The sequence below is a fragment of the Tahibacter soli genome, assembly GCF_025717065.2.
Classification (GTDB): domain Bacteria; phylum Pseudomonadota; class Gammaproteobacteria; order Xanthomonadales; family Rhodanobacteraceae; genus Tahibacter; species Tahibacter soli.
Window position 1 is genome coordinate 685,035 of the sequence record NZ_JAOVZO020000003.1, and the last position, 57,671, is coordinate 742,705.

45 protein-coding genes, 1 tRNA gene and 2 pseudogenes (1 of these 48 only partly in view) are annotated in these 57,671 nt (G+C 67.3%); 25 read left to right on the forward strand and 23 right to left on the reverse strand.

Translation table 11 applies throughout. The features are described from left to right. Window positions 1-43 precede the first annotated feature (43 nt). The 11 genes and pseudogenes from rpmI (at window position 44) to OD750_RS05535 (ending at window position 10,372) form a co-directional block, all read left to right on the forward strand. Window positions 44-241, forward strand: a complete 198-nt coding sequence (gene rpmI / locus OD750_RS05485) for a 50S ribosomal protein L35 (RefSeq protein ID WP_263543259.1) — start codon at window positions 44-46, stop codon at window positions 239-241. A 14-nt stretch (window positions 242-255) separates the two neighbouring features. Next, complete coding sequence (rplT, locus tag OD750_RS05490) at window positions 256-615, forward strand: 50S ribosomal protein L20 (RefSeq protein ID WP_255914146.1); 360 nt, start codon at window positions 256-258, stop codon at window positions 613-615. Window positions 616-732: 117 nt separating this feature from the next. Then, the gene (pheS, locus tag OD750_RS05495; RefSeq protein ID WP_263543260.1) at window positions 733-1,728 is read left to right on the forward strand and encodes a phenylalanine--tRNA ligase subunit alpha; all 996 of its coding nucleotides are present in this window, start codon (window positions 733-735) and stop codon (window positions 1,726-1,728) included. Window positions 1,729-1,802: 74 nt separating this feature from the next. Next, window positions 1,803-4,196, forward strand: a complete 2,394-nt coding sequence (gene pheT / locus OD750_RS05500) for a phenylalanine--tRNA ligase subunit beta (RefSeq protein ID WP_263543261.1) — start codon at window positions 1,803-1,805, stop codon at window positions 4,194-4,196. A gap of 22 nt (window positions 4,197-4,218) precedes the next feature. Then, window positions 4,219-4,409: pseudogene (locus tag OD750_RS27475) on the forward strand (HU family DNA-binding protein); the annotation flags it as partial. 67 nt (window positions 4,410-4,476) lie between these two features. Then, window positions 4,477-4,833, forward strand: coding sequence for a MerR family transcriptional regulator (locus OD750_RS05510; RefSeq protein ID WP_263543262.1), 357 nt, complete (start codon window positions 4,477-4,479; stop codon window positions 4,831-4,833). Between the two features lie 63 nt (window positions 4,834-4,896). Next, window positions 4,897-4,973 (forward strand) — tRNA-Pro (locus OD750_RS05515). Between the two features lie 434 nt (window positions 4,974-5,407). Next, on the forward strand, window positions 5,408-6,349 hold the full coding sequence (locus OD750_RS05520; protein WP_263543263.1) for a helix-turn-helix domain-containing protein: 942 nt from the start codon (window positions 5,408-5,410) through the stop codon (window positions 6,347-6,349). Between the two features lie 14 nt (window positions 6,350-6,363). Continuing rightward, on the forward strand, window positions 6,364-6,975 hold the full coding sequence (locus OD750_RS05525) for a hypothetical protein (protein ID WP_263543264.1): 612 nt from the start codon (window positions 6,364-6,366) through the stop codon (window positions 6,973-6,975). Between the two features lie 32 nt (window positions 6,976-7,007). Next, complete coding sequence (gene pip, locus OD750_RS05530; protein WP_263543265.1) at window positions 7,008-7,970, forward strand: prolyl aminopeptidase; 963 nt, start codon at window positions 7,008-7,010, stop codon at window positions 7,968-7,970. 182 nt (window positions 7,971-8,152) lie between these two features. Continuing rightward, window positions 8,153-10,372, forward strand: a complete 2,220-nt coding sequence (locus OD750_RS05535) for a winged helix-turn-helix domain-containing protein (RefSeq protein ID WP_272841802.1) — start codon at window positions 8,153-8,155, stop codon at window positions 10,370-10,372. Window positions 10,373-10,422: 50 nt separating this feature from the next. Here OD750_RS05535 and OD750_RS05540 read toward each other — a convergent pair whose 3' ends face one another. Next, entirely contained in the window at window positions 10,423-10,695 is a 273-nt protein-coding gene (locus tag OD750_RS05540) for a PsiF family protein (protein ID WP_263543267.1), read from the reverse strand. 142 nt (window positions 10,696-10,837) lie between these two features. Then, complete coding sequence (locus OD750_RS05545) at window positions 10,838-11,557, reverse strand: YceH family protein (RefSeq protein WP_425508209.1); 720 nt, start codon at window positions 11,555-11,557, stop codon at window positions 10,838-10,840. Window positions 11,558-11,639: 82 nt separating this feature from the next. Here OD750_RS05545 and OD750_RS05550 point away from each other — a divergent pair, with 82 nt between their 5' ends. Next, window positions 11,640-12,221, forward strand: a complete 582-nt coding sequence (locus OD750_RS05550) for a CAP domain-containing protein (RefSeq protein ID WP_263543269.1) — start codon at window positions 11,640-11,642, stop codon at window positions 12,219-12,221. On the opposite strand, the gene OD750_RS05555 is transcribed toward OD750_RS05550, so the two are convergent. Then, window positions 12,215-13,516, reverse strand: a complete 1,302-nt coding sequence (locus OD750_RS05555; RefSeq protein WP_263543270.1) for an amino acid permease — start codon at window positions 13,514-13,516, stop codon at window positions 12,215-12,217. The two genes, OD750_RS05550 and OD750_RS05555, sit on opposite strands and share 7 nt — an antisense overlap. Further along, on the reverse strand, window positions 13,513-14,589 hold the full coding sequence (locus OD750_RS05560; protein WP_263543271.1) for an aromatic ring-hydroxylating oxygenase subunit alpha: 1,077 nt from the start codon (window positions 14,587-14,589) through the stop codon (window positions 13,513-13,515). Before OD750_RS05560 ends, OD750_RS05555 begins: the two co-directional genes overlap by 4 nt. A 189-nt stretch (window positions 14,590-14,778) precedes the next feature. Between OD750_RS05560 and OD750_RS05565 the strand changes: the two genes are divergently transcribed. From OD750_RS05565 to OD750_RS05580, 4 genes are all read left to right on the forward strand, one after another. Then, a complete protein-coding gene (locus tag OD750_RS05565) occupies window positions 14,779-16,602 on the forward strand; it encodes an FAD-dependent oxidoreductase (RefSeq protein WP_263543272.1) in 1,824 nt (607 codons plus the stop codon). Between the two features lie 45 nt (window positions 16,603-16,647). Continuing rightward, on the forward strand, window positions 16,648-18,504 hold the full coding sequence (locus tag OD750_RS05570; protein WP_263543273.1) for a 2-oxoacid:acceptor oxidoreductase subunit alpha: 1,857 nt from the start codon (window positions 16,648-16,650) through the stop codon (window positions 18,502-18,504). 3 nt (window positions 18,505-18,507) lie between these two features. Further along, entirely contained in the window at window positions 18,508-18,789 is a 282-nt protein-coding gene (locus OD750_RS05575; protein ID WP_263543274.1) for a hypothetical protein, read from the forward strand. A gap of 183 nt (window positions 18,790-18,972) precedes the next feature. After that, window positions 18,973-20,028, forward strand: a complete 1,056-nt coding sequence (locus OD750_RS05580) for a 2-oxoacid:ferredoxin oxidoreductase subunit beta (protein ID WP_263543275.1) — start codon at window positions 18,973-18,975, stop codon at window positions 20,026-20,028. Here OD750_RS05580 and OD750_RS05585 read toward each other — a convergent pair. The 12 genes and pseudogenes from OD750_RS05585 to OD750_RS27485 all read right to left on the reverse strand — a co-directional run. Continuing rightward, a complete protein-coding gene (locus OD750_RS05585; RefSeq protein WP_263543276.1) occupies window positions 20,025-20,582 on the reverse strand; it encodes a hypothetical protein in 558 nt (185 codons plus the stop codon). The two genes, OD750_RS05580 and OD750_RS05585, sit on opposite strands and share 4 nt — an antisense overlap. Then, window positions 20,579-21,079: an RNA polymerase sigma factor gene (locus tag OD750_RS05590; protein WP_263543277.1), complete on the reverse strand. Its 501-nt coding sequence runs from the start codon at window positions 21,077-21,079 to the stop codon at window positions 20,579-20,581. Before OD750_RS05590 ends, OD750_RS05585 begins: the two co-directional genes overlap by 4 nt. Beyond that, on the reverse strand, window positions 21,076-21,786 hold the full coding sequence (locus tag OD750_RS05595; RefSeq protein WP_263543278.1) for a hypothetical protein: 711 nt from the start codon (window positions 21,784-21,786) through the stop codon (window positions 21,076-21,078). Before OD750_RS05595 ends, OD750_RS05590 begins: the two co-directional genes overlap by 4 nt. Before the next feature lie 60 nt (window positions 21,787-21,846). Then, entirely contained in the window at window positions 21,847-23,238 is a 1,392-nt protein-coding gene (gene radA, locus OD750_RS05600; RefSeq protein WP_263543279.1) for a DNA repair protein RadA, read from the reverse strand. A gap of 128 nt (window positions 23,239-23,366) precedes the next feature. After that, window positions 23,367-24,449, reverse strand: a complete 1,083-nt coding sequence (gene alr / locus OD750_RS05605) for an alanine racemase (protein ID WP_263543280.1) — start codon at window positions 24,447-24,449, stop codon at window positions 23,367-23,369. Between the two features lie 27 nt (window positions 24,450-24,476). Further along, the gene (locus tag OD750_RS05610; protein WP_263543281.1) at window positions 24,477-25,865 is read right to left on the reverse strand and encodes a replicative DNA helicase; all 1,389 of its coding nucleotides are present in this window, start codon (window positions 25,863-25,865) and stop codon (window positions 24,477-24,479) included. 181 nt (window positions 25,866-26,046) lie between these two features. Then, window positions 26,047-26,496 (reverse strand): 50S ribosomal protein L9, encoded by a 450-nt coding sequence (gene rplI / locus OD750_RS05615; RefSeq protein ID WP_263543282.1) that lies wholly within the window; start codon window positions 26,494-26,496, stop codon window positions 26,047-26,049. A gap of 224 nt (window positions 26,497-26,720) precedes the next feature. Further along, window positions 26,721-26,945: a 30S ribosomal protein S18 gene (rpsR, locus tag OD750_RS05620; RefSeq protein WP_263543283.1), complete on the reverse strand. Its 225-nt coding sequence runs from the start codon at window positions 26,943-26,945 to the stop codon at window positions 26,721-26,723. Between the two features lie 15 nt (window positions 26,946-26,960). Further along, window positions 26,961-27,368, reverse strand: coding sequence for a 30S ribosomal protein S6 (gene rpsF, locus OD750_RS05625; protein ID WP_263543284.1), 408 nt, complete (start codon window positions 27,366-27,368; stop codon window positions 26,961-26,963). Window positions 27,369-27,525: 157 nt separating this feature from the next. Further along, window positions 27,526-28,479: a cysteine synthase A gene (gene cysK / locus OD750_RS05630; RefSeq protein WP_263543285.1), complete on the reverse strand. Its 954-nt coding sequence runs from the start codon at window positions 28,477-28,479 to the stop codon at window positions 27,526-27,528. A gap of 216 nt (window positions 28,480-28,695) precedes the next feature. Then, window positions 28,696-30,786 carry a glycosyltransferase gene (locus tag OD750_RS27480; RefSeq protein WP_425508219.1) on the reverse strand — a complete coding sequence of 697 codons (2,091 nt, stop codon included), beginning with the start codon at window positions 30,784-30,786 and terminating at the stop codon, window positions 28,696-28,698. Between the two features lie 504 nt (window positions 30,787-31,290). Beyond that, a pseudogene (locus tag OD750_RS27485) lies at window positions 31,291-32,100 on the reverse strand (glycosyltransferase); the annotation flags it as partial. Between the two features lie 1,144 nt (window positions 32,101-33,244). On the opposite strand from OD750_RS27485, the gene mrcB reads away from it, so the two are divergent. From mrcB to OD750_RS05655, 4 genes are read left to right on the forward strand one after another with little or no spacing between them, the layout of a single operon-like run. Continuing rightward, complete coding sequence (gene mrcB, locus OD750_RS05640; protein ID WP_263543287.1) at window positions 33,245-35,560, forward strand: penicillin-binding protein 1B; 2,316 nt, start codon at window positions 33,245-33,247, stop codon at window positions 35,558-35,560. Window positions 35,561-35,585: 25 nt separating this feature from the next. Beyond that, window positions 35,586-36,113, forward strand: a complete 528-nt coding sequence (locus tag OD750_RS05645; RefSeq protein WP_263543288.1) for a tetratricopeptide repeat protein — start codon at window positions 35,586-35,588, stop codon at window positions 36,111-36,113. A 7-nt stretch (window positions 36,114-36,120) separates the two neighbouring features. Beyond that, window positions 36,121-38,025, forward strand: coding sequence for a DNA repair helicase YoaA (yoaA, locus tag OD750_RS05650; RefSeq protein WP_263543289.1), 1,905 nt, complete (start codon window positions 36,121-36,123; stop codon window positions 38,023-38,025). Window positions 38,026-38,034: 9 nt separating this feature from the next. Beyond that, entirely contained in the window at window positions 38,035-38,595 is a 561-nt protein-coding gene (locus tag OD750_RS05655; protein WP_263543290.1) for a TetR/AcrR family transcriptional regulator, read from the forward strand. Between the two features lie 43 nt (window positions 38,596-38,638). Here OD750_RS05655 and OD750_RS05660 read toward each other — a convergent pair whose 3' ends face one another. Both OD750_RS05660 and OD750_RS05665 read right to left on the reverse strand, forming a co-directional pair. Continuing rightward, complete coding sequence (locus OD750_RS05660; RefSeq protein WP_263543291.1) at window positions 38,639-39,139, reverse strand: hypothetical protein; 501 nt, start codon at window positions 39,137-39,139, stop codon at window positions 38,639-38,641. A 16-nt stretch (window positions 39,140-39,155) separates the two neighbouring features. Next, the gene (locus OD750_RS05665; RefSeq protein WP_263543292.1) at window positions 39,156-40,082 is read right to left on the reverse strand and encodes a hypothetical protein; all 927 of its coding nucleotides are present in this window, start codon (window positions 40,080-40,082) and stop codon (window positions 39,156-39,158) included. Between the two features lie 550 nt (window positions 40,083-40,632). Between OD750_RS05665 and OD750_RS05670 the strand changes: the two genes are divergently transcribed. The 3 genes from OD750_RS05670 (at window position 40,633) to OD750_RS05680 (ending at window position 49,570) form a co-directional block, all read left to right on the forward strand. After that, entirely contained in the window at window positions 40,633-45,468 is a 4,836-nt protein-coding gene (locus tag OD750_RS05670; protein ID WP_263543293.1) for an RHS repeat-associated core domain-containing protein, read from the forward strand. Window positions 45,469-46,590: 1,122 nt separating this feature from the next. Further along, window positions 46,591-49,020 carry a S8 family serine peptidase gene (locus OD750_RS05675; RefSeq protein ID WP_272841811.1) on the forward strand — a complete coding sequence of 810 codons (2,430 nt, stop codon included), beginning with the start codon at window positions 46,591-46,593 and terminating at the stop codon, window positions 49,018-49,020. A gap of 199 nt (window positions 49,021-49,219) precedes the next feature. Further along, a complete protein-coding gene (locus OD750_RS05680) occupies window positions 49,220-49,570 on the forward strand; it encodes a hypothetical protein (protein WP_263543294.1) in 351 nt (116 codons plus the stop codon). Between the two features lie 200 nt (window positions 49,571-49,770). Here the strand turns inward: OD750_RS05680 and OD750_RS05685 are convergent, their stop codons facing one another. After that, on the reverse strand, window positions 49,771-50,088 hold the full coding sequence (locus OD750_RS05685) for a hypothetical protein (RefSeq protein ID WP_263543295.1): 318 nt from the start codon (window positions 50,086-50,088) through the stop codon (window positions 49,771-49,773). A gap of 228 nt (window positions 50,089-50,316) precedes the next feature. On the opposite strand from OD750_RS05685, the gene creD reads away from it, so the two are divergent. Both creD and tsaB read left to right on the forward strand, forming a co-directional pair. Then, complete coding sequence (gene creD, locus OD750_RS05690) at window positions 50,317-51,639, forward strand: cell envelope integrity protein CreD (RefSeq protein WP_263543296.1); 1,323 nt, start codon at window positions 50,317-50,319, stop codon at window positions 51,637-51,639. 3 nt (window positions 51,640-51,642) lie between these two features. Beyond that, entirely contained in the window at window positions 51,643-52,347 is a 705-nt protein-coding gene (gene tsaB / locus OD750_RS05695; protein WP_263543297.1) for a tRNA (adenosine(37)-N6)-threonylcarbamoyltransferase complex dimerization subunit type 1 TsaB, read from the forward strand. Here tsaB and mgtE read toward each other — a convergent pair. From mgtE to OD750_RS05715, 4 genes are all read right to left on the reverse strand, one after another. Next, a complete protein-coding gene (gene mgtE / locus OD750_RS05700; protein WP_263543298.1) occupies window positions 52,336-53,694 on the reverse strand; it encodes a magnesium transporter in 1,359 nt (452 codons plus the stop codon). The genes tsaB and mgtE overlap by 12 nt on opposite strands. 109 nt (window positions 53,695-53,803) lie before the next feature. Next, window positions 53,804-56,035 carry a hypothetical protein gene (locus OD750_RS05705; RefSeq protein WP_263543299.1) on the reverse strand — a complete coding sequence of 744 codons (2,232 nt, stop codon included), beginning with the start codon at window positions 56,033-56,035 and terminating at the stop codon, window positions 53,804-53,806. Window positions 56,036-56,251: 216 nt separating this feature from the next. Further along, the gene (locus OD750_RS05710) at window positions 56,252-57,010 is read right to left on the reverse strand and encodes a class I SAM-dependent methyltransferase (RefSeq protein WP_263543300.1); all 759 of its coding nucleotides are present in this window, start codon (window positions 57,008-57,010) and stop codon (window positions 56,252-56,254) included. Window positions 57,011-57,013: 3 nt separating this feature from the next. Next, window positions 57,014-57,671, reverse strand: the 3' end of a protein-coding gene (locus OD750_RS05715; protein WP_263543301.1) for a hypothetical protein. Its footprint extends 935 nt past the window's final position; the window shows 658 of its 1,593 coding nt (coding positions 936-1,593); its start codon lies off the right edge, out of view — the gene reads right to left on this strand; it ends in the stop codon at window positions 57,014-57,016.

Consider the following 57,671-nt stretch of genomic DNA (forward strand, 5'->3'; position numbering starts at 1 on the left):
CCGCCGCTCGGATCAGTCTAGAAAACCATCAACGGAGCAGATCATGCCCAAGATCAAGACCAATCGGGCCGCTGCCAAGCGGTTCCGCAAGACGGCGTCCGGCAAATTCAAGTGCGGCCACGCCTTCAAGAGCCACATCCTCACCAAGAAGTCGACCAAGCGTAAGCGCAACCTGCGCGGCCCGAACCTCGTTCGTGCCGAGGACGCGGGCCGTGTCGCACGCATGCTGCCGTATCTCTGAGGGAGGATTGAACAATGGCACGAGTTAAGAAAGGCGTTACCGCGCGTCGCCGCCACAAGAAGATCATCGCCAAGGCGAAGGGCTACTACAACGCCCGCCGCAAAGTATTCCGCGTCGCCAAGCAGGCCGTCACCAAGGCCCACCAGTACGCGTACATCGGCCGCAAGCAGCGCAAGCGTCAGTTCCGCGCGCTGTGGATCGTCCGCATCAACGCCGGTGCGCGTCAGTTCGGCCTGTCGTACAGCCGCCTGATGAACGGCCTGAAGAAGGCGAACATCACGGTCGACCGCAAGGTGCTGGCCGACATCGCGGTGCACGACATCGCGGCTTTTGGTGCGCTGGCCGAAAAGGCGAAGACCGCACTGGCCGCGTAAGCAGCTACACCGACGGACGGCGCCGCGAGGCGCCGCCGGCTGCAGCGTGGGGAGCGGGCCTTCAGGCCTTCGCTCCCCATGCTTTTTCTGGGACCCAAGAAATCCGTTGAGGTTGTCATGGACGTGTTGGAATCGAAGGTCAGGGATTCGCTCGACAGCATCGCGCAGGCGCCGTCGATCGCCGAACTCGAAAACCTTCGCGTCGGCCTGCTCGGCAAGAGCGGCCTCGTCACCGAGCAGTTGAAGGCACTCGGCAAGCTCGCGCCGGACGAGCGCAAGATCGCCGGCGAGCGCGTCAACCGCGTCAAGGAATCGCTGCAGGACGCGATCTCCGCGCGGCGCGGCATTCTGGAAGAAGCGGCATTTTCCAAGCGTCTGGCCGAAGAGCGCATCGACGTGACGCTGCCGGGCCGCGACGCCGATCTCGGCGGCGTGCATCCGGTGACGCGCGCGCTCGAGCGCATCACCGACATCTTCCAGCGCCTGGGCTATCGCGTCGCCGAAGGCCCCGAGATCGAAGACGACCATCACAACTTCGAAGCGCTGAACTTTCCGCCGCACCATCCGGCGCGCGCGATGCACGACACGTTCTATTTCCCGGACGGACGCCTGCTGCGCACGCATACCTCGCCGGTGCAGATCCGTTCGATGGTCGGCCACGCGCCGCCGATCCGCGTGATCGCGCCGGGCAAGGTGTATCGCAGCGACTCCGATCAGACGCACACGCCGATGTTCCATCAGGTCGAAGGGCTGCTGGTCGACGAAACGTCGAGCTTCGCCGACCTCAAGGGCACGCTGGCCGAATTCGTGCGCGCGTTCTTCGAGCGCGATTTCGAGATGCGCTTCCGCCCGAGCTACTTCCCGTTCACCGAGCCGTCGGCCGAGGTCGACATCCGCTGGGACCAGGACGACGGTTCCGAGCGCTGGCTCGAAGTGCTCGGCTGCGGCATGGTGCATCCGAACGTGCTGCGCAACTGCGGCATCGACCCGGAACGCTACACCGGCTTCGCGTTCGGCCTCGGCGTCGAACGCTTCGCGATGCTGCGCTACGGCGTCAAGGATCTGCGGCAGTTCTTCGAGAACGACCTGCGCTTCCTCAAGCAGTTTGCGTGACGCGCCGGCGCGCGTCGCGCCGTACGAAGCACCCCAAGGACAGCGGCGCGCGCGTTTGCGCCCAACGGTGAACCATGAAATTCAGCGAAAACTGGCTGCGCGAACTCGTCAATCCGAACGTCGACCGCGCCGAACTGTGTCATCGCCTGACGATGGCGGGTCTTGAAGTCGAAGGCGTCGAGCCGCTCGGCGCGGGGCTCGGCGGCATCGTCGTCGGCGAAATCGTCGAATGCGAAAAGCATCCGAACGCGGACAAGCTGCGCGTGTGCAAGGTATCGACCGGCGCCGGCGAGTTCGTGCAGATCGTCTGCGGCGCGCCGAACGCGCGCGCGGGCCTCAAGGCGCCGCTCGCGACGATCGGCGCGGCGCTGCCGAACGGCCTCGTCATCAAGCAGGCGCAACTGCGCGGCGTCGACTCGTTCGGCATGCTGTGCTCGGCGAAGGAAATCGGCGTCGACGCCGACGCGTCGGGTTTGATGGAACTGCCCGCCGACGCGCCGACCGGCGCGCCGCTCGCGGCTTATCTCGCGCTGCCCGACGCGAGCATCGAGCTCAAGATGACGCCGAACCGGCCCGACTGCCTCGGCCTCGTCGGCCTCGCGTACGACGTCGCCGCGCTGTTCGGCGCGCCGCTCGCCGAACCGCCGCACGATCCGGTCGCATCGACCGTCGACACGCGCCGCGACATTCGGCTGGAAGCGGGCGCCGACTGTCCGCGCTACCTCGGCCGCGTGATCGAAGGCGTCGATCCGGGTGCGCCGTCGCCGCTGTGGCTCGCCGAACGCCTGCGCCGCGCCGGCCTGCGACCGATCAGCGCGGTCGTCGACGTGACCAACTACGTCATGCTCGAGCTCGGCCAGCCGATGCACGCGTTCGACCACGACACGCTCGACGGCACGATCGTCGTGCGCCGCGCGCGCGACGGCGAGGCGCTCAAGCTGCTCGACGACAGCGAACGCACGCTCGACGGCGGCTTCCTCGTGATCGCCGACGACGCCAGGGCCGTCGCGCTCGGCGGCGTCATGGGCGGTTACGAAACGCGCGTCACCGATGCGAGCACGAACATCTTCCTGGAATGCGCGCACTTCTCGCCGCCGGCGATCATGGGCCGCGCGCGCAAGCTCGGCATGCATACCGACGCGTCGCATCGCTACGAGCGCGGCGTCGATCCCGAACTGCCGCGCGCCGCGGTCGAGCGCGCGACGGCGCTGCTGCTCGCGATCGTCGGCGGCAAGGCCGGTCCGATCGTCGAAGCCGTGCTGCCGGAACACCTGCCGCAGCGCCGCGCGGTGAATCTGCGCCGCGACCGCCTCGCGCGCGTGCTCGGCATGCACGTGCCCGACGCGGAGGTCGCACGCATCCTTGCCGCGCTCGGCATGCACGTCGCCACGACCGCCGACGGCTGGCAGGCCACGCCGCCGTCGCGCCGCTTCGACATCGAGATCGAGGAAGACCTGATCGAAGAAGTGGTGCGCGTGCACGGTTACGACCGCGTGCCGACGCGCGCGCCGAGCGGCGAGCTGAAGCTCGGCCTGCCGCCCGAGGCGAACGTGCCGGCGACGCGCGCGCGCGCGCAGCTCGCCGCGCGCGGCTACTACGAGGCGGTGTGCTACAGCTTCGTGGCGCGCGAATGTCTCGACCGCTGGTCGCGTGCGGACGGCGCGATCGCACTGGCCAATCCGCTCAGCGCCGACCTCGCGGTCATGCGCACGTCGCTGCTGCCGGGCTTGGTCGAGGCGCTCAAGCACAATCTCAATCGCCAGCAGGATCGCGTGCGCCTGTTCGAGACGGCGCGCGTGTTCGCCAAGCCGGCATCGGCGAGCCGCGAAGACTGGCCGGTCGAGACGCGCCGCATCGCCGCGGTCGCGTGCGGTCGCGCGGCACCCGAGAACTGGAGCGCCGACAAGCGCACGGTCGACTACTACGATATCAAGGCCGATCTCGAAACGCTGCTGGCGCTGGCGGGCCCCGGTCGTTCGATCGAGTTCCTGCCGCTCGACCGCCCGGACTTCCATCCGGGCCGCAGCGCGCGGATCGCGATCGACGGCGAGCCGGTCGGCGTCGTCGGCGGCCTGCATCCGCGCCTGCTCAAAGCGCTCGATCTCGACGTCGACGTGTACGCGTTCGAAGTCGATCTCGACCGCGCGCTCGCCGGCCGCCTGCCGGCGGCGGCGGAGCTGTCGCGGTACCCGTCCGTGCGGCGCGACATCGCCATGGTGTTGCCGCAGGAGGTCACCTGGGGGCAGGTCGAGAGCGTATTGCGCGCGTCCGTCGGAGAGGTCTTGAGCGAACGGGTAGTCTTCGATCAATATGCGGGTGCGGGTTTAGGTTCAGGACTAAAGAGCCTCGCTATTGGCTTGATTTTGCAGGACAGTTACCGCACTCTTACGGATCAGGACGCAGACCGTTGCGTAGGCTTGGCGGTCGCTGCCCTGGAACGCGAATGCGGCGGTAAGTTGCGGGGGTAGCATGGCGCTGACCAAGGCGGAAATGGCGGAGCGACTGTTCCTCGATGTAGGCCTCAACAAGCGCGAGGCCAAGGAATTCGTGGACGCCTTCTTCGATGTAGTGCGAGAAGCGCTCGAAAAAGGGGAGCAGGTGAAGTTGTCGGGTTTCGGCAATTTCGATCTGCGCAAAAAAACCAGCGTCCCGGACGTAATCCGAAGACCGGCGAGGAAATTCCGATTTCCGCGCGCAGGGTCGTTACGTTCAGGCCCGGACAGAAGCTGAAGGTCAGAGTCGAGGCCTATGCTGGATCAGGGCAGCAATAACGAACTTCCGGTCATCCCGGCCAAGCGCTACTTCACGATCGGTGAAGTCAGCGAGCTGTGTGGCGTCAAGCCGCACGTCTTGCGCTATTGGGAGCAGGAATTTTCGAACTTGAAGCCGGTCAAGCGACGCGGCAATCGCCGGTATTACCAGCGCCACGACGTGCTGATGATCCGTCAGATCCGCTCGCTGCTGTACGACCAGGGCTTCACGATCACGGGCGCGCGGCAGCGGCTGGAAGGCCAGCAACAGCGCACCGAGGTCAATATCTCGAATCAGATCGTGCGCCAGGTGCGCATCGAGCTCGAGGAAGTGCTGCAGATTCTGCGGCGCTGAAGCGTCGCCGCGGGGCCGCGATCTGCTACACTCGCGCGCCTTCCGGCGGTCGAATGCCATAGTCGGGGCGTAGCGCAGCCTGGTAGCGCACCACACTGGGGGTGTGGGGGTCGCGAGTTCAAATCTCGCCGTCCCGACCAATTCGTCATCGACCGTCGCCGCGGCCCCGTTCGGGGCCTGCTTTCCTGTCGTGAGTCCCTTCCGGCGAACCGTTCGTCGCGATCGCGCGTGCGTACGCCGGTTTTCCGAAGGCTCCGCGAGACTTCCGGAGCGGCGAGGCGTCCCGAAGCCGGACCTCGGACCGGCTCGATCCCACCGGTTTTCGTGCCCTGCGATGTTGCCGAAATGCGCGGCCGGGCGATCGCGTACGTTCGTGCCGATCGGCGCGAACGTTGCGCGGAACCGCAGGGGCGGCGAAAACGCGTCTCTAAACGTCTGATTTGCAAAGCCTCGGCGAGATTTCGCCGAAACCTCGCCTGGCGATGTTGCGGTTTTCGCCACGATCTCGCCCCGCGTTCAGGACTCCCCCGACGGCCGCGAACACGATGCGGCCACACACCACCGGGAGAGGGTCATGAACTGCATGCACTGGCGTACCGACGGGACCGACAGCTTTCCGAACTGGCGCGATCGCGAGGACTACCTCGAACGCTTCGGGCCGCGCGCGATCGTCTGGGTCGGCGAACTGCGCACCGCGCAGGCCTGGAACTTCAGCCCGCCGGCGCTGTGCGTCGCGCTGCGCGGCAAGGTGCTGGTCGGCAATCGGGGCTGCGCCGTCGAAGTCGCCGGCGGCGACGTGATGCTCACCGAGGGCGGCAGCGGCCTGCGCATCGAACCGTGCACGTCGGGCGACGCGCGCGTGCTGATGCTGTGGCTCGCGCCGGCGACCGGCAAGGGCCGCGCTTCCGTGCAGCCGCTGCCCGCGTTCTTCACGCAGGATCACGAACTCGCCGGTGCGCTGACGCGCATGGCGCAGGCGACCGCCGACATCGGCGCCGACCTGCATGCCTCGCTCGACCTGGTGCTGGGCCTCCTCGCGCGCCGTCAGCTCGCGCTCGGCGAAGCGCTCGAACACTGCCCGGGCCGCAGCGAACGCCATCGCCGCCAGTTGTACGCGCGCCTGCTGCGCGCCAAGCACCTGATCGATCACGGCCAGGCCGTACCGCTCGACCTCGCCGCGCTCGCGCAGGTGGCCAGCCTGTCGCCGTCGCATTTCCTGCGGTTGTTCCATCGCGTGTTCGGCGCGTCGCCGCACCGCTATCTCGTGCAGCAGCGCATGCTGCGCGCACGGCGCATGGTCGTCGAAACGACGGTGCCGATCGGGACGATCGCGCAGCGTCTGGGCTTCATCAACCGCTGCGCGTTCGCGCGGCTGTTCAAGCAGCAGTTCGGCACGCCGGCCACGCGCCTGCGCCGCCAGGCCATGCTGCAGGCCAGAAGTTCGGTCACGCGCGCGTTCGGCAGCTTGGGCGCGACGCAGCGTGTGGGGTACATTTCGCTGCCGGGTGCGGCATGAAGCAACGGGAAGTCATGAACCATCGTCAAGGCTCGATCGGATCTGCCCGGCTGGCATTGGCGGCGGCACTCGTCATCGGCGGCGCCGCGCACGCCGGCGATCCGCGCATCGCGCAGGATTCGCGCACGGCGTTCAAGTCGTTCGCCCAGCCGCTGATCGGCAACTGGGACTGCAATCTGCGCACGTGGGACGACCGCTTCCACGAACGCATGGTCGAAACGCCGCAGAAGCGGCGGTTCGAGTGGGCGCTCAAGGGCAACTTCCTGCAGGAGAGCATCTACGCGGTGCTGCGCAATGGCGAATCGGTGCACGTCGGCCTGAACATGATCAGCGTCGATCCCGAGACGATGCACATCCTCCTGTCCGGCTTCGATGCGTCGACGCCCGACCGGCGCATGACGCTCGACGGCGAACTCGCGCCGGATCTGCGCCACCTGACCGGCCGCGTGCAGATGCAGCCGGCGACGGAAGGCGGCGAGCCGCCGCGGCGGCTGGAATGGCAGTGGCTCGACGACAACCGCACGAGCGCGCGCACGTATGCGCGTGCGCCGAACGGCCGCGAGTTCTTGAACACGGAGCTCATCTGCAAGCGCCCGGACGGCAGCGAGAACAAGAGCAACTGGTAGACTGCGGGGTCTCGCCACAACGCGGTCCCCGTATGAATCCGACGACGTCGCCCCGGCGCGGGCTGTACCCCGAGATCGAACCGTACGACACCGGCTACCTGCAGGTTTCCGACCTGCACATGGTGTACTACGAGCAATGTGGAAACCCGGACGGCAAGCCGGTCGTGTTCCTGCACGGCGGTCCCGGCGCCGGCTGCAACGGCAATTCGCGCCGCTTCTTCGATCCCGCCCACTATCGCATCGTGCTGTTCGATCAGCGCGGCTGCGGGCGCTCGACGCCGCACGCCGAGCTGACCGACAACACCACCTGGCATCTCGTCGCCGACATCGAACGCCTGCGCGAAACGCTCGGCATCGAGCGCTGGCAGGTGTTCGGCGGTTCGTGGGGTTCGACGCTCGCGCTCGCGTACGCGCAAACGCATCCGACGCGCGTGACCGAGCTGGTGCTGCGCGGCATCTTCCTGCTGCGCCGCAGCGAGCTCGAATGGTTCTACCAGGAAGGCTGCAGCGCGATGTTCCCGGACGTGTGGGAAGAGTACCTGGCGCAGATTCCGGCGGTCGAGCGCGGCGACCTCATGAGCGCGTATCACCGCCGCCTGACCAGCCCCGATCGCGACGTGCGCGTCGCGGCGGCGCGCGCCTGGTCGGTATGGGAAGGCGCGACGAGTTTCCTGTATCAGGATCCCAAGCACATCGCCGCGACCGGCGAAGACGAATTCGCGCTCGCGTTCGCGCGCATCGAATGCCACTACTTCGTCAACGGCGGGTTCTTCGAAGCCGACGACCAGCTGCTCGCGAACGTGCATCGTCTGCGCGGCATTCCGTCGGTGATCGTGCAGGGACGCTACGACGTCGTCTGCCCGCCGCGTTCGGCGTGGGACCTGCACCGCGCCTGGCCCGAGGCCGACCTGCGCATCGTGCCCGATTCGGGCCATTCCGCGTACGAGCCGGGCATCACGCACGAACTCGTCGAAGCGACCGACCGCTTCCGCTGAGCGCGCAGCGCCGGTCGGCGCAACGTGCGCAAACCGGCGCCGCAACGCGTTGTTGCAGGCGTTGCGTGTCGACGCGCGCAGGCAACCTTTCGTCTCCGAGCGGCGTCCACAGGGCCATGCAGCAGTTGACCCGGAGCGGCGGTAGCGTAGACAGTTCGATCGGGTAGGAACGAGGGATGGCGGTGAGCGCAAACGTTCGAGTCTTGCGTCCGCAGGATCAGACGCGCTTTGCACGCGTAGGCGACTGGCTGATCGATCTGGCCAGCAATCGTCTGTTGCGCGGCGAGCGCGAGATCCGGCCGACGCCGAAGGCGATGGCCGTTCTGCGCCAGCTGATGCTCGCCGGCGGCGCGCCGCTGACGCGCACCGAGCTCCTCGACGTCGTCTGGCGCGACGCGTTTCCGACCGACGACGTGCTCACCCACGCGATCACCGAACTGCGTCGCGCGATCGAAGAAGACCCGAAGCTGCCGCGGCACATCGAAACGATTCCGAAAGTCGGCTACCGGCTGCTGACGCCGGTCGAATGGCTCGAGCAACTGCCCGGTCCGCCCGGCGCGAACGAGGCGCCGGCCGCCGCCGCGGCGGCGTCGCGCGACGAGGTGCCGCCGCAGCGGCCCGCGATACTGTGGGTGACGCTCGTCGCGCTGGCGCTCGTCGCATTCGTCATGCCGGCGCTCGTGCGCCAGCCGGTGTCCGCGCGCGCCGTACGCGCGCCGCAGGCGGTGCAGATCGCGCTGCCGGTGCGTCCCGTCACCGCCGAACCCGACAGCGAAACGTTTCCGAGCATCGCGCCGGACGGCTCGTCGGTCGCGTACACCGCGCACTATCCCGGCGACGAAGGCGCGCACATCTATCTGCGCGGCCTGTCCGGCTCGCCGCCGATCCGCCTCTCGCGCGGCGAGGCGGCCGAAGAGCTGTATCCGGTGTGGTCGCCCGACGGCACGCAGATCGCGTTCCTGCGCATGAGCGGCGACCGCTGCCGCCTCGTCGTCGTCGCCGCGCTCGGCGGGCGCGAGCGCGAAGTGTCGAGCTGCGCGCCGCGCTTCGTCGACTATTTCGACTGGATGCGCGACAGCCGCGCGCTCGTCGTGTCGCGCTCGCGCAGCGTCGAGGGCGAAGACGGCAAGCGCATGGCGTCCGGCCCGTCGGTGCTGCACCTGCTGAGCCTCGACGACGGCTCGGTCACGCCGATCGAATACCAGCGCAGCGACAACCATCCCGACATCCAGCCGCGCGTGTCGCCCGACGGGCGCCGCATCGCGTTCCGGCGCGGCGCCGTGCCGTACAGCGACATCTTCGTGATGTCGGCCGACGGCGGCGCGGTGCGCCAGGTCACGCGCCTGCGCGCGCGGCTGCGCGGCTACGACTGGCTGCCCGACAGCCGCCACATGCTCGTGTCGTCCGATCACAACGGCCAGCAGTCGCTGTACCTGCTCGACGTCGACAGCGGCGAGCTGACGAGCCTCGGCATGCTCGGCGCGAGCTATCCGTCGGTCAGCCGCGGCCGGCCCTACGCGGTGTTCCAGCAGGACAACGCGGACGTGAACCTGCAAAGTTTCCGCTTCGACGCCGCGACCGACGCGGCCGGCGAGGGCATCGCGTCGTCGACGCGCAGCGAGGCGTGGCCGGCGTTCGCGCCGAACGACGACCGGCTCGTGTTCGTGTCGAACCGCGGCGGCGATTCGCAGCTGTGGCTGTTCGAGCCGGGCGCGCGCACGTCGTACCAGCTCACGCACCACAAGAACGTCGAGCTGACCGCGCCGGCGTGGTCGCCGGACGGTCGCCGCGTGCTGTACGTCGCCCGCGGCAACGCGCGCAGCGAGCTGTTCTCGGTCGACGTCGACTCGGGCCAGACGCGGCAAGAAAGCGACGAAGGCGACAATGTGCGCTATGGCACTTATTCCGCGGACGGCCGCAGCATCTACTACGTGTCGGATCGCGACGGTCCGTGGCAGCTGTGGCAGCGCTCGATCGAGCGGCGCACGTCGAGGCGCCTTTCCGACGTCGGCGCGTACAACGTGTCCGACGGCGTCGGCGACGGCCGCGTGTACTTCACGCACATGAACCAGCGCGGGCTGTACGCGCTCGATCCGGCGACCGGCGTCGAGGAGCGCGTCAGCGACGCGCTGGAATACTGGAACATGAACGCGTGGCGCGTCGACGCCTACGCGCTGTACTACCTGTTCGGCGTCGACGGCATGAAGCCGGTGCTGTACCAGCAGCCGTGGAGCGGCGGGCCGCCCAAGGCGCTGCGCCAGATCGAAATGGCGGTCAGCGACGCGAGCTTCACGTTCGACAAGGACACGACCCGCGTCGTCGTGCCGGTGACGGCGCGCGACGACACCGACGTGATGCTGCTCGACCTGTCGCCGCTCGCCGATCCGCCGCCCGGAACGTAGCGCGACCGCCGTTGGCGGCGGCCGCGCGTCGATCGATCAACGGGATGCGATCAGTGCTGCGCCGCGGCGGCGCCGTCGCCCTTGAGGCACGTCGACATGAACGCCTTGCGCTCGTCGCCCTTCTTGCCGGCGGCTTCGGTGTTGCAGGCTTTCATCTTCTCCTGCTGCGTCATCGGCTTGGCGCTTTCGCCTTTGAGGCAGGTCGACATGAACGTCTTGCGCTCGTCGCCTTTCTTGCCTTCCGCCTGCTTGTTGCACTCGCTCATGCGCTGCTGCTGCGGCGTCAGTTCCTTCTTCTCGGCGGCCAGCGCGGACGCGGACATTCCCGCACACGCCAATGCGAACAACACGGTGCTTGCGAGCTTCATGGCTAACCTCACGAGGATGCGTTGACCGGCCGGATGCCGGCGCGCAAAGTGTACTCGCCCGAGTGTCGAGCGCGTGTCTGGAAGCTGTCTGCGCGTGTTACGTCTCGTCAACGTCGTTGCCGACACGTTGCTCGACGAGTCCGAGCCGTTCCTGCAGCGCGTCGACCAGCGCTTCGAGCTGGCTGATGCGCCCTTCGAGATCGCCGTTGCCGTTGCCGTTGCCGGCGGTGACCGGCGCCGCGTCGCTGCGCGCGTACTGCTCGATCGCGACCTCGCCGCACAGCAGATGCATGTAGCGGTCTTCGCGCTGGCCGGCGGCGCGTCCGATACGCACGGCGAACGGCGGCTCGCGCTGGGCGAGCCGGTCGAGCGTCGCGCGCACGTCGTCGAGACCGCCGAAGTCCGCGAGGCGCTCGCAGCGCGTGAAGAGTTCGGACACGGTCTGCGGTCCGCGCAGCATCATCACCGCGAGCAGCGCGCGCTGGCGCGGCGTGATGTTGAGCGCCTGGTCCATGCGATGTTCGTAGCGCGACGCGCGCGCCGAGAGCGAACCGACCACGAGGCGCTTGCCTTCGAGCTGGCGCAGCGCGTGGCCGACCGCGCCGGGTTCGAGTTCCAGGATCGGATCGCGATTCGACTTCTGGTTGCACGCCGCGACGACGGCGTTGAGCGTCAGCGGATACGTTTCGGGCGTCGTCGACGCCTTTTCGACGAGGCAGCCCAGAACGCGCGCCTCGATCGGTTCGAGCAGGGCGGGGGTGGCGGTGCTGTCGGTGTCGCTCACGGAACGCTCCAGAAGTAACGAAGCCTTAATCATACCCGGCCGCTTTTGCGGGACGTGACACACGTTTCACGCCTCGGTACGTGCTCGAACGTATAGTTACGTTCGAGGTGGCGCTATGAAACGATCGATTCTGGCATTGCTGTGCCTGCTGCCGGCACCGGCGCAGGCGGTGTTCATGGACTGCCTGTTCAACGACGGACTCGAACTGGCGGGCGCGCCGGCGAACTGGGCGGTGAACCTCCGGCTGCAGAACTGCGCGCGCAAGACCGTCGTTCCCGCGGCGAGTCCGTCGCTCGGCATCCTGACGTGGAGCGCGTCGCTCGCGAGTGGCGCGCAAACGTGGGCGAACACCTGCACCTGGGGCCACAGCGGCGCGGCGGGGCTCGGCGAAAACCTCTACGGCGGCGCGGTGTCGTCGGGCTTTCCGACGAACGTCGAGCACGATGCGATCACGAACCCGAACAACTTCGGCTGGGCCGACGAGTTCCCGTTCTACAACTACGCCGCGAACACCTGCGCGAGCGGCCAGCAATGCGGCCACTACACGCAGATGGTCTGGCGCGCGACCACGCAGGTCGGCTGCGCGCTCAAGCAATGCACCACCGGCTCGCCGTTCGGCGCGCAGTTTCCGAACTGGACGGTCGTCGTGTGCCGGTACAGCCCGCAGGGCAACTTCACCGGCCAGCGGCCCTACTGACGCCGCCGCTGCCACAGGTACAGCGGCAGACCGGCCGCGAGCAGCGCGGCGCCCCACGTCAGCGCTTCGGCACCGGTGCCGACGAGCGCGTATGCGGCGTACACGAGCGCGAACGCGGCGACCGCGAGCATCCACGGCCGCCCGCGCTCGATGCGCATCAGCGCCGCCGCGCAGATCAGGAACGGCAGCAGCGACGCGGCCGTCGACAGCAATATCGCCCAGGTGAAGAGGTGCACGAGGCTCGCGCTGTAGTTCGCGCCGACGAGCACGCTCGAGAGCACCGCGCCGAACAACAGGCCGCTGCGCGGCGTGCCGTTCGCGTCCTGTTGCGCGAACAGCGGCGGAAACAGTCCGTCGCGCGCGACCGCGAGCGGCAGCTGGCCGAGCATCATCACCCAGCCGTTCAACGTGCCCAGACAAGTGATCGCCGCGACGAGCGCGACGACGCGGCCGGCCGCGTCGCCGAGCAGCAGGCGCACGGCGTCGACGAACGGCGCGCCGGACGTCGCGAGCGATTCGGGCGGCACGAGCCGCATCACCGCGCTGCACGCGCCGATCGTCACGACGATCGCGATCGCGGTGCCGACGAGCGTCGCGCGCGGCACGGTGCGTGCGGGATCGCGCACGGCGCCGGCCGGCACCGTCGCGCTTTCGAGGCCGAGAAACGCCCACAGCGTGAGCGCCGACGTCGTCATCGCGACGCCGAGCAGACTCTGCCCCGACGGGTTGAACGGCCGCGGCGCGGCGTTCGCGTCGCCGCCGAACCAGGCCAGCCCGACGATCGCGAACGCGACGAGCGCGCCGACCTTGACCAGCGTCGTGACGAGCTGGACGCCGCCGGCGGTGCGCAGTCCGGAAATATTGAAAACGGTACAAAGCCACAAGACCAGAACGGAACAGCCGGCCGCGCGCAGCGGCGTCGCGGTCAGCGCCGGCACGAGCGAGCCGGCATACCCGGTGAACGCGATCGCGATCGCCGGCACGGCGCTCCAGATCGAAATCCAGTAGCACCACGCGACGAGAAAACCGATGCCGTCGCCGAACGCCGCGTGCGCGAACGCGTACGGACCGCCCGACAGCGCCGGTCGCAGCTGCCCGAGCCGCGCGAACACGGCGGCGAGCAGCAGCGCGCCGATCGTGCTGATGATCCAGCCGAGCGCGCTCGCGGCGCCGAACGGCGCGAGGGAACTCGGCAGCAGGAACAGGCCCGAACCGACCATGTTGCCGACGACGAGCGCGGTCGCGGTGGCAAGGCCGATGCTCGGCGCGGCGCCGCCGTCCGGGGCGGCGCTCATGCGCGCCACGCCTGTCGCACGAGTTCGTGAAAATGGTGCACGCCGCTTTCGCGCTTCGGACACAGGCGGCCGGCGAGATATGAGCCCGATCCCAGGCGCCGCTGCACCGCGAGGCAGATGTCGACGTCCTCCTGCTGCACCTCGTCGCTGAACGTCTGGTCCCGTTCGCGTCGTTCGGCTTCGTCGCGACCGGCGTCGTCGCCGGCCGGATAGTAGTAGTCGAAATCGACGCGGCAGCGGTCGACCGCGAGCGGCACGACGCGATTCGTCTGCAGGCGGCCCGGCAGGATGTTCAGCATCGTGTTCGGCCAGACGAAGTAGTACAGCGCGTCGCCGTCGCCGTAGAAATTGCCGTTCGATTCCATCGGGCTCCATTGCAGCGAATACCATGGCGCCAGCTCGGTCGTGTAGCTGCGGTAGTCGAGCAGCCGGTTGAGGGCCGGATGGATGTGCGGGACGTGATAGCCCTCGAGATAGTTGTCGACGTACACCTTCCAGTTGCACGCGATTTCGTAGCTCACGCGGTGGTGGAACGCGTACGCGTCGAGATCGTGGCCGGTCAGCCGCGCGTCGATGCCGGCGAGCACCTCGGCGAGCGGCGGCGCCGCGTCGAGCGCGACGAACACGAGTCCGTGCCACACGGCGACCGCGATTTCGGGCAGGCCGATCGCGGCGACGTCGAAGTCTTCGGCGTCGCCCATTTCCGGCGCGCTGCGCAGCCGGCCCGCGAGCGTATACGTCCAGCCGTGATACTTGCAGCGCAGCGCCTTCGCGCCGCGGCCGTCGCACAGAGCGAGCGGCCCCGCGCGATGGCGGCAGACATTGTGGAAAGCGCGCAGCGCGCCGTCGTCGCCGCGCACGACGAGGATCGGCACGCCGGCGACGTCGGCGACGACGTGGTCGCCGCTGCCGTCGAGCTGGCGCAGGTGCGCAACAAGCTGCCAGCTGCGCGCCAGAATGCGGCGCCGTTCCTCGTTCAGCGCGGCGGCGTCGGTGTAGAACGGGGCGGGCAGGGCTCGCGCCTGCGCGAGCGGCTGCGGCGCGAGCCAGTCGGGATCGGGTCGGAAGGTCATGATGCGCAATCTACCGGTTCCGTACGCTCGCGTCAGTGATGACGCGGCGTTCCTTTCATTTCGGCGCGCCGTAGGACTAGACTCGGGCAGTTCGGCGTCGCAAGGCATCGACGTCGATGGCGAGGCTCCCAGCTAGGAGTTGCAAGCCAGGAGCCTTTCGTTGCATGTAATGCGGCGAGGAGGGTGAAGGTGCGTCCCACCGATATCCGGGTTCCCGATTACTTCCACAAAGTCGTCGATTGCCAGTGGGCTTGCCCGGCGCATACGCCGGTTCCGGAATACATCCGGTTGATCGCAGCGGGGCGCTACGCCGACGCGTACATGGTCAACTGGAAATCGAATGTCTTTCCCGGCGTGCTCGGCCGCACCTGCGACCGGCCGTGCGAACCGGCGTGCCGGCGCGGTCGCGTCGAAGAGAACAACGGCGACAAGCCCGAACCCGTCGCGATCTGCCGTCTGAAGCGCGTCGCCGCCGACAACAAGGGCGACGTCGCCGCGCGCATGCCCAAACGCGGCGCGCCGAACGGCCGCCGCGTCGCGTGCATCGGCGCGGGACCGGCGTCCCTGACCGTCGCGCGCGATCTCGCGCCGCTCGGCTACCACGTCGTCGTGTTCGACGGCGAGGCGAAGGCCGGCGGCTTCATCCGCCAGCAGATACCGCGCTTTCGCCTGCCCGAATCGGTGATCGACGAGGAAACCGGCTACATCCTCGATCTCGGCGTCGAGTTTCGCGCCGGCGAACGCATCGACTCGCTCAAGGCGCTGCTCGCGCAAGGCTACGACGCGATCTTCGTCGGCTGCGGCGCACCGCGCGGTCGCGATCTCGACCTGCCGGGCCGCGCCGAAGCCGCCGCGAACATCCATATCGGCATCGACTGGCTCGCGTCGGTGTCGTTCGGCCACATCGACGCGATCGGCCGCCGCGTGATCGTGCTCGGCGGCGGCAACACCGCGATGGACTGCTGCCGTTCGGCGCGGCGCCTCGGCGGCACCGACGTCAAGGTGCTCGTGCGCTCCGGCTTCGACGAAATGAAAGCGTCGCCGTGGGAGAAGGAGGACGCGCAGCACGAAGGCATCCCGATCCTCGACTACCACGTGCCGAAAGCATTCGTGCACGAGGACGGCAGGCTCGTCGCGATGCGGTTCGAACGCGTGCGCGCCGAGCGCGACGCGAAGGGCCGCCGCCAGCTCGTGCCGACCGGCGAACCCGACGTCGTCGTCGAATGCGACGACGTGCTGATCGCCGTCGGCCAGGAGAACGCGTTTCCGTGGATCGAGCGCGACGCCGGCCTCGCGTTCGACGAATGGAACATGCCGGTCGTCGACAAGACGACGATGCAGTCGAGCCTGCCGCATGTGTTCTTCGGCGGCGACGCGGCGTTCGGCCCGAAGAACATCATCTGGGCCGTCGCGCACGGCCACGACGCCGCGGTGTCGATCGACAAGCTGCTCAACGGCGAAGACGTGAGCGAGCGCCCGCCGCCGACCGTCAACGTGCTGTCGCAGAAGATGGGCATCCACGAGTGGAGCTACGACAACGAAGTGTCGCCGGAAGACCGGCACAAGGTGCCGTGGGCCGCGAGCGAGACGACGCTCGCGAGCATCAAGGTCGAAGTCGAACTCGGCTTCGATCCTGCGACCGCGTGGAAGGAGACGCAGCGCTGCCTCAACTGCGACGTGCAGACGGTGTTCACCGACAAGGTGTGCATCGAATGCGACGCGTGCGTCGACATCTGCCCGATGGACTGCATCAGCTTCACGGCCAACGGCGAAGAATCGCAGCTGCGCCAGCACCTGACCGCGCCGGCGCTGAACCTGACGCAGGACCTGTACGTCTCGGGCGAACTCAAGACCGGCCGCGTCATGGTGAAGGACGAGGACGTGTGCCTGCACTGCGGCCTGTGCGCCGAGCGCTGTCCGACCGGCGCGTGGGACATGCACAAATACCTGATCGACCTGACGCAGGCCGGGCCGAGCTGCCGCGGCAAGTCCGCCCGCAAGGAGGCCGCGTAATGGCTCGTCGCATCATTCGTCCGCAGCGGCGTCGGAGTTGAACGAATGGCCCCGATTTCTGCCGTCAACGATTTCGTCGTCAAGTTCGCCAACGTCAACGGTTCCGGTTCGGCCTCGGCGAACGAATTGTTCGCCAAGGCGATCCTGCGCATGGGCGTGCCGGTCAGCCCGCGCAACATCTTTCCGTCGAACATCCAGGGCCTGCCGACCTGGTACGAAGTGCGCGTCAACGCGCGCGGCTGGCTCGGCCGGCGCGGCGGCGTCGACCTCATGGTCGCGATGAATCCGCAGACGTGGGACGGCGACCTCAAGGAGATCGAACCGGGCGGCTATCTGTTCTACGACTCGACCAAGCCGCTGCCGAAGTCGAAGTTCCGCGACGACGTGACCGTGCTCGGCGTGCCGCTGACCGACATCTGCAACCGCACCTATTCCGAGGCGCGGCAGCGGCAGCTGTTCAAGAACATCATGTACATCGGCGCGCTGTCGGTGCTGCTCGACATCGAGCCCGCGGTCGTCGAAACGCTGCTCGCCGAACAGTACAAGGGCAAAGAGAAACTGCTCGACGCGAACAAGCAGGCGTTCCATCTCGGCCGCGACTACGCGACGGAGCACCTCGCGCATCCGCTCGGCGTGCGCGTGGAGCGCGCCGACGCGGTCGGCGAACGCATCTTCGTCGACGGCAACGCGGCCGCTGCGCTCGGCTGCATCTACGGCGGCGCGACGGTGTGCGCGTGGTATCCGATCACGCCGTCGTCGTCGGTTGCCGAGGCTTTCCAGAAGTACTGCATGAAGTATCGCGTCGACGCGCAAACCGGCACGAACAAGTTCGCGATCATCCAGGCCGAGGACGAAATCGCGTCGATCGGCATGGTCGTCGGCGCCGGCTGGAACGGCGCGCGCGCGTTCACGGCGACGTCGGGGCCGGGCGTGTCGCTGATGACCGAATTCATCGGCCTCGCGTACTTCGCCGAAATCCCGGTCACGATCATCGACGTGCAGCGCGGCGGTCCGTCGACCGGCATGCCGACGCGCACGCAGCAGTCCGACGTGCTCGCGTGCGCGTACGCGTCGCACGGCGACACCAAGCACGTGCTGCTGTTTCCGGAAGATCCGGCCGAGTGCTTCGAGTTTTCGGCGGCGGCGCTGGATCTTGCCGATCGCTTGCAGACGCCGGTGTTCGTGCTGACCGACCTCGACATCGGCATGAACCAGCGCCTGTGCGAGCCGTTCCGCTGGGACGACGCGCGCGAATACGACCGCGGCAAGGTGATGACGCACGCCGAACTCGAAGCGGGCAAGGATTTCGGCCGCTACAAGGACGTCGACGGCGACGGCGTGCCGTATCGCACGTATCCCGGCACGCATCCCACGCGCGGCAGCTATTTCACGCGCGGCACGTCGCGCGATCCGTACGCGCGCTATTCCGAGCGCGGACCCGACTACATTTACAATATGGAACGCCTGCTCAACAAGTTCGACACGGCGCGCTCGCTCGTGCCGCAGCCGGTCGCGCGCGCGGCGAAGCAGAAGGCGCGCTGCGGCGCGCTGTACTACGGCTCGACGAGCCCCGCGATGGCCGAGGCGATCGACGCGCTCGAACGCGAAGGCGTGCACCTCGACACGCTGCGCCTGCGCGCGTTTCCGTTTCCCGAATCGGTGCGCGAATTCATCGACGCGCACGACACCGTGTTCGTCGTCGAACAGAACCGCGACGCGCAGCTGCGCAGCCTCGTCGTCAACGAGTTCGGCATCGACCCGGCGCGGCTCGTGCCGGTGCTGCACTACGACGGCACGCCGATCACCGCACGCTTCATCGCGCGCGCGATTTCCGAACGCGTGCGCTCGGCCGGCGGTCGCGCACAGGGCAACGGCGTCGGCGCGGCGCGAGTCGGAGGCTAGGCGATGGGCGGATCGGTGGCGAACCTCCTTTCGGCTTTCGTCGGCATCATCCTGCTGCTCGCGTTCGTCGTGATCTTCATTCGCACGCAGTCGCCGTGGATCCTCGGCGCTTTGATCGCCGAGGCGGTCACGCTCGCGATGCGCCTGGGTTTCGGCCTCGCGATGCAGAACGAGGCGATCCGCGACATCTACTTGGCCGTGTGGCAGCTTGCCGGGCTCGCGATGGCGGTATGCCTGCTGGCCTATGCGATCAATCTGCCGCCGTTGCGCAGGAATGAACAATGATGCAAATGCTGCCGCGCTTTATCTCCCTCTCCCCCGACGTCGTCGGGGGAGAGGGCTGGGGTGAGGGGGCGGCGCTTCCCACTTCGTCGAGCGCGACGCAGCGCCGGACGCATCCCCCTCACCCCATCCCTCTCCCCCAAGCAAGCTTGGGGGAGAGGGAGTCGCACGACTCGAGGTGATCGAATGACCTACGTCGCCAAACCCAAACTGCACCACCCGACGCTGCCGCAGAATTCGCTGTGCTACACGCGCCGCGACTACGAGGGCAAGATTTCCACCTTGTGCGCCGGCTGCGGCCACGACTCGATTTCGGCCGCGATCATCCAGGCGTGCTGGGAACTCGCGGTCGAACCGCATCGCATCGCCAAGCTTTCGGGCATCGGCTGCAGTTCGAAGACGCCGGACTACTTCCTCGGCCAGTCGCACGGCTTCAACACGGTGCACGGCCGCATGCCGTCGGTGCTGACCGGCGCGAACCTCGCCAATCGCGACCTCTTGTACCTCGGCGTTTCCGGCGACGGCGATTCGGCGTCGATCGGCATCGGCCAGTTCGTGCACGCGATCCGGCGCGGCGTGAACATGGTCTATATCGTCGAGAACAACGGCGTGTACGGCCTGACCAAGGGCCAGTTCTCGGCGACCGCCGACCAGGGCTCGACGTCCAAGCGCGGCGTCGTCAACGCCGACAGTCCGATCGACATGGTCGGCCTCGCGCTGCAGCTCGGCGCCACCTACGTCGGCCGCAGCTTCTCGGGCGACAAGCAGCAGCTCGTGCCGCTGATCAAGGGCGCGATCGCGCACCGCGGCGCGGCATTCCTCGACGTCATCAGCCCCTGCGTCGCGTTCAACAACCACGCCGGCAGCACCAAGAGCTACGAGTACGTGCGCGCGCACAACGACGCGGTCAACCGTCTCGACGTGATTCCGACGCGCGAGGAAATCGCCGTCGACTACGGCGAGGGCGAACTCGTCGAAGTCGAGCAGCACGACGGTTCGGTGCTGCGCTTGCGCAAGCTCGACGCCGGCTACGATCCGCGCGACCGGATCGCCGCGATGAACATCGTGCAGCAGCGCCAGGCGCAGGGCGAGGTCGTCACCGGCCTGCTTTACGTCGACGCCGAATCGGAAGACCTGCACGCGCACCTTTCGACCGACGCGCGCCCGTTCAATACGCTCGGCGCGCGCGAGCTGTCGCCGGGCGCCGCGGTGCTCGACAAGATCAACGCGTCGCTGCGTTAGCCGTCGCCGAGCGCGTCGCGCTCGGCCCGCAGACGCTCGAGTGCGCGCGCCGCGCGCCGCGCGCGCCACAGCGCCCAGACGAACGACGCGAGCGTCGGCGCGACGGCGCCGAGCAGCAGCTTGACCGGATCGGCCGACGGCAACAGCGCGCGCGCGACGAACAGCACGACGACGCACAGCGCGGTACCGGCGCCGAGCTGCGCGAGCACGTAGCGCTCGGCGCGGATGCGTTGGTCGATCAGTGCGACGACGTTCGCCGCCGGTGCCGAAAACAGCGCGTAGCGGCGGCGCAGCCACCAGTGCACGGATTGTCCGCCGATCGCCAGCGCCGCCGCGGCAGCGAGCCAGCGGCGCCCTTCGACGCGTTCGACGGGCAGGTTGAACCAGATGAACGCGACGAGTCCGAGCGTGGCGATCGTCGCGGCCAGTTCCAGCGCGAACAGCAGGCGCCGCCGCCGCTGCAGCCGGCGGATTTCGCGCAGCAGCGTGTCGGCGGCCGGGGCCGGCGCCGAGGTCCACGTCGTTGCAAGGTCGCCCCAGTCGTCGCCGCTCATCGTTCGTCCTCCCGCAGCCGTTCGCGCAGGGCCGCGCGTGCGCGACTCAATCGCCGATCCACCGTATTGACGCCGACGCCGACGACGTTCGCGATTTCGGCGCTCGTGAAACCTTCGAGCACGAGCAGCACGCATTCGCGCTGTCCGAGCGGCAGTTGCCGGATCGCCGCGGCGAGACGCTCGCGGCGCTGCTCGATGTGCGCCGCCTCGTCCGGCACGGCGGCGGTCGCGACGACATCGACGTCGTCGATGTCGTCGGTCGGCGCCTGCGCGTCGCGCCGGCAGCCGTCGAGCGCCGCGTACTGCGCGACGCGCGCGACGAACGCCTTGAGCGATCCGTCGCCGCGCCAGGCCGGCAGCGCCTTCCACACGGCGACGCTCATTTCCTGCAGCAGATCGTCGCGCGCGGCACGGTTCGATGCATAGCCCGCGGCGATTCGCGCCAGCATGCCGGCGTGCTCGCGCAGCGTCGCCTCGATGCCGGGCGCGGCGTTCACGCGGCCGCGACGTCGCGCCAGGCCGTGTAGGCGATCAGGCTGAACCACGGCAGCACGACGATGGCCACGAGCGGTTGCGCGACCATGAGCGCTGTCAGTTCCAGCGTGCACAAAGTGTACACGGCGACCGGCTTTCCGTTGCGCAGGAGGAACGCGAGCCCTTCGCCGAGCGCGTCGACGACACGGTCGTTCGTCAGCGCGATGCGCGGAACCGCGAACATCGTCAGCACCGCGGGCAGGGCGCCGCCGGCAAGGATCAGCGCGAATTCGCGGCGGGAAAAATGCAGCTCGGCGACGTTGCCGGTCGCGAGCGCGATGGCCTGGTCGACGCCGCCGACGATCGCGGCCGCACCGAGCTGGAACGCGAACACGACGAGCGCGATCGCCGCGTACGCGACGACGTGCAGTGGCCGTTCCGCGATTGCGCGCAGCGCGGCGCCCGGCGCGAACCGGTCGCCGCGCGCCTTCGCGTCGATCATGCACAGCACCCACATGCCGACGACCGGCACGAGGCATTTCGACAGCACGATGCCGACGCGCGGCACCGCCTGGATGATGGCTTCGACGAAGAGCGGCAGCGCCGCGAGCAGCACGAAGCGCAGCGGCGCGCGGCGAAACAGCCGCCACGCCTCGCCGGACCAGTGTCCGAAACGCTTCCAGTGGTTGGTTTGCGGGGTGTCGAGGGCAGGTTGAACCAGCGTGGTCATGATCGTCTCCTTGGCTTGTGTGCCGGTACAGACGAAGCGACCGCGAAAAACCTGACATGCCTATTCGCGGTTGAACGCCACCACCGCATCGAGCGCGTCGCCGAGCCGCTCGACGCCGACAACTTCCATTTCGCCGATTTTGCCTTTTTTCGGCGCGTTCGCCTTCGGCACGATCGCGCGCAGGAAGCCGTGCGTCGCGGCTTCCTTCAGGCGTTCCTCGCCGTTCGGCACCGGGCGGATTTCGCCCGACAGGCCCACTTCGCCGAACGCGACGAGCTTGTCCGGCAGCGCGCGGTCGCGAAAGCTCGACAGCACCGACAGCAGCACCGGCAGGTCGGCCGCGGTTTCCTGCACGCGAATGCCGCCGACGACGTTGACGAACACGTCCTGGTCGTACACCGCCGCGCCGCCGTGGCGGTGCAGCACCGCGAGCAGCATCGCGAGCCGGTTCTGTTCGAGGCCGAGCGCGACGCGCCGCGGATTGGCCAGCGGCGACTGATCGACCAGCGCCTGCACTTCGACGAGGAGCGGCCTCGTGCCCTCGCGCGTGACCATCACCGCGCTGCCGGGCGTCGGGCCCGCGTGCGCCGACAGGAAGATCGCCGACGGATTCGGCACTTCGCGCAGGCCCTTGTCCGACATCGCGAAGACGCCGAGTTCGTTGACCGCGCCGAAGCGGTTCTTGAACGCGCGCAGCACGCGGAAACGGCTGCCCGATTCGCCTTCGAAGTACAGCACCGCGTCGACCATGTGCTCGAGCACGCGCGGTCCCGCGATGCCGCCTTCCTTGGTCACGTGGCCGACGAGAAACACGCTCGTGCCCGATTCCTTGGCAAAGCGCGTGAGCTTGGCGGCCGATTCGCGCACCTGGCTGACCGAGCCGGGCGCTGCGGTCAGAAGCTCGGTCCAGATCGTCTGGATCGAGTCGACGACGAGCACGTTCGGCTTGTCTTTCGCCACGTGTTCGATGATGCGTTCGATGCACGTTTCGGGCAGGCAGCGCAGCGGTTCGAGCGCGAGCGACAGGCGCTGCGCGCGCGCGGCGACCTGCGCGACCGATTCCTCGCCGGTGACGTAGAGGCCCGACAGTCGCGTGCCGAGCGAACCGAGCATCTGCAAGAGCAGCGTCGACTTGCCGATGCCGGGATCGCCGCCGATCAGGACGACCGAACCTTCGACGAGGCCGCCGCCGAGCACGCGATCGAGTTCGCCGATGCCGATCGACGTGCGCGACTCGACGTTCTGCGCGACGTCGGCGAGCGACTGGATGCGGATCTGCGCCGTTTCGCCGGCATAGCCCGCGCGGCGCTGCGCGCCGGCCGCCTTCGCCGCCGGTTGCAGCACGATTTCGCTGAGGGTGTTCCACGCGCCGCAATCGGTGCACTGGCCCTGCCACTTGCTGTGCTCGGCGCCGCATTCGTTGCAGACGTACGCCGTTTTGGCCTTGGCCATGGAAGGTCTCGCGCGGGGAATCGCGCGGAAGTCTAAACGTTCGCGTCCCACGCGGTGAGACGCGGGCGTATCGCCGCCGGCCGTCGAGAGACAGCGAAGGCGCGCAAGCCAGGCTTGCGCCGTTCTCGTCAACCGGCATCCTCGACGAACAGCACGCGCCGCGTCATGCCGCAGGTGAGGTCGTATGCAATCGTGCCGGCGTGCGCGGCGACCGTTTCGATCGGCAGTCCGCGGCCCCACAGGATCGCACGGTCGCCGACCCGCGCGTCGGGCACGTCGCGCAGGTCGATCGTGACGAGATCCATCGACACGCGTCCGACGATTCGCGCGAGGCGCTCGCCCAGAAGCACCGGCGTGCCGCTCGCGGCGCTGCGCGGATAGCCGTCGCCGTAGCCGATCGCGACGACGCCGACCGGCATGTCGGCCGGCGCGGTCCACGTGCCGGCGTAGCCGACGCGTTCGCCCTTGGTGATGCGGTTGACGGCGATCAGGCGCGTCGACAGCGTCATGGCCGGTGCGAAGCCGAAATCCTCGCCGCACTTGCCGTCGACGACCGAAAGGCCGTACAGCAGGCCGCCGGTGCGCACCCAGTCGCCGCGCGCGGCGGGCCAGCCGAGCACGCCCGCCGAGTTCGACAGGCAGCGAGCGCCGGGCAGGCGGGCAGCGACCGCCTCGAAGCGCGCGATCTGTTCGGCGGTCACCGCATTGTCGAATTCGTCGGAAGACGAGAAATGCGTCATCAGCACGATGTCGCGGTCGACGGAGGCGAGCGCCGTCAGGCGCGCGTGCGCGGCGAGCGCGTCGTGCGGCGCGAAGCCGAGGCGGTGCATGCCGGTGTCGATCTTGAGCCATACGCGCAGCGGCCGCGCGTCGCGGTCGGCTTCGAGCCAGGCGATCTGCGCGTCGTGGTGAATCACCGCGTCGAGTTTCAACCGGCGCATTTCGGCGAGATCGGCCGCCTCGTCGGGGCCGGAGAGAACGACGATGCGCTGGCGGTGCCCGGCCGCGCGCAGGCGCTGTCCGTCGGCGATCGCGGCGACGCCGAACGCATCGGCGTCGGCCAGCGTACGGGCGACGCGTTCGAGGCCGTGGCCGTAGCCGTCGGCCTTGATCACGGCCATCACGTTCGCGCCTTGCGCGAGGCTGCGCACGCGCGCGAGGTTCGCGCGCAGCGCGGATAGATGGATCGTTGCGACGGCGGTGCGGCTCACGCGGACTCCGGGCACGGGCTCCGGGCGTTATTCGTACGAGCCGAGATAATTGTCCGAAGCGTAATTTTCAAATTTTGTATATTGCCCCAGGAACGTCAGCTTGACGCTGCCGGTCGGACCCGAGCGCTGCTTGCCGATGATGATTTCGGCGAGGCCCTTGTCCGGCGAATCCTGGTTGTAGTACTCGTCGCGGTAGATGAACATGATGACGTCGGCGTCCTGCTCGATGGCGCCCGATTCGCGCAGGTCGGCCATCACGGGACGCTTGTCGGCGCGCTGTTCGAGCGAGCGGTTGAGCTGCGACAGCGCGATCACCGGCACATGCAGTTCCTTGGCGAGCGCCTTCAAGTTGCGCGAAATTTCTGAAATTTCGGTGGCACGGTTCTCGCGATTGCCGGGCACCTGCATGAGCTGGAGGTAGTCGATCACGATGAGACCGAGGTCGTGCTCGCGCTTCAGGCGCCGGCAGCGCGCGCGCAGTTCCGACGGCGACAGCGCCGGCGTGTCGTCGATGAAGATCTTGGCCTCGGAGAGCAGCGTGATCGCCGAGGTGACGCGCGGCCATTCCTCTTCCTGGATGTCGCCGTTGCGCAGATGCTGCTGGTTGATGCGGCCGACCGACGAGATGAGACGGAACGCGAGCTGCGAGGCCGACATTTCCATCGAGAACACGGCGACGGCCTTCTTCGTGCGCATCGCGGCGTTCTCGGCCATGTTGAGCGAGAACGCGGTCTTGCCCATCGCCGGTCGCGCCGCGACGATGATGAGGTCGGACGGCTGCAGGCCGGCGGTCATTTCGTCGAGGTCGGTGAAACCGGTCGGAATGCCGGTGACGCTGCCCTTGTTCTCGAAGCGGCTGTGCAGGATCTGGAACGCTTCCTTGACCGCCGAGCGCATCGACACGAAACCCTGTCGTCCGCGCGCGCCGGCTTCGGCGATATGGAACACGCGCTGCTCGGCCGCTTCGAGGATTTCCTGGACGCTGCGGCCTTCCGGTGCGAAGCCGTCGCCGACGATTTCGGTGCCCGCGTCGATCAGCTGCCGCAGCACCGACTTCTCGCGCACGATGTCGCAGTACGCGGTGATGTTCGCGGCGCTCGGCGTGGTGTTGGCGAGCTGCAGCACGTAAGCGGTGCCGCCGACGAGTTCGGAGATGCCCTGCGATTCGAACCATTCGCCGAGCGTGACCGCGTCGCACGGCAGGCTCTTGTTCGAAAGCTCGGTGATCGCGCGAAAGATCAGGCGGTGATCCTTGCGGTAGAAGTCGTCTTCGTTGAGACGGTCGGCGACGCGGTCCCACGCTTCGGGCGACAGCATGAGGCCGCCGAGCACGGCCTGTTCGGCGTCGATCGAATGCGGGGGGACGCGCAGCGCATCGACCCGCTGCGTGGTTTTGCGTTCGGCGGAGGCGGACATGGAATGCGGGCTCGCTGCAGTGGCGTCGGGACGCCTCGCACGATCATGCGCAGCCTCGTCTCAGTTGTCGAGACAACAAACTGTGGCGTGGCTGTGGATAACTTGTGCGCAGGCCGCGTGGAAGCTGTGAAAACGCGACGGGCGCCCTGCGGCGCCCGTCGCGGTATTGCTGGCGGTGCGATCAGCCTTCGTTCGTGACCACAACCTTGACGGTCGTGTGCACGTCGGCGTGCAGGTGCACGTGCACTTCGAATTCGCCGATGTGACGGATCGGGCCTTCGCCCATGACGACTTCCGACTTTTCCAGCGGCTTGCCGGCGGCGGTGAACGCCTCGGCGATGTCGCGCGGGCCGACCGAGCCGAACAGCTTGCCTTCCGGGCTCGCGTTCGCGCCGATCGTGACGGACGCGCCTTCGAGGGCGGCCTTGCGCGCTTCGGCGCCGGACAGGACCTGGTTCGCCTTCGCTTCGAACTCGGCGCGGCGCTGTTCGAACTGCGCGACGTTCTCGGCGGTGGCGGCGACGGCCTTGCCCTGCGGGACGAGGAAGTTGCGGCCGTAACCCGGCTTCACCTTGACCTTGTCGCCGAGCGCGCCGAGATTTTTCACTTTCTGCAGAAGGATAAGTTCCACGGTATTGCTCCAGTCGTTAGCACCGTCGACGACGGTGCAGCGGTTTGCTGTCCGATTGGACAAGAAGCTTTCGAACCCTCTCCCCCAAGCTTGCTTGGGGAGAGGGCAGGGTGAGGGGGCGACGCCGTGTTCTTCGTCGACGTCGACGAAGTGCGATGCGTCGCCCCCTCACCCGACCCTTTCCCCGACGGCGTCGGGGGAAAGGGCTCAAGCGCGTTGACGAATCAGTGGTTGTCGCAGTACGGCAGCAGCGAGAGGAAGCGAGCGCGATTGATCGCGGTCGTCAGCTGGCGCTGGTACTTCGCCTTCGTGCCGGTGATGCGGCTCGGGACGATCTTGCCCGTTTCGCCGATGTACTGGCGCAGCGTGTTGAGATCCTTGTAGTCGATCTCGACGGTGCCTTCGGCGGTGAAACGGCAGAACTTCTTGCGACGGAAAAACTTCGACATGATGTGCTCCTGACCTTAGGCCGCTTCGGCATCGTTGGAATCGTTGCCGCCACCGAAACCGCCCTCGTCGTCGTCGCGACGACGGCGTTCGCCGTTCTTCTCGTCCTTCGTCTTCATGATGAACGACTGTTCCGTCACGGACTCGTCGCGCACCAGGATGAGGTGGCGCAGCACGGCGTCGTTGAAGCGGAAGCCGGACTCGAGTTCGGCGAGGACCGACTGGCTGCACTCGATGTTCATCAGAACGTAGTGCGCCTTGGCGAGGTTCTGGATCGGGTAGGCCAGCTGGCGGCGGCCCCAGTCTTCCAGACGGTGGATGGCGCCCTTGTCGCCTTCGATCAGCGTCTTGTAACGCTCGATCATGGCGGGCACCTGTTCGCTCTGGTCGGGATGGACCAGGAACACGATTTCATAATGACGCATGGTGACTCCCTTGTGGATGACGGACGAGGCGGGCTCGTCGCGCAGCCTCCCGCGGCGCGGTAAGGCAAGGCCTTCCCGCCGGGACGGCAGGAAGGGGCGCGCATTCTACGGGAGCCGGGGCGTCCGGCGCAACTGGGGGTTGGCGCAACTCGTTGATTTACAGGGTCGCCAGCCACTCGTCGTCGGAGCCCTCGTTGACGCCCTCGAACAGGAACGTCGACAGGTAGCGTTCACCGGTGTCGGGCAGCATCGCGAGGATCACCGCGCCCTCGGGCGCCGATTTCGCGACCTCCAGCGCCGCGGCGAACGTGCCGCCGGCCGAAATGCCGCAGAAAATGCCTTCTTCGGCAGCGAGTTGCCGCGCCGTGTCGCGGGCCGTCACGTCGTCGACCGGCACGATTCGATGCGCCACGTCGCGCTTGAGCACCGCCGGGACGAAATCGGGCGTCCAGCCCTGGATCTTGTGCGGCTTCCACTCGGCGCCCGATAGCAGCGACGCGCCGGCCGGCTCGGTCACGACGATCTCGACCTCGGGCCGCGCCAGCCGGATCATTTCTCCGGCGCCGGTCAGCGTGCCGCCGGTGCCCCAGCCGGTCACGAACGCGTCGAGGCGGCGGCCGGCGAAGTCCTGCAGGATTTCCGGGCCGGTCGTGTTGCGGTGATACGCCGGGTTCGCCTCGTTCTCGAACTGCCTGGCGAGAAACGCGCCGTGCTTCGCGGCGAATTCTTCGGCGCGCCTGACCATGCCGCTGCCGCGCTCGGCGGCCGGCGTCAGCAGCACCTTCGCGCCGAGCGCGCGCATGATCTTGCGCCGCTCGATCGAGAACGTCTCGACCATGAACGAGACGAACTGGTAGCCCTTCGCCGCGCAGACCATCGCGAGTGCGATGCCGGTATTGCCCGAGGTCGCCTCGACGATCATCTGGCCGGGTTTGAGGAGACCCTTCGCTTCGGCGTCGAGCACGATCGCGAGCGCGAGGCGGTCCTTCACCGACGACATCGGGTTGAACGCTTCGAGCTTGACGTACATCTCGACGCCGGCCGGCGCGAGGCGGTTGATGCGCACGATCGGCGTGCGGCCGACCGTTTCGAGGATGTTCGCGTAGATCATGGCGGGCTCCGTTCGCGGCGAGATCTGAAGATTACTCTAGTGTTCCAACCCACAAGTTTCCAAACATTCCGGTGTCTTTCACCGCGATACGTCGTTGCGCCTCGTCGCCGTACTGCCCGTACGACTCCTCGGCGCGCCTAGTCTCGCGGCGAAATCCATCCGGAATCTTACGTTTGAAAACCTGTGGGTCGAAACACTGGCGCCGCGCCGCCGGCGTTACCGCACGATGCGCGCGAGCGCCCGCTTCGCCGCGTCGAACGAAAAATGCCGTTCGACGTTGGCGAGGCCGTTCGCCGACAGCGTGTTCCACAGCGCCTCGTCGCCGTACAGGCGCACGACGTCGGCGGCGAACGCCGCAGCGTCGGTCGCCACGAGCACGTCCGAGCCTTCGGCGATGTGCATGCCTTCGACCGCGGACGGCGTCGCGACCACCGGCAGGCCGTAGCTCATCGCCATGTTCACCTTGCCCTTGACGCCGGCGCCGTAGCGCAGCGGCGCGACCGACACGCGGCAGCCGTCCATGAACGGTTCGAGATCTTCGACGAAGCCGTGCACGACGAAGTCGTCGGCCGCGAGCGCGAGCACGCCTTCGGGCGGAGGCTGGCCGATCACGTGGAAGCGCACGCCCGGCAGCGCCGCGCGGATCGCGGGAAACACGTCGCGGCCGAACCACAGCACGGCGTCTTCGTTCGGCGGATGCATGAAGCTGCCGACGAAGACGATGTCCTTGCGCTCGCCGAACGGGCGCCGGCAGCCGAACACTTCGTGCACATTGGAAAGAATCTCCACGCGCGCCTGCGGCAGCTCGCGCGCGAGCAGGTCGCGCTCGACCGGGCTGACCACGAGCGTCACGTCGCATTCGCGGATGAGTTTCAATTCCTGCGCGCGCGTCGTTTCGGCGCGACGCAGGAGGTCGGCGCTGTTTTCGAGCTTCGCGGCGCGCTGTTCGCGCAGGTAGTGCAGGTCGACCGTGTCGAAGATCAGCGTCGCGCGCGGCGCGTACAGGCGCGCAAGGCCGAGATAGTTGATCGCGATGTAGTGGCGCGACAGCAAGATCGCGTCGAACTCGTCGCCGCGCTGGCGGAACAGCCGCACCGCATCGGTCAGGTAGGGCGCGTACAGCGCTTCGACGCCGAGCGCCTGCAGCGCCGGCGTGTAGCGGTCGAGGTAGAGCCGGTTTTCGGCGAAGAACGTCACCTGCCAGCCGAGCGCGCGCATCAGGCGCATGAGATTGACCATGCGCAGCGAACCCGAATCCTGGTCCGGCGTCGGCGTGCACGCGTCGACGATCAGGATGCGCTTGCCCGCGCGGAACGTCGCGGCGCGCGGCGCCTTCGCCGCGTCGTCGATCGGCGCCGGCTGGCGCGAAAGTTCATCCTTCCACTTTTCCAGGAATTTCGCGTGGTTGATCGTCTGGAAGCGCTTCATGCCGGTGCCGGCCGTGTCGGTGCCGGCGGTGACGCCTTCGAAGTGGATCACGGTCGCGCGCGGCTCGACGAACACCTTGAGCCCCGCCTTGCGCACGGCGAACGCGAGATCGGTGTCCTCGTAGTACGCCGGCGCGTAGCGCTGATCGAAGCCGCCGAGCCGTTCGAACAGTTCGCGGCGTAGCACGATCGCGGCGCCCGAGCAGTAGTCGGCCTCGCGGCGGAAGTTGTAGCGCGGGTCGGCCGGATCGTCGAAACGGCCGTAGTTCCAGCCCGAGCCGTCGTTGAACACGATGCCGCCGGATTCCTGCAGACGCCCGTCGGGATACACGAGTTTCGCGCCGACGAGGCCGGCGTCGGGTTCCTCGGCGAACACGGCGACGAGCGTGTCGAGCCAGCCCGGCGTGACCACGGTGTCGTTGTTGAGGAACAGCACGAATTCGCCGCGCGCGGCGGCGGCGCCGGCGTTGCACGAACCGACGAAGCCGAGGTTCTGCGCGTTGCGGATCGCGCGCACGCCGTCGACGTCTTCGAGGCGGCGCTGCGTATCGTCGGTCGAGCAGTCGTCGACGACGATCGTTTCGAACGACGTCGCGCCCGCATGCTCGGCGAGGCTGCGCAGGCAGGCGACGGTGTAGACGATCTTGTTGTAGACCGGGATCACGATCGACACGCGCGGCGTCGCGCTCGTCGGCACGGCGAACACCTCGCCGTCGTCCTCGGGCAGGCCCGCGACCGCGACCGTCGGCACCTTGGCGCGCGCGAACTCCTTGAGCGCGCGGCGGAACGTGCCGGCGAGGCCGCGCCGCGCGATGCTGCCGCGCGTGCGGCGCCAGCCGTTGACGAGGCGCGAGCGGTAGAACGCCAGGCGCGCGCGCAGCCCCTTGAACTTGCGCTTGGCGTAGCGCAGCGGGCGCGTGATGCGCCACGAAATGCTGCCGTAGGCGAGATCGAGTTCTTCCTTGAGCGCCAGCGCCCAGCGCGTGCGTTCGGCGAAATCCTCTTCGACCTGCAACAGGCTCTTGAGCCAGCGGCCGCGTTCTTCGTAGTCGTTGCGCAGCTCGCGGTTTTCGCTTTCCTGCGCCTGCAGCGCGACCAGCGTCGTGCGTTGCTCGCGCTCCAGACCGATCGCCCATTCGGCGCGTGCGTCGAGTTCGGCCGACTGCTCGCGCACGGTGCGCGCGAGCGTCGCAGCGCGCGCGCGCTGGGCGTCGAGTTCGCCGCGCAGCGCGAAGAGCTGCAGCAGTTCCGTCGCGGCCGGCCGCGCCTGCGCGACGCGCGCGAGTGCGCGTGCGGGAAGCACCGCCGCGTAGTCGGCCGCCATCGCCGCAACGTCGCGCACGGGCAACGTCGCCAGATGCGCGCGCACGGCCGCGAGCGATTCGCGCGACGCGGCCAGCGCCGCGACGCGCGCGGCGATCGCCGCGGCGTCGGGTTCGACCAGAAAACCGTCGACGCCGTCATGCAGGCGCTCGGCGAGCGCGCCGACGCGCGTCGCGATCACCGGCAGGCCCAGGCTCAGGCACTCCGACAGCGTGTAGCTGAACGTTTCGGCGACGGTCGGCAGGATCAGCGCGGCGTCGGGCGCCAGCGTGTCGACGAGCGCCGGCAGTTCGTCGCGCCGGTAGTTGAGCAGCACGTGCACGTTGCGCTCGCCGAAAAACGCCTGCGCTTCGGCGCCGGCGCCGACGAGAAAGAGATCGGCGTGTTCGCGCAGTGCCGGCAGCGCGGCGAGCAGCAGTTCGGCGCCCTTGCCGCGACGCACGCGGCCCGGCACGACGAGGCGCAGGCGCGCGCGCGGCGCGCGCGGCGCGACCGCTTCGCGCGGCGGCCACGCGGCGATGCCGTGGGCGACGACGTCCGACGTCAGCGCGCGCAGTTCGGGTGCGAGCCGCAGCACGTTCGCGAGCGCGCTGCGGCTCGGCGCGACGATCCGCGCCGATGCGGCGAGCAGCGCCTGCACGTAGCCGTCGCGCAGCGCGCGCCAATGCGCCGGATCGCGTTCGGCGAATTCGAACTCGCCGTCGGCCGCGGCGAGGTCGCCGGCGCGCTGCGCGTCGTCGAATGCGAGCTTCGCATCGCCGAAGTCGCGATGCAGGATCGGCCACAACGGATAGCAGTCGTGCGCGACGACGACGGTCGGCAGGCCCGAACGCAGCGCGTCGAGACTGTGGCCGATCAGCGACGACACCATCACCGCGTCGACCGCCTGTTCGGCGACGATCGCGTCGAAGAACGCGCGCCAGTCGGCGTCGGCGAGCGCCGTGTCGGCGATCGGCCGCGGCAACGCGAGCCGGCGCAGCGGCGGCCCGGCGAAACTCCCGTCGACGAGTTCGAGCGCCTCGCCGTAGCGGCGGCGCGGAAAGTCGCCGCGCGCTATGAGCACGCGGTGGATGCGCGACGTGTCGCTCGCGGCGAGATCGCGCACGAAGCGCTCGGCGCCGCCGCCCCAGCCGTGCAGCACGTGCAGCACGACCGGCCGCGGATCGCAGCCGGCGCGCGCCGGGTTGCAGGCGTCGTCGGCCAGCGCGAGGGCCAGTTGCGCGCGCAGCTCGCCGAGCGCGTCGCCGGGCGCGTCGTCGCGCGCTATGCGGCGCTTCGGACCCGCCACGTACAGATGATCGAGCAGCACGCAGCGCCGCGGTGCGAACGCGCCGAACGTGTCGCCTTGTGCAATCGTGGCGATGTCGCTTTCGCGCAGTCGTTCGCCGTGCCAGGCCGAGAGCAGCGGCGAGACGTCGGCCGCGGCGATCAGCGCGCGGCGGCCGTACGCGTAGCACAGCGCGTCGATGCGATCGACGCCGGCCGTACCCGGCGCCGCGAGCGGATGGCGCGACGCGGCCGTGTTGTCGAGCGGGCCGGCCGCGAGCACGTCCGGCTGCGCGAGCGCCGCCACGAGGCGTTCGTACCAGAAGGGCGGCAACGCGGTACCCGCCGCGAGCAATACCACGTGCGTACCCGGGCGGTACTCGCGTGCCCAGGCCAGCTGCGCGGCGCGCGTGTCGCCGGCCGCCTGCGCCGTGGCGATGCGGGCGAGGTCCGGCGCGTGCGTTGCCACGGTTTCGACGCCGTCGGGCAAGGTGTCGGCGAGGGCCTGCCACCAGGCGGCGGACGCGCCGGCGCCATGGACGAGGAGTAGTGCGGGGCTTGCGTGGGCGGAAGGCACTGAGTCGAGAAATCCTTGTGGCGCCGCGATAGCCGGGCACGTAAACCGCCCAATTATCCCGAATGCCGGCTGAAGGGGAAACCGTGACGGCCCGGAAGCGTCTTTCGTCGCCGGCCGAGGGGGCGGCCGGATCGGCTACACTCCCGGCACTCACCGAGGCCGCCGACCGCACTTGTTCACCGACTTATCTGCCCGTCTCGCCGCCGCAGCGCGCATCGTCTGGCGCTGGGCGCGGGTCCCGTTCTGGTTCGGCCTCGGTTTCGCGATTGCGTTCGGCGTGCCGTACGTGCTGCATCTGGACACGCAGGTGCGCGCGCGCTTCGACGATCTGTCGTGGGAAACGCCGACGCGCGTCTACGCGCGACCGCTGCTGCTCGCGCCCGGCGAGCCGCTCGATGCCGCCACGCTGCTGCTCGAACTCGACGCCGCCCGCTACGACGAGGTGACCGGCGCGCGCCAGCCCGGCACGTTCATGCGCGACGGCGACCGCTTCGTCATCGCGCGCCGCTCGTTCGTCACGCTCGAAGGCATGGAGCGCGCGCGGCGCGTCGAAGTGGTGCTGCAGCGCGCGCGCGTCGCGACGATCAAGGACATCGACAACGGCCAGACGCTCGCGCAGCTGCGCCTCGACCCCGCGCGCATCGCCACGCTCTACGGCGCCGAACAGGAAGAACGCCGCGTCGCAAAGCTCGGCCAGATGCCGCCGCTGCTCGTGCAGGGGCTGCAGGCGGTCGAGGATCGCGACTTCAAGCATCACTTCGGCATCGACTTCACCGCGATCGTGCGCGCGATGCTCGCGAACGCGCGCGCCGGCCATCTCGTGCAGGGCGGCTCGACGCTGACGCAGCAGCTCGTCAAGAACCTGTTTCTCGACCGCAGCCGCAGCCTCGTGCGCAAGTTCAACGAAGCGGTGCTCGCGATGCTGATCGAAGCGCGCTACGAGAAGCAGCGCATCCTCGAAGCGTACGTCAACGAAATCTTTCTCGGACAGCAGGGCGGCCAGGCCGTGCACGGCTTCGCCGCGGCGAGCGAATTCTATTTCGGCCGCGAGCTCAACACGCTGCGCGTGCCCGACGTCGCGCTGCTCGTGGGTCTCGTGCAGGGCCCGAGCTACTACGATCCGCGGCGCTACCCCGAACGCGCGCTGGCGCGGCGCAACCTCGTGCTGTCGATGTTCTTCGAGACGGGCCTCGTCAGCGACGACGAATACGCCCGCGCGAAGGCCGCGCCGCTCGGCGTATCGGAAAGTCCGGGCCTGCCGCGCAACCGTTTTCCGGCATTTCTCGATCTCGTGCGCGGACAGTTGACGCGCGACTACGACGACGCCGCGCTGCGCGGCGCGGGCCTGACCGTGCTCACGACGCTCGCGCCGTCGACGCAGATGCTCGCCGAGCGCGCGCTCGTCGAGACGCTCGCCGCGCTCGGCAAGAAGCAGGACGGCACGCAGGCCGCGATGGTGGTGACCGGCGCGCGCAGCGGCGAGGTCGCCGCGGTCGTGGGCGATCGCGCGCCCGATCAGCCCGGCTTCAATCGCGCGATCGACGCGCGCCGGCCGATCGGTTCGCTGGTCAAGCCGTTCGTCTATCTCGTGGCGCTGGCGCAGCCGCAGCGCTACTCGCTCGCGAGCATCGTCGACGACGCGCCGGTCGCGCTGCCGCAGCCGAACGGCAAGACGTGGATGCCGCAGAACGCCGACAAGGAGGCGCACGGCCCGGTGACGCTGATCGACGCGCTGGCGCGGTCGTGGAATCTCGCGACGGTGCGGCTCGGCATGCTCGTCGGCGTCGACCGCGTGCGCGCGCTGCTCGCCTCGTTCAATCTCGCATCGCCGATCAACCCGAATCCGTCGCTGCTGCTCGGCGCGCTCGACCTGTCGCCGCTGGAAGTGGCGCAGCTGTACCAGTATTTCGCGGCCGACGGCCATGCGCTGCCGGTCGTCGCCGTGCGCGGCGTGCTCGATCTCGACGGCCGGCCGCTGCGGCGCTACGGCGTCAAGCCCGGCGCCGGCGACTACGTCGACGCGGCGCGGCTGGTAAGCTACGCGCTGCAGCAGGCGCTGACGACCGGCACCGGCAAGGCGGTGGGCGCAAGTCCGCTCGCGGCGCTCAACGCGGCCGGCAAGACCGGCACGAGCGACGATTCGCGCGACAGCTGGTTCGCCGGCTACACGGGCGATCATCTCGCCGTCGTCTGGGTCGGCCGCGACGACAACAAGCCGACCGGCCTCGTCGGCGCGACCGGCGCGCTGCGCGTGTGGATGGCGCTGTTCGGACGGTTGCCGAGCCGGCCGCTCGATCTCGATCTCGGCGGCGGCATCGAAATCGCCTGGGTCGACCCGACGAGCGGCAAGCGGACGCGGCCCGAATGCGAAGGCGCGCGGCAGATGCCGTTTCTCGCCGGCTACGCGCCGCAGGAAGAAGAGGGCTGCGCGCTGCAGCGGCTGCGCGAATGGTTCGGCGGCGATTCCGGCGAAGCCGGCGCGCATTGATCACGAAGATGCAACAAGGTGCAGAATGAACGTTTTTGCTTTGTCGATTCGTAGTGCCGGCGTCGCCAGCCTGCTCGCGCTCGCCGCCTGCGGCGGCGCGCCGTCGCCGCAGCAGGCGCCCGCGCAGGCCAAGGTCGAGCGCGACTACATCATGGAGATCCGCGCGGCGGGCTATGCCAGCACGTCGGCGGTCGAAGTGCAGCCGCTGCGCGATCCGGCCGTCGACGGTTTCCTCAAGCAGGCCGCCGACCTCGAAGCGCAGCACAAGTACGCCGACGCGACGGCGACCGTCGACCGGGCGCTCAAACTCGCGCCGGACGCGCCGGAGATCCTGCAGCTCAAGGCCGAACTGATGATGCCGCAGGGCAAGTACGCCGACGCAGAGGCGCTGGCGCGCAAGTCTTACGATCTCGGCCCGAAGCTCGGCAGCCTGTGCGCGCGCAACTGGCAGACCGTCATCGAAACGCGCCGCGTCGCGCGCGACGACGCCAGCGTCGAGAGCGCCAAGGGCCAGCTCGCGTCGTGCCGCGTCGCGCCGCGTCAGCGGCTCTGAACCGCGCGTGCGGGATATCGCCGAACTCCTGGGCGCGGACGGCGTCTTCGCGCGCGAAGTGCCGGGCTTCGCGCCGCGCGCCGCGCAGCAGGAAATGGCGCGCGCGGTCGCCGACGCGATCGCCGATCGCCATACGCTGATCGCCGAGGCCGGCACCGGCACCGGCAAGACGTTCGCGTACCTCGTGCCGGCGCTCCTGTCGGGCAAGCGCGTGATCGTCTCGACCGGCACGAAGACGCTGCAGGACCAGCTGTTCCACCGCGACCTGCCGCGCGTGCGTCAGGTGACCGGCGCGCGCCTGAAGGCGAGCCTGTTGAAAGGCCGCGCGAATTATCTATGCCTCTACCGGCTCGACCAGGCGAGCCGCGACGGGCGCTTCCCGTCGCGCGAGCAGGTCGGGCAGTTGCAGCTGCTGCGCGCGTGGTCGACGCGCACGGCATCGGGCGATCGCGGCGAATTCGCCGACGTGCCCGAAGATTCGCCGCTGTGGCCGCGCGTGACGTCGACCACCGAGAACTGCCTCGGCGCCGACTGCCCGATGTTCAACGACTGCTTCGTCGTCAAGGCGCGCCGCGCGGCGCAGGAAGCCGACGTCGTCGTGGTGAACCATCATCTGCTGTTCGCCGACCTCGCGATCAAGCAGGAGGGCTTCGGCGAAATCCTGCCCGGCGCGCACGCGTTCGTGCTCGACGAGGCGCATCAGATTCCCGATCTCGCCGGGCAGTTCTTTTCGGTCAGTTTTTCCGCGCGACAGGTGCAGGAGCTCGTGGCCGACACCGAAGCCGAATGCGGTTCGGTCACCGGCGCTTTCAGCGTGCTCAGCGAAGCGTTGACGGCGATGCCGTCGGCGCTGCGCCGCGTGCGCCTCGCGCTCGACAAGCTGCCGCAGCGCGGTGCGTTCGCCGCGATCGAGGACGACCGCTTCGCGCTCGGCGAACTGCGCGAGCTGCAGACGGCGATGAGCAAGCTCACCGAAGCGCTCGCGGGGCAGGCCGAACGCTCGCGCGGCATGACCAACATGCACGAGCGCGCCGAAGGCATCGTGCAGCGGCTCGACCAGGTGCTCGACGGCACCGCGCACAACTGGGTGCACTGGTACGAACTGACGACGCAGGGCTTCGCGCTCAACGCGACGCCGCTCGATCTCGCGCCGCCGCTGCGCGCACTGCGCCAGCAGAGCCAGGCCGCGTGGATCTTCACGTCGGCGACGCTGTCGATCGCCGGCGATTTCAAGCACTATTCGCGCCAGCTCGGCCTCGACGATCCGGTGACGCTCGCGCTCGCCAGTCCGTTCGACTACGCGCGGCAGGCGCTGACGTACATCCCGCGCGGGTTGCCCGATCCGAACGCGCCGGACTACACCGACCGCGTGATCGCGGCCGCGCGGCCGGTGCTGGAAGCGTCGCGCGGTCGCGCGTTCCTGCTGTTCACCTCGCATCGCGCGCTGCGACGGGCGGCCGAACTGCTGGCCGACCTGCCGTACCCGCTGTTCGTGCAGGGCACCGCGCCGCGGCATCAGCTGCTGACCGACTTCCGCGCGTCCGGCAACGGCGTGCTGCTCGGCGCGGCGAGTTTCTGGGAAGGCGTCGACGTGGCCGGCGATGCGCTGAGCTGCGTCATTATCGACAAGTTGCCTTTTGCGGCGCCGGACGATCCGGTGCTCGAAGCGCGCCTGAATGCCATGCGCGAGGCGGGCGGCAATCCGTTCGTGCAGTGGCAGGTGCCGACCGCGGTGATCGCGCTCAAGCAGGGTGCGGGCCGGCTGATCCGCGACGTGCACGATCGCGGCGTGCTGGTGCTGTGCGATCCGCGGCTCATCACGCGTCCCTACGGCAAGCTGTTCCTGAAAAGCCTGCCGCCGATGCCGATCACGCGCGAGCTCGTCGACGTCGACGGGTTCTTCGGCGAGTAGACTCGTCGCATGGCCCGCAGCTCCGAAGACACGCGACGGCGACTCCTCGATGCGGCGACCGCCGAGTTCGCCGAGCACGGCATCGCCGGCGCCCGCGTCGACCGCATCGCCGCGGCGGCCGGCTGCAACAAGCAGGCGATCTACGCGTACTTCGGCAGCAAGGACGGCCTGTTCGACGCGGTCTACGACCTCCTGTGCGTACGCATCGTCGACGCCGTGCCGATCGATGCGCACGATCTGCCGGGCTACGCCGTGCGCCTGTCCGACTGGTTCGCCGCGAATCCGCAGGTGCTGCGGCTGGCGGCGTGGTTCCAGCTCGAAGTCGGCGCGTCGCGGCTGCCGCCGGCGGTGGCGCTGCGCGCGACCGAGCACAAGATCGCGGCGATCCGCGCGGCGCAGGACGCCGGCGCGATCGGAAGCCGCTTCGCGCCGGAAGCCCTGCTCGCCCTCGTGCTGAGAATCGCGACGACCGGCAGCAAGGACTCGCCCGAATCGGGCCTGCTCGATGCGTCGGCGGCCACGCTGCGGCAGGTCGTGCGCGCGGCGGTCGAGCGGCTCGTCTCGAATTGATCGATGCCTTGGTCGCACTCGCGGCGCAAGGCATCTGTGCTTGCTACGGATTTCCGCACACGGCAGGCATCGGCGAAAGATTGCTGGCAAAGCAGGCGTTCGCCGTCGGAAACGAAAGTGTCGATTCGAAGCCCGGAACGAACCAGAATTTGCATGAAACGCTCGGTGTTGCGCCAAGGTTTGGGTCGGCGTAACCGAGCGTCGGTGCATTGACCTGGAACGTGACTTGACCGTTCGTGTTCGTGTCAACGCTCGTCGGTGGGGTAACCCAAATGGCGATGTCAGGCCGAGTCGACGTGCAGCTCGACTGGATTGTCCTGCCGGGGTAGGCGTGGCTCAGACTTACAACGACATTGCTCTGGCCGGTCCAGTTGAGAGGCGAGATGGACGACGGATTGATGACGACATTCTGACCGAGAGCGACACCGACCGCAGTATATGTTGCGGCGTTTAGGGTGCCGATCGTGAATGAACATTGGCGTGTCGGGGGCGGTGTAGGTTGTACCGTGACCATGTCGCTGGCCGTGACGCCGATTGTGAACATGCCCCAGGAATCGGTCCTATACGGGGGTAACGCGCTCAATGTAACCCCCGGAGCGCATACGATATTTATCGGCACATCCGCCACGATGGGATTTGTGGTTAAAGATACCTGCTGTGTAAAGCTGGCGTTGCCGGGGGGGATTCGCGGACGTGGGTGTTACTGCAATCTGCGAATAGATGCGTTGTCCTCGAACTCCAATCTTCGCGCTCTTTGTCCCGGCTTTAGTGCGAAACGTACAGTCACTCTTAGGGTCATCGCCGGACAGCGCGTAGACACGCAAATTGGTTGCAGTGATCTTGAATGGCCCTGCGCTGCCATTCGAGTTCGTGAAGAGCGAGCTTGGCGTGACCGTGACGGTTGTTGGGCCGCCGACAGGGGTGGGGACGGTGCAAGTCGCCTCGATCTCGGCGTTGGGTGTCGGATTGTCCCCTTCCTCGCCGAGCGTTGCCGTGACAAAGGTATCTCCGTCTACTCCGATGGTTGCGCTGGGGGCCAGACGTACGATCGGGTCGACCTTGAATTTGATTTGCTGAGGAGTCGGATCGCACGTGATATTGAGGAAATCTAGGTAGCAAAAAGTGAACTGCACGTAGCGCGTAGATGACGGTGTCGCTCCGGTAATTGGTAGCCCGGATGTCGTCAACGTATATGGCTGTCGTGTGCCGCTGACGCCGTTTGTGACGCCTATCGATCCGCTGCTTGGAGGGGTGGTCGATCCGAACCCTTCGAGTTGCCAACTATACGAACTTCCGAAGAACTGGTAGGAAAATGTTCGCGGATTACCGCCGGCCACTGTCTCAAGACAGATCGCCGACGTCTTGTTCCCTTCCACTTCAGTTGTGGGAGCAGTTGTGGGAGTACACGAAGTTTGTGCTGCCGCATTCGACGCCAGTGCCAGACCGAGCAACGCGCCGGCCGCCGAAGCAGTCTTGTTGTTCAACATCGTAGATCCCTAGCCGAGGATTGTTGAGCGCGCGTCGGACGCGGTTCAGTACCGCACTCGCATCGTCGCAACGTTGTAGCAGCGGAGCAGTTGTTTAGTAGTACCAAGTTTCTGCTACCCTCGCAATCGAGTTGCTTCCCCAATGACAAGCGTGCGCCTGAAGTCGAGGTGTCGTCTTCGCGCGCACAAAAAAACGAGCGTAAGGGCCGGTGCATGAGCATGCGCAGTTTCGGATTCTGGCTGTCGGCAACATTGGTTCTCAGCAGTTCAGCCCACGCGATATGCGGTCCGACGAGCAGCGCGCCGTCGACGATCTACCGCTACACGTATCAGGCGTCAGGCGTCTCCTGCACGAGTCTGGAAGAAGCTGAAGCCCAGATTCCGGGGTCGAATCCGGGGGGTGCGCAACGTACAAACAGGCGTCAGTGCGCTCGGACTTGCGTCGTCCGCACAAACGGTGACCGAGTCGCAGTACCGGCCCAACGGGGCCACGTCGATGGCCTCCGCGGCATTGCACAACCCGCCGGCTTCGTCGACGCCGAGCTTTCGCTTGTTCGTCAAGAATCAGCCAGGCCCGATAACCGCCGCGTGCGCGACAGCAGTTCCGGGCTGCACCGCGAATGGCTGTGCGACAGCCGAGGATCTGCGCAAGCTCGCCGAGTGCCAGTTTTCCGCGACGTGGGGCAACTCGCAAAACTTGTTTTGTTGGCAGCGAACTGGCCCGGCGAGTATTCAGGGAGCGTCGCTCACAAGGCCGCCTGTCGTCATCGGTGCCGGCAATCAGAGCGGTACGCTGCTATATGGGCCGATTTCAAGCACAAGCTACGACTCGGGGATGACACTGTCGATACCCGCGCAGTCGTGCTTCTCGTCGACCAAGACGGACGAGAGCGTGCCGGCGAAGATTGTGCAGACCTTCAACTGGGGCGTCGCCAACAGCGCTTCCGTAAGCTGTCCAGCCGGTTCGACGTTGAGCGGTTCGACTTCCGTCGGCAGTGCGTGCGGGACCGACTTCGCCAAGTTTTTCATCCAAGCTCCCGGACTGAACCAGACGCCCGGCCAATGCGGTGTCGGCAACCCTTGCTTCCCGGGCAACGGCAACAAGCAGGTCGATGAAGTCGGATTGCGCCATGGCGCCATCGCGCTCGACTTCCACTACAACTCGTTGCGACAGAATGCGCCGCTGGCTTACGTCGACCGCAACTGGTCACACTCGTTCGCAAAACGCGTAGTTACTGCCTGGATGCTGCCCGGACATTATGTGGCGTCGGGACCTTCCGATCCGGAAGTGGATCCGATTGCACAAGTGAACGGAATGGTCGTACAGGACGAACGGGCGCAGATCGAGGCTTATCTTCGCGATGGCAACCTGCCATCTGGAACGTTCAGGTCGACCGCGACGACGGGCAAATACCTGCGCTACAAGACGGGCGCCACCGCCGCTCAGCAGACCTGGGAACTGACGTACCCGGACGGCACGATTGAAGTTTACGATCGCGCGGGTCGACTCACTGCGATCAACAGCCCCGGCGACCCGAGAGACAGCCTTGCACTGAGCTACGGCGGAGCGCCGATCACCGGTGTGCTTTCGGCTAACGTGTCGCAGAACGATCCGATGTTCTGGCGCCTCTTGAAGATCACCGACGGCAACGGCCGTTTCGTGACGCTCGACTACGAGGATTCGCCGATCTACCGACTCAAGCGCGTGTTGGCCGACGATGGCGTCGAGCTCGTCGGCCTCGGCTACGACAGCGCTCGCCGCATGACGTCGATGACACGGTTCGGCAAGACGCGCACGTTCGTCTACAACGAAGCCGCGTACGCGCCTCTGGCGGCGACAGTGCAGGGCTATTGGCTGACCGGTATCGTCGACGAGGACAGCCGCCGCTACGCGACATACACTTACGACGACTGGGGGCGTGCGACTGGCAGCTGGCATGGCACCGTCACCGATAGCGCCGGCAAGGTCTCCGTCGAATACCTCAACGACTATTCGAGTCGTGTCATGCATCCGCTCGGTCGCCAGGTCACCTACAACTACAATCCGACGAAAGCCTATCGACGCATCGATTCGATGACGGACAGCGACGGCTCGATCCTCCTGGAGTATTCCGCGGCCAACCGGATCAGCGCTCGCGTCGATCGTCGCAACGTGCGTACGGAGTTCGAATACTCGGCCGACGGTACGTTCGAAACGGCCCGAACCGAGGCGAAGAACACGCCTGAGCAACGGCGAATCGAAACCGATTGGGATGCGGCGCGCGGTCTGCGTACGGCAGAGCGCACGTTTGCCGACCCACCGGGCGGTCCACGCGTAAAACTCGAAGACACGCGCTATCGCTACGAAACCGGCAGTTCGCGTCTGGTCGGCGTCGACCGTGTCGATCCGGTCACCAACGTGTTTCGCAGCGTCGATCTGACGTATTGCAGCGCCGCGGATGTCGCCAATCCCACCATGTACTGTGCTTTTGTCGGCCAGCTTCGACAGGTCGATGGCGCGCGCAACAATGTGACCGATGTCGTCGACGTTACGACTTATGCGTATCGCGCGAGCGACAATCTGTCGGGCTGCGGCACGTTCGTCGGGCCCTGTCATCGCAAGGGCGATTTGTGGCGCACGACGAACGCCTTGGGTCATGTCGAAGAGGTCGTTGCCTACGATCGGGCTGGCCGAGTCAAGCGCATGACCGATCCGAACGGCACGATCACCGACTACGAATACGACGAGCGCGGCCGGTTGCTCAAGCGCAGCGTACGCGCCGATGCGAGCGGCGTGCCGAACGCCTCGCTCGATGCGTTCGCGCAGTTCATCTACGACAACTCGGGCAACGTAACCTACGTCTATCCGCCGGGCGGCCACGGTGCGTACTTGCGTTATGAGTACGATGATGCGCAACGGATTACGGCGATCGTCGACTCGCTCGGCAATCGCATCCAATATCAACTGGATCGCGCCGGCAATCGTACGAGCGAGCAGGTCGTCGGGAGCGACAGCCAGATCAGGCGTACGCTGGCGCGTGAATACAACGCGCTCAATCGCCTGAAGAAGGTTCTCGCGGGCAACCAGCAGGTCGTTGCTTTCACGGCGAACGAAACCGGTATCAGCGAGGGTTACGACGCGAACGGCAATCCGCGTCGCATGAGTGACGGGCTCAGTATCCCCACCGACCGGCAGTACGACGCCTTGAACCGGCTTACCCAGGTTCTTCAGGACTACGACGGCAGCATCACGCCACCGGCGGCTGCCAACGTACGAACGAAGTATGCGTACGATGCCGCCGACCGGCTCAAGTCGGTAACGGATCCCGATTCCGTCGCCACGACGTACGCCTACAACGGGTTTGGCGACGTTTCCACGCTGGGCAGCAACGACGGCGGCAATCGTACTTATCTGTACGATAACGCCGGCAACCGGACCCGCGAGACAGATGCGCGAGGCGTCGTTGTCGACTTTCGCTACGATGCATTGAATCGACTTACGCACGTGCTGTACCCGGACAGCAACCTCAACGTGCGGCGCGACTATGACCAGCCTGATAGCGTCACTGGTTGCGTCGGGTCGTTTGCGAAAGGACGCCTAACGCAAATCAGCGACCAGGATGGCATAACGACCTACTGCTACGATCGCCGCGGCAACGTGCTGAAAAAATCGATAGTTACGATTTGGGACTCTCAGTCGATCGTTTACGAGTACACACGTGGCGATCTGCTCAAATCGGTCAAATATCCCAGTGGCGCCATCGTGCGCTACACGCGCGATGCGATGGCTCGGGTCAACAGCGTAACGTGGCAACCCGATGCAGTTTCGACGCCGCAGGCACTACTGACCGGCGTGAGCTACTACCCGTTCGGACCCGTGCAGACGCTGACGTTCGCCAACGGGCGCACGTTGACCAAGACCTACGATACGAAGTACGCGATAGACAGCGTGGCAAGCTCGGCCGTGGACGGCTTGGTGCTGGATTTCACGGTCGATGCGATGAGTAACATCAAGGATGCCGCGCCGTCGATCGGAGGTGCTCCGCTGCGACGGTACGCCTACGACCGCCTGTATCGACTCACCGGCGTCAACACGGCTGCGGGCAGCCCGTTGGAAGGCTACGCCTATAACAAGACCGGCGATCGCACGTCGAAGAACATCGGCGGCGTCGTGGAGTCCTATACATATACGCCCGGCACGCATCGGCTGGCGAGCGTCGGCGGTCAAGCGCGGGGCAGTGATGCCAACGGCAATACGACGAGCGGCATCGGTCCGCAGCCGCTGCAGTACGACCAGACGAATCGCTTGACCAAAGCATTCGAACTGATCAATAGCGCCGCGAGTCCGATTTCGTACTCGTACAACGGTCAGGGGCAACGGGTACGCAAGATCGCGGCGACGAATCGCAACGACGCATGGTATGGCGAGGACGGTCAGCGTCTTGCCGATCAGGAGTACATCAGATATTGCGAGGGTGGTGGTACGGAATCGCTTTCGAAAGGCGGGCCCGTGGAGGCATGCGCCGGCGGCGGTACGATGCAAAACGTCCCTACGGATTACAAAGACTATATATACCTGGATGGCGTTCCGGTTGCGGTAGTCTTGTTCGTGCAAGGTGCCAAGAACCCCAAAATGCTGTATATCGAAACCGACCATCTCGGCACTCCGCGTACGGTCGTCGATGCGGCGACGAATGCGGTCAAGTGGCGCTGGGATTTCTTTGGCAGCGCGTTCGGCGAACACGTTCCAGCTGCAATTGCAGGTGGTGTCCGGCTTGATGCGCGCTATCCAGGACAATTTTTTGATGCCGAGACTCGGCTGAACTACAACTATTTTCGGGACTATGAGGCGGCGGTCGGGCGTTATATTGAGAGCGATCCGATTGGAATATTTGGAGGAATCAACACCTATGCATATGCAATGGCTGCGCCGCATGGAATGATTGATCCATGGGGGCTCGCGGGGTGTGTCGTCAATTTTATAGGATACCCAATTGCAATTCCCGGCACGCAAACTCACATTCCTTTGGCGCATGCCGGAGTTTTGGCATACGACGAAACGACAGGGCGCACTCGTTACTACGAATATGGTCGATACAACGATGATTTTGGAAATGTGCGGAGAGGGAATGTTCCAAATTTGGAAATCGACCCGGACGGCAATGTGACCGACGCTTCCTGGGAGCGACTAAAGAACTCGTTAGCCAAGAATCAAGGCAAGGGAATTCGACCGACAATGGATTGCGTTGATAGGGCGGACGATAAGAAAATTGTCGAATTTGCGGAAGGGCGAATGAAGGATAAGGAGCGCGCCCCCTATAGTTGGAACCCGCTGTGGCCAAATACGTGTGGTACGTTCGCGAGCGAGGCGCTATATAGCTCGGTGCGCCCGATATGGGCATGGTAAAAGAAAGGCGAGGCCATGTTAAATAGAAGGACTTTGTGGACTCTATTACTGGCGAGTCTTTTCTTTTTCGGCTATTTGTCAGTGCTTCTATTGGATGGAGGGAGCGCATTGGAAGACTCTCGCAGCGAGGTTCGCCGCCTTCGAGAGAGGAGCGATCTAAGCCTGGAGCTGATTCGGCAGACTTGGCAGGGACGACCTTTGGCCGACCTTCGAGCGGCACTGGACAAGGTGAACCATGAGGTTGACTCGTCCGAGCCGGGTGCGATTGAGATCGGGCAGATACGATTTGAATACAAAGATGGTGTTGTTATTCGCGTCGTTTATTTTGACTAACTTCGCTGGCGTCGTTCTGTGAGAAATTGATGTTGTACGTCCTTTGTGTCTTAAGGGGCGAAATGGAAGTTCGGCGCCGACTAGCCCATGCCGATGGTGTTTTTCGCGGGAGTTGATACTGCTTTTTTGGAGTAATTTGTCGGCTGTTGCAGTTTCCTTCAGCGATAATCGTTCGGCAGCTCGGCCTGCGCTGAGTTTGGCCGCTCATGTCGCTGGCAACCAGCGACGCCCATTCATGGGTTCGACGGCCCGAACAACACAGTAGTCGTATTGTTCTCACCAATCCCTTGCACTGCACTGCTATTGATATAGATGAGCGACCGACTGATCGTGCGCGACGAATATTCGACCTCGGATGTTCGAGCTTCTCTTCACTGCCAATACGTACGAGGCTTGAGCACCATCAGGGTTCCGCGCTTTGGCCGAAACGTCGACGATTCGAAGCGTACGGGTGCCGAGGTGACTCATCCTAAAGGCTTATTTGAATCGATCTTGAGGCCCGTGTCGGGGCTCCCGCACGACCTAGGGCTGCGTTTTGCGGCATGTGCCAAACGCGCGTTTGAACGCTATCGAGGCCGACCGATTGCGTTGATGCACCCGCACTAAGTCCCTGCGACAGACGGGATTGCGATTGTCTAGACGCTTTCTTGCACTGCAACTTACCTACCAGCACGGATGTTGCTATAACTGTGGGTCGAACAGGTCCGTTCGCCCAAAGCAGTGCGTCGTCGCCACAGGATCGTCGAGCGGCCTCGCCCATCAGAGCAGTCCATGCGGGGAGTTTTTGTAATGCGCAATTTTCGAATGAACGTGCTGGCCGCCGTGATCGGCGCGAGCATCTGCGGCGTGGCGGTCCTCCCGGCGACGGCGCAGTCGCCCCAAGGCGCAACGGTTGCCGCGACGAAGTCGTACATCATCGAATTCGATGAGCCGGGCCTGTTCTACTCCAGCGTGGGCATGAAGCAGCGCAAGGTGCCGGTCGGCGAAGCCGCCGTCACGAGCGCCACCGACGCCGGCCGCATCGACGTCAACGCGGCCGAAGCGCGCGACTACCTCAACGCGGTGCAGATGCAGCAGCAGACGCATCTGGCCCACATCCGCGGCGCGATCGGCCGCAGCAATCTGAACATTACACACTATTACAATATTACCCTGAGCGGCATCTCGGCCGACCTGACCGAAGCCGAAGCCGAAGCGGTCGCGCGCGTGCCGGGCGTCAAGACGATCTACGAAACCCCGCAGCTGCAGCTCGACACCTTCCGCGGGCCGACGTTCATCGGCGCGCCGTCGATCTGGAACGGCTCGGCCGTGCCGGGCGGCATCGGCTCGCGCGGCCAGGGCCAGACGCTCGCGTCGCTCGACGGCGGCACGAACTCGACGCATCCGTCGTTCGCGAACGACGCGAGCTGCGGCTTCTCGATCGCGACGCCCAAGCTCAAGAGCGCGCTCGACTGCACCACCGCGTCGACCCCGACCGGCGCCTGCAACGGCCCGAATCCGGAAGACAACGAAGGCGGCCACGGCGTGCACACCTCGAGCACCGCGGCCGGCAACGTCGTGACGACGACGATCGACCCGACGCTGCCCGTCGTGGCGCCGTACAACTCGATCTCGGGCGTCGCGCCGTGCGCGGCGGTTCGCGCGTACAAGATGTGCGACTCCACGACCTGCGGCGGCAACGCCACGCTCGCGGCGATCAACAACTTCATGGCGGCCGGCGACGTCACCGCGGTGAACTACTCGATCGGCCCGACCGCCGGCGGCACCAGCGGCACCAACCCGTGGTCGACCGGCTCCGACAAGGAGTTCCTCGCGGCCGTGCAGTCCGGCGTGTTCGTCGCGGCGTCTGCCGGCAACACCAGCGCCACGCTGGCGACGCCGGGCGGTCGCGTCGCGCATCAGGGGCCGTGGATCATGACCGTGGCCAACTCGACGCAGGACGAGGTGATGACCGCCGGTATCTCGGCGACCGGTCCGGGCACGCCCCCGGCCAACACGCAGGGCATCTACCTCGTGCCGGGCTCGACGACGGCGCCGCTCACCGCGCAGATTCTCGGCGACATCGCCACGTACCCGGCGAACATCGAAGGCTGCACCGACGCGGTCGCGGCGAACCCGAACGTGCCCGACAGCGGTACGCCGGGCGGCGGCTTCCCGGCCGGCACGTTCACCGGCAAGATCGCGCTGATCCAGCGCGGCGACTGCAACTTCTCGGTCAAGATCGACAACGCGATCGGCGCCGGCGCGGTCGGCGTGGTGATCTACAACAACATCATCAACTTCGGCACCGTGTCGATGGACATGTCGGCGGTCACGTCGCCGAACGCGAAGGCGTGGTTCATCGAAGGTCCGTCCGGCCTCGCGCTCAAGAACTTCATCGCGTCGAGCCTGCCGACCGCCGTGCCGGGCAAGATCGATCCGATCGCCTGGGGCTTGCGCCAGGGCGACGTGCTCAACGGCGGCAGCCTGCGCGGCCCCACGGCCGGCGTCACCGACCTGACCAAACCGGACATCACCGCGCCGGGCACGGACATCCTCGCCGGCAAGGATCCGGGCAACAACAACTACGGCCTGATGAGCGGCACGTCGATGTCGAGCCCGCACATCGCCGGCGTCGGCATGCTGATGAAGGCGGTGCACCCGACCTGGACGCCGGCCGAAATCAAGTCGGCGCTGATGCTGACGGCGGTTTCGGGCTTCCGCGAAAACGGCACCACGCCGTGGACGCCGGATGACGTCGGCAGCGGTCGCGTCGACCTGACCAAGGCCGCGCGCGCGGGCTTCGTCATGGACATCGCGAACTACTTCCCGTCGAACACCACGCGTCCGACCGTCGCCGACCAGCGCGCGATGAACTTCGCGAGCATGCGCAACACGGTCTGCTCGAAGGCGACCGGTTGCAACTGGACGCGTCTCGTCAAGGGCGTGCTCCCGACCGGCACGTGGAACGTGACGGTCAACAACCCGTCGCCGGATATCGCGCTGACGGTGGCGCCGATGTCGTTCACGCTGAACAACGACGGCATCTTCAAGGATGGCTTCGAAAGCATCCCGACGCCGACGCTGCCGGCGACGCAGTCGCTGACGATCACCGCGCAGCCGGGCCCGGCCGCGCCGGTCTCGACGACGACGTGGTGGTTCGGCACGGTGACGTTCACCGAGGCGAGCAACCTGTCGCCGCCGCTGACGATGACGGTGTCGATCAAGGTTGCGAACTAAAAAGCGCAAAGCGTGAAACGAAAAGCCCGGGCGAGAGCCCGGGCTTTTTTTTGTGATCTGTCGGACGATGAGCGTGGTACGGTCGTGGAAATGGGTAGAGTTTGTCGACCGCTAGCGCAGGCGGTTATCGGGATATGTGACGCTCTGCGGAATCACTGGGGCGTATATTCAACCGGGCACCGATATTCGAACTGTGACTATGACAAAGCGTAATAGGTCATCGATCGTTGTCGCGTTGACGGTGTTTGCGACCGTCTCGGTTGCCCTGGGATGGGCGCTGGTTGCGTATCTGTTGTGGAAAAGTGATTTCGGGGCGCAATTGGCGAATATCGGCACCGATGTGCTGCGCTACGGAATAGTCGTCTCGGTTCTGGGCGCATTCCTGGCATTGGTTGCTTCGCGGGCGGTCAGGCGAACCGTTTGGATGAGTGTCGTTGGCCTGGGAGTGACGGCAGCAGTTTCCATCTTCGTGCTTCACACTTTGGAGATGGCTTGCACGTCGAAGAAGGCGGGAGTTTGCGAAGCGTTGTGGCCGAATGCCGAGCGGTGATTGCGTATTTCGGAATCCCTGACCAACGCGACGACGGACGATGGGCCGTGCGCGAGGCGTCTCTGCTCTCGACCGCACCAGACCCCAAGCAAGACCGCCGCCCGGCGCAACGTTCGCGCCGGACAGCGGTGGGGCAAGCAGTGCGGGGGCGGCCAGCGGCGGAAGCGGCCTTTTAACCTGCGGGAATAAGCAGCGTTCGGCTACGCCGCAGCGTTGCCGACCAGCGTCAATTTCGGACGTCCCGGGTTCGCCGGCGACGCCGTGGGGGCGGTTTCGTCGACTTCCGCGGCTTCGACATCGCCGAAACTTTGTTCGAATTGTGCAAAACGCGCGTCGGCCGCGCGGGCCACGCCGTGGGGCACGATGCCGCTCTGCAGCAGCTGGCACACGATCGCGCGCTGCTGCGCGCCGAAATCGGGGTCGAGCAGCGCTTCGTCGAGCGCGTTGACGAGCGCGGCGAGCCAGTGCGCATTCGGTGCGCGCAGCGCGAGGATCATTTCCTGGGAAGAAAGCGCCATCGTTCGAATCCGATCATTGCCCCCTGGCAATTCGGTTCCGCTCGATGCAGGAAAAATGCCAACAATCGTTACGGCCGACGGCCGGGTGATAGTCCGGGCCGCCTTCGCCGCAACGGCTCGGTCGCCTGCACATTGCCATGTTTCGCCGCCGGACCGCCCGCCGCGCGTCCGCGTGGCGCCGCGCCGCCTTGCGTCAATGCAGCCTCGATCACTACGGGAGAGGCGAAGATGCTGCGCAACGTCCATTCGATCACGCTCAAGGTGCTGGGCATCGGCGCCCTGTCGCTGCTGATGCTGATTCCGCTCGCCTATGTGCAGGGTCTCATCAGCGAACGCAGCGGCCTGCGCGATCAGGCGGTCGAAACCATCGCGTCGCGCTGGGGCGCGGCGCAGACGATCGGCGGCGCCGTGCTGACCGCGCCCGCGCCGTACCAGTGGACGACCGAGCAGGGCGTGCATACCGGCGAGGACACCGCGGTATTCCTGCCGGGGCAGCTCGACATGACCGCGAGCCTCGCGCCGCAGCTGCGCAGCTACGGCATCTACGAGACGCCCGTATACGAGGCGCAGGTGTCGCTGACCGCGCGCTTCGACGAGCGCGACCTCGCCGCGCTGCGCCGGCCCGAGGAAAGCCTCGCGCTCGACCGCCTGCAGGTGCGGCTGCCGATCGCCGACGTGCGGGGCCTGCGCGAAGTCGCGTCGGTGAAGGTCAACGGCGAGGAAGTGCATCTGTCGCCCGGCGACGCGATCGGCGGCTATCGCACCGTCGCGTTCGCGCTCGACCGCAAGCTGCTGGCGGCGCCGCTGACGGTGACCGCGCAGTTCACGATCGCCGGCACCGAACGCATGCAGTTTCTGCCGCTCGCGCGTACGACGACGCTCAAGCTCGACGCGCCGTGGGGCGATCCGAGCTTCATCGGCGGTTTTCTGCCGGCCAAGCGCGATATCGATGCGGGCCGCTTCGTCGCGCACTGGCAGGTGCTCGAACTCAACCGCGGCTTCGGCCAGACGTGGAAGGAACGCACGTTCTCGGGGTCGACGCTCGCGGAATCGGCGTTCGGCGCGGCGCTGTTCCAGCCGGCCGGCGTGTATCAGCGCAACGAGCGCGCGGGCAAGTACGGCCTGCTGTTCGTTGGCCTCACGTTCGTCGCGTTCTTCCTGTTCGAGGTGCTGAAGCGGCTTCGCGTGCACCCGGTGCAGTACCTTCTCGTCGGACTCTCGCTGTGCACGTTCTACGTCGTGCTGCTGGCGCTGTCCGAGCAGATCGGCTTCGCGCCGGCGTACGCCTGCGCGGCCGGCGCCGTCGTGCTGATGGTCGGCGGCTATGCCGCGGCCGTGTTGACGACGCGGCGCGCCGGCGCGATCCTCGGCGGTTCGCTCGCGCTGGTCTACGCGCTGCTGTACGGACTCGTCGTCAGCGAGCAGTATTCGCTGCTGATCGGCGCGTTCGCGCTGCTGGCCGTGGTCGCCTTGCTGATGTTCCTCACCCGCAACGTCGACTGGTACGGGCAGAGCCTCGCCGTCGACGCCGCCCCCGCGCAGAACGGATAAGCCATGAATCTTCTCGCCATCGAAACCTCGACCGAAGCGTGTTCCGTCGCGCTGATGCATCGCGGCCGGGTGATCGCGCGCAGCGAGATCGCGCCGCGGCGCCACGCCGAACTCGTGTTGCCGATGGCCGACGCGCTGCTCGCCGAGGCGGGCCTGACGCGCCGCGCGCTCGACGGCATCGCCGTCGGGCGCGGCCCCGGCGCGTTCACGGGCGTGCGCCTGGCCGTGTCGCTCGCGCAGGGCATGGCGCTCGGGCTCGACCTGCCGGTGGTGCCGGTGTCGTCGCTCGCCGCGCTCGCGTGGGACGCGCCGGACAACGGCGCGCCGGTGCTCGCGCTGATCGATGCGCGCATGGGCGAGGTGTACGCCGGCACGTTCGTGCGCGACGCCGTGCGCGGCCTCGTGCCGCTCGCGGCGGAATCGGTCGGTGCGGCGGACGCTCTCGCGCTGCCGGACGCCGACGCGTGGAACGTCATCGGCAGCGGCTGGGACGCCTACCGCGACGCGGCGCGCGCGCGGCTCGGCGCGCCGCCGCGCTGGTCCGACGGCGCGCTGTACCCGCAGGCCGCCGCGGTCGTGCAGCTCGCCGCGGCCGAGTTCGCGGCGGGTCATGCGGTGGCGCCGGAACTCGCCCTGCCGGTGTACCTGCGCGACAAGGTGGCGCTGACCTTGACCGAACAGCGCGCGGCACGAGCGTCAGCGCAGTAGCAGCAGCGTCGACAGGCCGAGGAACGAGGCGAAGCCGCAGCAGTCGGTGACGGTCGTCAGGATCACGCCGCCGGCGAGCGCCGGATCGATGCCGAGGCGGCGCAGCAACAGCGGCAGGAACACGCCCGACATCGCCGCGGCGATGAGATTGATCACCATCGCCGCGCCGAACGCGAGCGCGAGCCACGCGTCGCGATAGACGAGCAGGGCGATGCCGCCGACGGCGCACGCCCACAGCACGCCGTTGGCGAGCGCGACGAGCACTTCGCGTTTCAACAGCAGCACCGCGTTCGACGCGCTGACCTGGCCCAGCGCCATCGCGCGCACCATCAGCGTGAGCACCTGCGTGCCGGCGACGCCGCCCATGCTCGCGACGATCGGCATCAGCACCGCGCAGGCGACCACCTGCTTCAGCACGCCTTCGAAATTGCCGATCACCCACGACGCGAGAAACGCGGTGAGCAGGTTGATGCCGAGCCACACCGCGCGGCGGCGCGTGGTGCGCGGCACCGGCGCGAACAGGTCGGCGTCCTCGTCGAGGCCGGCCGCACCCATCGCCTGGTGTTCGGCCTGCTCGCGGATGATGTCGACGACGTCGTCGATCGTGATGCGGCCGAGCAGCACGTTGTTCTCGTCGACCACGGGCGCGCTGACCCAGTCGTGATTGGCGAAGCGCTCGGCCACTTCGGGCGCCGGCATGTCGGCGGGAATGCCGGGCTGCTCGTCGTCGATGAGGCGGTTGACGGCGACCGCAGGATCGGCGGTCAGGAGCTGCGCGAGCGAAATGCGGCCCTGGTACTGGCGGCGGCGCGACAGCACGTACAGGTGGTCGGTGGCTTCCGGCAGCTCGCCGCGCAGGCGCAGATAGCGCAGCACGACGTCGACCGTGACGTCGGCGCGCACCGTCACCACGTCGGGATTCATCAGGCGGCCGGCGGTGTCCTCGTCGTACGTGAGCATCTGCTCGAGGCGCTCGCGGTCGACGCGGTCCATCGAGCGCAGCAGCTCGTCGATGACCGTGTCGGGCAGGTCGTCGAGGAGGTCGGCGAGGTCGTCGATGTCGAGCGACTCGGCCGCGGCGACGATTTCGTCGGGGTCCATCGCGCGCAGCAGGTCTTCGCGCACTTCGTCGCCGACGTGCACCAGCACTTCGCCGTCGTCCTCGGGATCGACCACGCCCCAGACCACCTGGCGCTTGGCGGGCGGCAGCGATTCGAGCAGGTTGCCGATCTCGGCCGGCGACAGTGTGTTGACGAGGCGCTTGACCGGCCCGAGGCGACCGCTGTCGATGGCCTGCTCGAGCAGGCGCAGTTGCTTGGCGGCGCGTTCCTGGGCGATCTCGGCCATCGCGGGCTCCCGTTTGCGACGCGCGATTATCGACGCTGCGCGCCGCCGCGGCTAGCGCGGCGGCGTTTGAAGTTTCGGCTACAAGTTCACAAAGGGAGAAGGCCGGCCGTCAGGGAACACCCGACAGCCGGTACAGCACGTAGCCCGCGTCCTCGACGACGAGCGCGGCATCCGGCGGCGTCCAGGCGCCCGGTGTGCACAGACCGTTCGGTTCACCCTGTACCTTGCCTTCGGGCGTGTCCTTCATGCGCCGGGACTCGGGCGTCGGCCGGCGCAGCATCAGGTACGGTACGTCGAAGCGGCGCATGTAGGCGACGAGCTCGCCGGCGTCGTCGGTGTAGTGCCGCCGCGTATAGCTCATCGTGACGAGGTCTTCGAAGCGCGCCGGCAGCCGCGCCGACGCGCCGAAATCGGCGCAGCCGACGACGCGCGGCGCGCCGGGCAGCGCGCGCAGGTATTGCGCGATCCGCGCCATGCCGTGCGTTTCGAACGCCGCGCGGTCGAGCTTGCGCGTATCGCGCGGGCCGCGATCGAAATGCAGGTCGAATTCGCGCGTGCCGGTGATCCAGCTCGCGCTGCAGAACGCGTACGCGGCCTGGAACAGCGCGAACGCCAGCAGCGCCGCGGTCGCGCCGGCGCGCAGCGCCGCGTGGCGCGCGACGCGCGGCCACAGGATCGCGACACCGACGACGACGGCCGGCACGATCGCCGCGATGAAATAATTTCCGTCGCCGCCGCGCGCGTTGTAGCGCCATGCCGTCGCGACGATCGCGCCGGCCAGGATCAGCGCGACGGCCGGCGTGCGGGCTTCGCGCGGCAGCGGCACGTGACGGCCGCCGAGCGCGAACGCGGCCAGCGGCAGCCACAGCCAGACGTTGCCGGTCCAGGTGATGATGATGTGCTCGAGCCTTTCGGGACGGAACAGCCAGTCGACGATGAGCGCCGGGACGCCGGCCCACTCTTGCGGCCAGTTCCATTGCAGCGTGCCGACCGGTTCGCGCAACGTGAAGCCGAGCGCCTGCCACAGGCGGAACAGCGGATCGGGCCCGATCGTCGGCATGCCGGCGAGGAGTTGCGTACGTGCGGTGACGAATACGGCGACGGCGACCGCCAGTGCGAGCGCCACGAGCGCGGCGCGCGGTGACGGCGCAGGCTGCGGCAAGGACGCGACCGGCGCCGCGCGCCGCAGCCACGCGTGCGCGAGCGTCGCGACGGCCAGCAGGCCGAGAAAAGGAATCGCCGTGAGCTTCGACTGCGTCGCCAGCAGGCCGTACGCGGCGAGCCAGGCGAGCGCCGGCCATTGCCGCGTGCGCAACCAGTCGATCGCGGCGAGCGATGCGAGCACGACGAAGAGGCACGCGATCACGTCGGGTTTGGGTTCGAGCATCGGATTGGCGACGGCCGGCAGCGTCAGGCATACGGCGGCGGCGAGCAGTTGCGCGCGCGCATCGTCGACGCCGCAGCGTGCGAGCAGCCGCGCCGCGGCAAGACCGAGCAGCGCGCCCACCGCGAGGGTCATGCCGTTGATCGCGCTGAAGTCGCCGAGCCCGCTCAGCGGCTGCAGGTACAATTCGTACATCTTGGGAAAATAGTGCACCGGCGAGACGAGGCCGAGCGAGCGGTATGCCGAGACTTCGCCGGTCAGCACGTATTCGCCGCGCAGGCCGTACCAGAGCGGGTCGAAGCCGGTGACCACGTTCGTGCGCGCGAACAGCACGCAGAACCAGCCGGCGAGTGCCGCGGCGACCGCACGATCGCCGCGCGAGAGGGTGCCGAACGCACGTGCCGCGTACGCGACGAGCGGCTGCGCGCGCGCCAGCGGCAGCGCGACCGCGAGCAGCAAGGTGAGCCAGCGCAAATCCTTCGTCGTACCCGCGCCGAGCGCCGATGCGGTCCACGCGCACACGCTCCACACGGCAAGGCCGAGCGCGAACGCGCGCAGGTAGTCTTCGCCGTCGCGCGGCTTGCCGTCGCCGCCGGCACGCAGCGCCAATGCGCCGAGCGCGACGGTGATTTCCAGGTACAGCGCGTCGACGAGCAGCGGAATGTCCACGGCATGGCGGCGCAGATACAGCGCGGCGAGCGCCGCCGACAGCGCGATGCGCAGGCGCGACGACGCGACGAACTGCAAGCCTGCGAGGCCTGCGACCAGCACGAGCGCTTCGAGTCCGCCCTGCCAGGTCTGCGGCGTACCGACGTGCCACCCGAACGGCCCGATCGCGAGGAGGCGCCACGCGACGACGGCGCAGAACAGCAAGGCGGTGACGACGAGCATGACCGCCCGTATCCGGGGCGAGCGCGCAGCCTGCGCGGGCGCCGTGTCCTCGGCGACGTGATCCATGTATTTCTCCGAACGGCTTTCCGCCTCAAGGCCGCGCATCGCACGCGAACGGCACCGGGCGTGTTTTTCTACAGGCGTGTCCGTGGAAAACAGCCGACATTTTTCGGGCCGGTCGCTGTCTTGCGCGAGCCGTGCGCAGCGTAGACGAGCGCTGCGCCGGGAATGTAAGAAAGACGTTGCGAAGGTGCCGCGCAGTCGCCGGCGCGGCGCGCGGCGTTACGCGAAGTGGCGGCTCTTGAGCAGCGCGAACGCGCGCTCGTCGCGCTGCGGTTCGGACGGATTGGAGTTTTCCACATCGCCGACCGTGGCGAACTCGACGACGTCCCACCCGCAGCGGTCGAACAGGCGCTTGAGCCCCGGCACCGAGAAGATCCAGTAGTTCGTCGCGTCGTTGTTGCACTCGTCCGGCGCGAGCAGATAGGCCACCGGCGCCTGCGCGAGTTCGAGCCGGCGGTCGGTCGTGTAGCGCGCCACGCGCGTGCTGACGAACGTGTAGCGCGCATGCCGCGCGAGCTTCTCCATCACGTAGTACGGGTTCTTCAGGTGATACAGGATGCCGAGGAACAGCGCGACGCCGTACTCGGCGCGCGGCGGCGTGAAATAGCTGTCGAGGTCCATCGGATGGATGTCGACCTTCGCGCCGAGCAGTTCCTTCAGGTGCGCGGCGCCCTGGAGGCCGTTCCAGTTCGTCGCCGGCCAGTCGACGATGTCGACGTCGAAGCCGAGCGATTCGAACAGATAGCCCAGATCGCCGTCGGCCGCGCCGATGTCGGCGATCGGCAGGCCGCCCACCTTCTCGAACAACTGGCGGTTTTCGCCCTTGAGCAGAAAGTCGAGGTGGTGCGTGTTCGAAAGGATGTCGTAGCCGTACCAGGTGAAACCTTCCGGCGGATTGTCCTCCTTGACCCTGCCGAGCGTCGCGCGGAAGTTGTGGGTCGCGGCGACGATCGCGCCGATGTCGAGCGAATGGGTCATGTGTCAGGCTCTCGGTTCAGGGGGATCGTCAAGCGACGCGCCGGCGGGCGCGGGCGTCGCGTCGCGCGTCAATGCGCAAAGCGTCGGCGCCGGTCGGCGATGCTGCAGGTTCGCATGGACGCTGCGGCAGGCGTTTGCGTCGAGCATGAGCCGATGCCGCGCAAGCGCCGCCTCGGCCCGCGCGGTATCCGCATTGCCGAGCAGGGCGTACAGCGGCCCGTCGGCCGCGGCGATGCGCCGCGCGGCTTCGCGGTCCATGCCCCATTCGGGCAGCGGCGGCCCCATCAGGTTGCCGCCGACGCGCACGAAACGCGTCGTCCGCGGAAACGAGGCGACCAGATAGGCGAGTGCGCCGTTGTCGGCGAAGATCACCGTCGCGCGGTCGAGATCCGGCACGTCGGGCACCGCGACCTCGACGTAGCGTTCGCCGTAGCCGGGCAGGCGGCCCCAGTCCGGCGGCTTCGTCGTGACCGCGACGAGCGCGAGCACGATGCCGACAAAGATACTTGTTGCTTTTTTCGAAACGGGAATCGCGCCGAGCGCCGCGACGAAGACGACCGGCGCGAGCATTTCGACGACGGCGAGATAGCGGTAGTAGCCGAACAGCGCGAGCCAGCCCAGGTAGCCGATGCCGAGCGCGACCAGCACGTAGCGCAGCCGT

What these genes read in the sequence shown, in the direction of transcription:
- rpmI (WP_263543259.1), top strand. Translation starts at nt 44, where the DNA reads ATGCCCAAGATCAAGACCAATCGGGCCGCTGCCAAGCGGTTCCGCAAG.
- rplT (WP_255914146.1), top strand. Translation starts at nt 256, where the DNA reads ATGGCACGAGTTAAGAAAGGCGTTACCGCGCGTCGCCGCCACAAGAAG.
- pheS (WP_263543260.1), top strand. Translation starts at nt 733, where the DNA reads ATGGACGTGTTGGAATCGAAGGTCAGGGATTCGCTCGACAGCATCGCG.
- pheT (WP_263543261.1), top strand. Translation starts at nt 1,803, where the DNA reads ATGAAATTCAGCGAAAACTGGCTGCGCGAACTCGTCAATCCGAACGTC.
- OD750_RS05510 (WP_263543262.1), top strand. Translation starts at nt 4,477, where the DNA reads ATGCTGGATCAGGGCAGCAATAACGAACTTCCGGTCATCCCGGCCAAG.
- OD750_RS05520 (WP_263543263.1), top strand. Translation starts at nt 5,408, where the DNA reads ATGAACTGCATGCACTGGCGTACCGACGGGACCGACAGCTTTCCGAAC.
- OD750_RS05525 (WP_263543264.1), top strand. Translation starts at nt 6,364, where the DNA reads ATGAACCATCGTCAAGGCTCGATCGGATCTGCCCGGCTGGCATTGGCG.
- pip (WP_263543265.1), top strand. Translation starts at nt 7,008, where the DNA reads ATGAATCCGACGACGTCGCCCCGGCGCGGGCTGTACCCCGAGATCGAA.
- OD750_RS05540 (WP_263543267.1), bottom strand. Translation starts at nt 10,695, where the DNA reads ATGTCCGCGTCCGCGCTGGCCGCCGAGAAGAAGGAACTGACGCCGCAG.
- OD750_RS05545 (WP_425508209.1), bottom strand. Translation starts at nt 11,557, where the DNA reads ATGATTAAGGCTTCGTTACTTCTGGAGCGTTCCGTGAGCGACACCGAC.
- OD750_RS05550 (WP_263543269.1), top strand. Translation starts at nt 11,640, where the DNA reads ATGAAACGATCGATTCTGGCATTGCTGTGCCTGCTGCCGGCACCGGCG.
- OD750_RS05555 (WP_263543270.1), bottom strand. Translation starts at nt 13,516, where the DNA reads ATGAGCGCCGCCCCGGACGGCGGCGCCGCGCCGAGCATCGGCCTTGCC.
- OD750_RS05560 (WP_263543271.1), bottom strand. Translation starts at nt 14,589, where the DNA reads ATGACCTTCCGACCCGATCCCGACTGGCTCGCGCCGCAGCCGCTCGCG.
- OD750_RS05570 (WP_263543273.1), top strand. Translation starts at nt 16,648, where the DNA reads ATGGCCCCGATTTCTGCCGTCAACGATTTCGTCGTCAAGTTCGCCAAC.
- OD750_RS05575 (WP_263543274.1), top strand. Translation starts at nt 18,508, where the DNA reads ATGGGCGGATCGGTGGCGAACCTCCTTTCGGCTTTCGTCGGCATCATC.
- OD750_RS05580 (WP_263543275.1), top strand. Translation starts at nt 18,973, where the DNA reads ATGACCTACGTCGCCAAACCCAAACTGCACCACCCGACGCTGCCGCAG.
- OD750_RS05585 (WP_263543276.1), bottom strand. Translation starts at nt 20,582, where the DNA reads ATGAGCGGCGACGACTGGGGCGACCTTGCAACGACGTGGACCTCGGCG.
- OD750_RS05595 (WP_263543278.1), bottom strand. Translation starts at nt 21,786, where the DNA reads ATGACCACGCTGGTTCAACCTGCCCTCGACACCCCGCAAACCAACCAC.
- radA (WP_263543279.1), bottom strand. Translation starts at nt 23,238, where the DNA reads ATGGCCAAGGCCAAAACGGCGTACGTCTGCAACGAATGCGGCGCCGAG.
- OD750_RS05610 (WP_263543281.1), bottom strand. Translation starts at nt 25,865, where the DNA reads ATGTCCGCCTCCGCCGAACGCAAAACCACGCAGCGGGTCGATGCGCTG.
- rpsR (WP_263543283.1), bottom strand. Translation starts at nt 26,945, where the DNA reads ATGTCGAAGTTTTTCCGTCGCAAGAAGTTCTGCCGTTTCACCGCCGAA.
- rpsF (WP_263543284.1), bottom strand. Translation starts at nt 27,368, where the DNA reads ATGCGTCATTATGAAATCGTGTTCCTGGTCCATCCCGACCAGAGCGAA.
- cysK (WP_263543285.1), bottom strand. Translation starts at nt 28,479, where the DNA reads ATGATCTACGCGAACATCCTCGAAACGGTCGGCCGCACGCCGATCGTG.
- OD750_RS05645 (WP_263543288.1), top strand. Translation starts at nt 35,586, where the DNA reads ATGAACGTTTTTGCTTTGTCGATTCGTAGTGCCGGCGTCGCCAGCCTG.
- OD750_RS05655 (WP_263543290.1), top strand. Translation starts at nt 38,035, where the DNA reads ATGGCCCGCAGCTCCGAAGACACGCGACGGCGACTCCTCGATGCGGCG.
- OD750_RS05660 (WP_263543291.1), bottom strand. Translation starts at nt 39,139, where the DNA reads ATGTTCACAATCGGCGTCACGGCCAGCGACATGGTCACGGTACAACCT.
- OD750_RS05665 (WP_263543292.1), bottom strand. Translation starts at nt 40,082, where the DNA reads ATGTTGAACAACAAGACTGCTTCGGCGGCCGGCGCGTTGCTCGGTCTG.
- OD750_RS05675 (WP_272841811.1), top strand. Translation starts at nt 46,591, where the DNA reads ATGCGCAATTTTCGAATGAACGTGCTGGCCGCCGTGATCGGCGCGAGC.
- OD750_RS05680 (WP_263543294.1), top strand. Translation starts at nt 49,220, where the DNA reads ATGACAAAGCGTAATAGGTCATCGATCGTTGTCGCGTTGACGGTGTTT.
- OD750_RS05685 (WP_263543295.1), bottom strand. Translation starts at nt 50,088, where the DNA reads ATGGCGCTTTCTTCCCAGGAAATGATCCTCGCGCTGCGCGCACCGAAT.
- creD (WP_263543296.1), top strand. Translation starts at nt 50,317, where the DNA reads ATGCTGCGCAACGTCCATTCGATCACGCTCAAGGTGCTGGGCATCGGC.
- tsaB (WP_263543297.1), top strand. Translation starts at nt 51,643, where the DNA reads ATGAATCTTCTCGCCATCGAAACCTCGACCGAAGCGTGTTCCGTCGCG.
- mgtE (WP_263543298.1), bottom strand. Translation starts at nt 53,694, where the DNA reads ATGGCCGAGATCGCCCAGGAACGCGCCGCCAAGCAACTGCGCCTGCTC.
- OD750_RS05705 (WP_263543299.1), bottom strand. Translation starts at nt 56,035, where the DNA reads ATGGATCACGTCGCCGAGGACACGGCGCCCGCGCAGGCTGCGCGCTCG.
- OD750_RS05710 (WP_263543300.1), bottom strand. Translation starts at nt 57,010, where the DNA reads ATGACCCATTCGCTCGACATCGGCGCGATCGTCGCCGCGACCCACAAC.